Source organism: Kocuria sp. CNJ-770, assembly GCF_001942375.1.
Taxonomy (GTDB): Bacteria; Actinomycetota; Actinomycetes; order Actinomycetales; family Micrococcaceae; genus Kocuria; species Kocuria oceani.
Map to the genome: position 1 here is coordinate 1 of NZ_MKJW01000083.1, position 56,792 is coordinate 56,792.

Sequence of the window (56,792 nt, forward strand, 5' to 3'; positions counted from 1 at the left end):
CTCCGCCCCGCCGCGCGCCGGGGGTGACGCCCAGTCCCACCCCGTCGGCGTCCTCGAGCCCCACTGCACGCCGGCCCTGGCCGCCGCCGCTGCAACCGGTCACCCGGGCCTCCCCGGACCCGGCCGGTCCCACGCCCTCCTCCCACCCCCACCCCACGCCCCGAGCCCACTCCGGAGCCCACGCCCTCGCCCTCGTCCTCGCTCCCCAGCTGGAGCTACCCGGCCTGATCCGCCGAGCGCCTCCACAGCGGGGCCGGCCGGTCCTCCCAGGACCGGGCTGCAGGGCGGAGCATGGCGGGCATGCACCCGAGCCGAGCACACCTCGCCGCCGACCCCGGCCCCGCCCGGTGCCGGCGTGACGCCGCTAATCCGCATCCCGGCCGACCACACGCCGCTCCCGGATGCGCCCGGACCGAGCGCGCCGCCGCCCCTCCCCCGTGCCGGGCGGGGGCGGGGCGGCGGTGATGGGCTTCGCGCGCACCTGGGCGGTGGCCCTCGTCGGGCTGGACGGGGCGATGGTCGAGGTCGAGGCCGACATCGGCCAGACCCTGCCCGCCTTCTCGATCGTCGGCCTGCCGGACGCGGCCCTCAACGAGGCGCGCGAGCGGCTGCGGGCCGCGGCGCGCAACAGCGGCATGCCGCTGAGCCCGCGCAAGCTCACGGTCAACCTGACCCCGGCGACCCTGCCCAAGCGCGGTTCGCTCTTCGACCTCGCCATCGTGCTGAGCGCCCTGCAGGCCGCCGGATCCGTGCCGGCGACCGGCCGCACCGTCTTCCTGGCCGAGCTCGGCCTCGACGGGGCGCTGCGACCGGTGCGCGGGATCCTGCCGGCGGTCATGGCGGCGGTGCGGGCCGGGCACGAGCGGATCGTCGTCTGCGAGGCCAACGCCGCCGAGGCCGCCCTGGTCCCCGGTGCCCGGGTGGCGGGCTACGGCTGCCTCGCCGAGGTGCTCGCCGCCGCCGGCGCCGATCCGCGAGGGCTGCACCGCCCCGCACCGGCCGCCCCCTCCGCCGTCGCCCCGTCCACGACCGAGCAGGGGGACCCGGGACCCGGCAGAGCGGTACCGGACGGGGTGGCCACGAGCCCCGACCTGGCCGACGTCGCCGGTCAGGAGGACGGCCGGCTGGCCCTGGAGATCGCCGCCGCGGGCGGGCACCACCTGCTCATGGTCGGCCCGCCCGGTTCCGGCAAGACGATGCTGGCCGAGCGCCTGCCTGGGCTGCTGCCCGACCTCGAGGACGACGCCGCCATGGAGGTGACCGCGATCCACTCCCTCGGCGGCTCCGCGCAGCGGCGGACCGCGCTGATCCGGCGCCCGCCCTTCGAAGCGCCGCACCACACGGTGTCCTCGGCGGCCCTGTGCGGGGGCGGGACGGGGATCCCGCGGCCCGGTGCCGCCTCTCGCGCACACCGCGGGGTGCTGTTCCTCGACGAGGCGCCGGAGTTCGACCGCGGCGTGATCGACGCCCTGCGCCAGCCCCTGGAGAGCGGGCGGGTGACGATCGACCGGGCGGTGGCCTCGGCGGTGTACCCGGCCCGGTTCCAGCTGGTGCTCGCCGCGAACCCCTGCCCGTGCGGACAGTCCGGAGGCCGCGGGGCGGACTGCACCTGCACCCCCCGGGTGCGCCGGTCGTACTTCGGCAAGCTCAGCGGCCCGCTGCTGGACCGCGTGGACCTGCAGATCACCGTGCCCAAGGTCTCCTACGGAGAGCTCGCCTCCGGGGCGGGCCGTGCGGAGCCGACGGCCGCCGTGGCCGCCCGGGTCGCCGCCGCCCGCGGCGCGCAGGCCGAACGCCTCCGCCGGCTGGGCCTGCGCACCAACGCCGAGCTCGGCACCGCTCTCCTGCACGGGCCCCTGCGGCCGCCGCGGGCCGTCACCGCGCCGCTGGAGCGGGCGATGGACCGGGGGGCGCTGACGGCCCGGGGGCACCAGCGGGTGCTGCGCGTCGCCTGGACGCTCGCGGACCTCGACGGCCGCGGCGCGCCGGCGGTGGAGGACGTGGACACCGCCCTGTACTTCCGCTCGCTCGTGCCCGCCTGACCGCGGCACCGACCCGACCGCACTGAAGAGGACCGCCCATGCACCCCGCCCCTACCGCTCCCCGCCCCGCCGGCGACGGCGTGCGGCTGGCCCGCGCCGGGCTCTGCCGCCTCGTGGAGCCCACGGACCCCACCGCCATGCTGCTGCTGGCCACCCTCGGACCGGTCGCGGCCCTGGAGATCGCCGCCGGCCGGCGCCCGATCCGCGCGGCCGAGCACGTCGCCCTCGTCCGGGGCGCGGCGGAGGCCGGGTACGGTCCCCGGCAGGTCGACCTGCGCCGCGCACTGGAGCGCTGGGCCGGCCGCGCCGCCGGCCTGGACCCCGCCGCGGACCTCGCCACGGCCGCCCGGGCCGGGGCGTGGTACGCGGTGCCGGAGGACCCGGACTGGCCGGAGGCGCTGGCGGACCTGGGGCTGTTCCAGCCGATCGGGCTGTGGGGCCGGGGCCGGCGCGGGCTCCTGCGGTTCCCCGCCCGCCGCGCGGTGGCCGTGGTCGGCTCCCGCGACTGCTCCGGCTACGGCCGCGGGATCGCCCTGGACCTCGCCGGTGCGCTGGCCTCGCGCGGCTGGACCGTGGTCTCCGGCGGCGCCTACGGCATCGACCAGGCCGCCCACACCGCCGCCCTGGCCACCGGCACGGGCGCCCCGCCCACGGTCTCGGTCATGGCCTGCGGCATCGACAGGCTCTATCCGCCCGGCAACGACGAGCTGCTCCGCGGCGTCGAGGCCTCGGGGCTGCTGCTGTGCGAGGCGTCGCCGGGGTGCACGCCCAGTCGATACCGCTTTCTGCAGCGCAACCGGATCATCGCCGCCCTCGCGGCGGGGACCGTGGTCGTCGAGGCCCGGTGGCGCTCGGGCGCCCAGAACACCGCCCACCACGCGGACGGCCTCAGCCGCCCCGTGGGCGCCGTCCCCGGCAGCGTCCTCGCGGGGACCTCCGCCGGGTGCCACCGCCTGGTCCGGGAGGGCAGCGCCGTGCTGGTCACCGACGTCGATGACGTGCTCGAGCTGCTCCAGCCGCTGGGCGCCGCCGCGGCGGCCACCGACCCCGCCGACGCCGCGGAGGGGCCGGCCGCGGTGGTCGACGGCCTCTCCCAGCCCGACCGCGTGCTGCTGGACGCCCTGCCGCTGTCGGCGCGCAGCCGCCCGGACCGCCTCGTGCGGGTCGCCGGTCTGTCCGCGCGCGAGGTCCTCGGCGGACTGCACCGGCTCGAGGAGCGCGGGCTGGCCGAGGGGTCGGAGGAGGGCTGGCGCCGACGTCGCTAGACTCCCCCCATGAGCACCGCTCCCGCTCCGCTGCCGACGGCCGTGACCCGCGCCCTGGAGCGGTACGCGGAGCACCTGCGGCACGAGAAGGCGCGCAGTCCCCGCACCGTCGGCGCCTACACCTCGGACCTGCGGGCGCTGTTCGCCTGGCTGCACGAGCGCTATGCCGTGGCCACGCCCGCGGCCGTGGACCTGGACATGCTGCGGGCGTGGCTGGCCACGCGGCACGCAGGCGGCGCGGGTCGCTCCTCGATGGCGCGCTGGACGGCCTCGGTCCGCGGCTTCTTCGGCTGGGCCGCCGCCAACGGTCTCGTGGGCGCCGACCCGAGCCTGCGGCTCGCGGCCCCCCGGCGGCAGCGCCACCTCCCGGACGTCGTGCCCGCCGACGGGATGCGGGCGCTGCTCGACGATCTCGCCGGGCGCGCCGCGGACCCGGGCGCCGCCGGGCCCGAGGGCGCCCTGCGCGCGCGGGACCGGGCGCTCCTGGAGCTGCTCTACGCCACGGGCGCCCGGGTGAGCGAGCTCGCGGGCGCCGACGTCGACGACCTCGACCGCAACCGGCGGGTGCTCACCGTGATCGGCAAGGGCGACAAGCAGCGCACCGTGCCCTTCGGGCGCCCCGCCGACGAGGCGCTGCAGATCTGGCTGGCCCGGAGGCCGCTGCTGGCAACGGCCGGGAGCGGGCCGGCGCTCTTCCTCGGGTCCCGGGGCGGTCGGATCGACGTCCGCCAGGTCCGCCGGGTCGTGGAGCGCGAGCTCGGCACGGTCCCGGACACCGCGGCGCGCGGGCCCCACGCGCTGCGCCACTCCGCCGCCACCCACCTCGTGGACGGCGGCGCTGACCTGCGCACCGTGCAGGAGCTGCTGGGCCACGCCTCCGTGGCCACCACGCAGATCTACACGCACGTCTCCGTGGACCGGCTCGGAGCGGTGTACCGCCAGGCCCACCCGCGCGCCTGAGGCCGCGCCTGCGTCCGCGGCGAGCCGGCGCCGACGGCCGCGCGACGTCGCACAGGTTGACGGCCCCGGAAACCGTGCAGTTTAATGAGATGCGTAGTGTATCCACCGCTCCGGACCGCCCGGCAGGTCGCGGACCGGGACGGCGGGTACGGCACCGGGCCGACCGGACGCCGTGCGGGCCTCGAATCCCTGCGGTGCACGGGCCGGCCGCACAATCGCATCGCCCGGGAGCGGCCCGCACACCGCGACCCGGCGGGTGGGGCCGTTGCCGTGCAGGGCGTCGGGGAAGACGTACCTACACGACGGAGGAGCAGGTCATGTCTTCACCCACCACGCGCGGAGTGCTCTACGTGCACTCCGCGCCACAGGCGCTGTGCCCGCACATCCAGTGGGCGCTGGAGTCGGTCGCGCGCCAGCGCACGGAGCTGGAGTGGACCCAGCAGAACGCCGAGCCGGGCACCGTGCGCGCCGAGCTGGAGTGGTCGGGCCCCGCCGGCACCGGCGCGCTGCTGGCCTCCGCCCTGCGCACGATGGGCCGGCTCCGGTTCGAGGTGACGGAGAACCCCTCCCGCGGCCACGACGGCGCGCGCTGGTCCTTCACCCCGGACCTCGGGATCTTCCACGCCACCACCGACGCCGCCGGCAACATCATGGTCTCCGAGGACCGGATCCGCTACGCCTACGAGACCGCGGCCGGCAATCCGCTGCTCGTGATCAACGAGCTCTCGCTCGCCCTCGGCGAGGCCTGGGACGAGGAGCTGGAGCCGTTCCGGCACGCCGCGGAGGGCGCTCCGGTGCGCTGGCTGCACCGGGTCGGCTGAGCGCACCCGGTCCCGCTCCGCCTCCGAGGGACCGGACACGCCACGAGGGTCGCCCCGCGATGCGGGGCGACCCTCGTGGCGTGTGCCGGGCGGACCGGTCAGACGGTGCGGAACGCGGCGACGGCGTTGTGCCCGCCGAAGCCGAAGGAGTTCGACACGGCGACGAAGTCCCCGCCCGGCAGGTCCCGGGCGTCCGTGACGACGTCGAGGTCGATCTCCGGGTCCTGGTTCTCCAGGTTGATGGTGCACGGGGCGGTGCGGTGGTGCACGGCGAGGACGGTCAGCACGGCCTCCACGGCACCGGAGCCGCCCAGGAGGTGCCCGGTCATGGACTTGGTGGCGGAGACGCACATGTCGTCCACGGCCGAGCCGAAGGCGCGCCGCAGGGCACCGGCCTCGGGGGCGTCGCCCCGGGGAGTGGAGGTGGCGTGGGCGTTGACGTGCTTGACGTCGCCCGGCGCGAACCCGCCGGTCTGCATGGCCTCGTCGAGGGCGCGGGCGGCGCCGCGGCCCTCGTCGTCGGGCGCGGTGATGTGGTAGGCGTCGGAGGTCAGGCCGGCTCCGGCCAGCTCCGCGTAGACGCGGGCGCCGCGGGCCTTGGCGTGCTCCTCCGACTCGAGCACCACGGCGCCGGCTCCCTCGCCCATCACGAAGCCGTCGCGGGCCGTGTCGTAGGGCCGGGACGCGCGCTCGGGCTCGTCGTTGCGCTTGGACAGCGCCTGCATCGAGGAGAACGCGGCGATGGTCACGGGGTGGATCGCGGACTCGGCCCCGCCGACCACCACGAGGTCGGCCTTCCCGGAGCGGATGAGGTTCATGCCCTGGTAGAAGGCCTCCGTGCCGGAGGCGCAGGCCGAGACGGGGGTGATCGAGGCGGCGCGGGCCTTGAGGTCCATGCCGACGGCAGCGGCGTTGCCGTTGGGCATGAGCATCGGCACGGTCAGCGGCATGACGCGGCGGGCCCCGCGCTTCTGCAGGGTGTCGTAGGCGTCGAGCAGGGTCCAGACCCCGCCGATGCCGGTGCCGAAGGCGACGGCGAAACGGTCGGGGTCGACCTCCGCGGAGTCCTCGGCGTTGGGGCCGGAGAACCCGGCGTCCGCCCAGGCCTCGCGGGCGGCGATGACGGACAGCTGCCCCGAGGGGTCCAGGCGCTTGGCCTCGACGCGGGAGAGCACCTCGCCGGCGGGGGTCGAGACCGGCGCGGCGATCCGCACGCCGAGATCGTAGGTGTCCACCCAGTCGTGCTCGATGGCGCGGACACCGGAGCGCCGGTGGTGGCGCTGCGCCACAGCTCGGGGACGGTGCCACCGATCGGGGTGGTGGCACCGAGACCGGTGACGACTACTTTGCGGGTCATGACTGCACTTCCTCGTGTCCTGGGATGAAGCGGTGGGCGGCCCGCCCGGGGGCGGGTCGGCGGGACGCGGCGGTTCCTGCGCCCCGCCGCGTCCCGCTGACGACCGGCCGAGTCAGGCCTGGGCGTTGTCGATGAAGTTGACGGCGTCCTCGACGGTCTTGAGGTTCTTGACCTCCTCGTCGGGGATGGTCACGTCGAACTTCTCCTCGGCGTTGACCACGATGGTCATCATCGAGATGGAGTCGATGTCCAGGTCCTCGGTGAAGGACTTGTCGAGCTGGACCGCCTCGGTCTCCAGACCGGTCTCCTCGTTGACGATCTCCGCCAGGCCGGTCAGGATTTCCTCTTTGCTCGCCATAGTGTGGCTTCCTTTCTGTGCGGCTGCCGGGGCAGCCGGTGGTGACGGGCGCTCCCGGTCGGGTGCCGGGCGCATCTGTCCCGGTCAGGCCGTGCGGCCGGGCCGGGGGACAACGGGTGTGCGGTTCAACCCTACGACGAGTCGCAGAGGCCCCGCGCCGGATCCGACACGTGCCCGGACCAGGATCCGGGCACGTGCCGCCGGGGATCAGGGGAGGACGACGACCTGCGCCCCGTAGACCAGGCCGGCGCCGAAGCCGATCTGCAGGGCCAGCTTGCCGGACAGCTCCGGGTGCTCGGCGAGCAGCCGGTGCGTGGCCAGCGGCACGGAGGCGGCGGAGGTGTTGCCGGCGTCGGCGATGTCGCGGGCGATGACCACGGAGTCCGGCAGCTTCAGCGTCTTGGCCATCTGGTCGATGATGCGCATGTTCGCCTGGTGCGGGATGAAGGCCCCGAGGTCCTCGGGCCCCACGCCGGCGACGTCCATGGCCTCCTGGGCCCGCTTGGCGACCTCCCACGAGGCCCAGCGGAAGACCGTCTGCCCGTCCTGGCGCAGCGTGGGCCACAGGGTCGCGTCCTCGCGCACCTCACCGGTCTCCGGATCGAGGAGGTCGGGGGAGGGCGTGCGCTCCCGGCCCTGCTCCACGGCGCGGACGTCCGTGAGCGGGTGGGTCATCCGGATGGCGTCCCACTTGGAGCCGTCCGAGCCCCACACGGACGGGCCGATGCCGGGGGTCTCGGAACGGCCGACCACCGCCGCGCCGGCGCCGTCGCCGAGCAGGAACGAGATGGAGCGCTCGCTGTTGTCGATGACGTCGGAGAGCTTCTCCACACCGATGACCAGCACGTAGTCGGCCGCCCCGGAGCGCACCAGGGCGTCGGCCTGGGCGATGCCGTAGCAGTAGCCGGCGCAGGCCGCGGAGATGTCGAAGGCGGGCGCCGGAGTGGCTCCCAGCCGCTCCGCGAGGGCCGCGGCCGCGGAGGGGGTGAGGTAGGGGAAGGAGATCGTGGAGACGATCACCCCGCCCAGCTGCGAGGCCTCGATCCCGGCGGCGGCCAGCGCCTCGCGGGCGGCGTGCTCGGACATGTCCAGCACGCTCACCTCCTCGGCGGCGCGGTGCCGGGTCCTGATGCCGGTGCGCTGCTGGATCCACTCGTCGGAGGACTCGATCCACTGGCACACGTCGTCGTTGGTCACGACCACGTCCGGGCGGTAGACCCCGAGGCCGAGGATGCGGGAGTGCGCGTTGTTCTGCTGCTGCTTCAGGGTCACCACAGGGGTCGTTGCTCCTTCGTGCGGCCGGGCGCGGCGGTCGGGCCTGCTGGGCGGGGCGGGGCGGCTGCTCCGGCCTCGGGACGTGCTGCGCACCGGGTGCGCAGGCGGACGTCAGACAAGAATACTCCGGGCCTGCGCCAGGTCCTCGGCGGAGTTCACGGCCAGGGCCGGCACGCCCTTCATGGCGCGCTTGGCCAGGCCGACCAGGGTCCCGGCCGGCGGCAGCTCGATCAGCTGCTCGACGCCGCGCTCCAGCAGCGTCTGCGTGCACAGGTCCCAGCGGACCGGGCGGCAGACCTGGGCCACGAGCGCGTCGAGGGCCGCCGCGCCGGAGGCCACGGGGGCGCCGTCGGCGTTGGAGAGCAGCGGGTGCACGGGGTCGGCGGGGGAGAGGTCCGCCACGAGCTCGCGGAGGGGCCCGAGGGCGGGGGCCATGTGCTCGGTGTGGAACGCCCCGGCGACCTTCAGGGGCACGACGCGGGCCCGGGCGGGCGGGTGCTCGGCGAGGGCGGCGAGCTGCTCGAGGGTGCCGGCGGCGACGGTCTGCCCGCCGCCGTTGGCGTTGGCGGCGGTGAGCCCGGCCGCCCGGATCGCGTCGCGGACCTCGTCCTCCTTGCCGCCCAGGACGGCGCTCATGCCGGTGGGCAGGGCCGCGGCGGCCTCCGCCATGGCGTTGGCGCGGGTCCGGACGAACGCCATGGCGTCCTCCTCGGTGAGGACCCCGGCCAGGGCGGCGGCGGTGATCTCCCCGACGGAGTGCCCGGCGAGGACCAGGTCCTCCCGCCCGGCGCCGATGCGGTCGGCCAGCAGGCGGCCGGCCACGAGCCCGGCGGCCACGATGAGCGGCTGGGCCACGGCGGTGTCCTTGATGGTCTCCTCGTCCGCCTCGGTCCCGTAGTGCACGAGGTCCAACCCGGCGGCCTCGCCCAGCCGCTCGAGGTGGGGGCGCACGCCGTCGAGGGCGAGCCACTCGGTGAGGAAGCCGGGTTTCTGGGAGCCCTGTCCGGGGCAGACGATCGCGATCACCCTGACAGCTTGGCAAGGAAGCGCCGTGCGGCGCGGGCGCGGAGACCACCAACCCGCGCGGCGGTGTTTGTAGGGAAGCTACAAGACCGGTGCCGGGGCGGGGGCGGAGGTGTCGAGCGGCGCGCAGGAGTCGGCCAGCCGCCCGGCGAGCAGGGCGCAGTGCAGCACGAACGCGTCCCGCGGGACGAGGGGGTCCCAGCCGGTGAGGTCGCAGATCCGGCGCAGCCGGTAGCGGACCGTGTTCGCGTGCACGAACAGCTCCCGGGCGGTGGCCTCCAGGGAGTGGCCCACGGAGACGTAGGCCGAGAGGGTCTCCGCCAGCCCGGTGGCCGATCGGGTCAGCGGCCGGTAGACCGACTCGACCATCGCCGCGCGCGCCGCCTCGTCCCCGGCCATGGCCCGCTCGGGCCACAGGTCCTCGGAGTGCACCGGGCGCGGCGCGGCCGGCCAGGCCGGAGCCACGGACAGGGCCGCGTGGGCGAGCCGGGCGGACCGGCCCGCCTCGAAGATGGTGGGGGACTCCGGGCCGTAGGCGACCGGTCCGGGACCGAACGCGGCGGTGAGCTTCTCCAGGGCGGTCTCCCGGTCCACCAGACCGCCGAGGATGAGCACCAGCCGGTCGCCCTGGATGGAGACGAGGGAGTCCTGCGCGTGGCGGGCGGCGAGCCGCCGCAGCCGGGCGACCGTGGCGGGGCCGGTGGCCTCCGGTGCGGAGCCGGTGAGCACGGTGACCGGGCCGGTCGAGGCCCAGCCCAGGGCCGCGACACGGGAGCGCAGGGAGTCGGAGTGCTCGCCCCGCAGGATCCCGTCCACGACCAGGGACTCCAGCCGGGCGTCCCAGGACCCCCGGTTCTCGGCGGCCCGCGCGTAGACGTCGGCGGCGGCGAAGGCGATCTCCCTCGAGTACCGCAGCACGGCCTCGCGCAGCGCGGCCTCGTCGTGGTGCTTGGCGAGCTCGGGAACCTTCTCCTCGACCACGTCGACCACGATCCGCAGCAGCTGCAGCGCGTGCTGCAGCGAGATGGAGCGGGTCAGCTCGGTCGGGGCGCTGCGGAAGACCTGGGTGAGCACCCACAGGGGCTCCTCCGGGTCCTCGTACCAGCGCACGAACGAGGAGATGCCGCGCTGGGCCACCAGGCCCAGCTCGGAGCGCTCGTCGGCGCGCAGTTCCTCGAACCAGCCGAGGTCCGTCTCGAGACGGCGGGTGGCGACCGTGGAGATCGCCCCCAGGTTCGCCTTGAGGTTCTCGAGCGTCTTGGGGTGCGGCGGGGTGACGGGACGGGACTTGTCGGTGGGCCGCTTGCGCGAGGGGCGCAGCCAGCGCGCCGTCGGGTTCCCGTCCTGTCCTGCCATGCCCCGAGCTTAGAGCACGCTCCCGCCCCCGCCCGACCGTGACGACGACGGCGCCCCGGCCACCCGAGCGGGTGGCCGGGGCGCCGTCGGGCGCCGGTGGGCTCGGCTCAGGCGTCGCCGCCGGCGTTGCCCGAGGTCCCGGCGTTGACGTCGTGCAGGCGGTACTTCTCGATCGCCTCGCCCGGGGTGCGCCAGTCGACCTCGCCCCGCTTGGCGAGCATCTCGAGCGCGCGCACCACCATGGAGTGCGAGTCCACGTGGAAGAAGCGGCGGGCGCCCTGGCGCGTGTCGGCGAAGCCGAACCCGTCGGTGCCGAGGGACGCGAACTCGTTGGGCACGAACTGGCGGATCATGTCCGGCAGGTCCGAGCTGAAGTCCGAGGACGCGACGATCGGCCCGGTCGCCCCGGCGAGCTGCTGGGCCACGAACGGCGTCCGGGTCCCCTCGCCCGGGTTGAGGAACGACTCCTTCTCCGCGGCGAGCCCGTCACGGCGCAGCTCGACCCACGAGGTGACCGACCACACGTCGGCGGAGACGCCCCAGTCCTCGGCGAGGATCCGCTGGGCGTCCAGGGCCCACGGCACGGCCACGCCGGAGGCGAGCAGCTGGGTGCGGGGCCCGTCCTTCTCGGCGGGCTTGAGCAGGTAGATGCCCTTGAGGATGCCCTCGACGTCCACGTCCTCCGGCTCGGCCGGCTGCTGGTAGGGCTCGTTGTAGACCGTCAGGTAGTACATGACGTCGTGGTCCTCGTCACGGCTCCCGTACATGTGCTCGATCCCGCGCCGGACGATGTGGGCGATCTCGTAGCCGTAGGCCGGGTCGTAGTGGACCACCGCGGGGTTGGTCGAGGCCAGGATCGGGGAGTGCCCGTCCGCGTGCTGGAGCCCCTCGCCCGTGAGCGTGGTCCGCCCGGCGGTCGCGCCGATGAGGAATCCGCGGGTCAGCTGGTCGGCGGCCGCCCAGAACTCGTCGGCCGTGCGCTGGAAGCCGAACATCGAGTAGTAGATGTAGACCGGGATCATCGGCTCGCCGTGGGTGGCGTAGGAGGTGCCGGCGGCGGTGAACGCCGCGCTCGCCCCGGCCTCGTTGATCCCCGGGTGGAGGATGACGCCCTGCACGGACTCCTTGTAGGCGAGCATGAGCTCGCGGTCCACGGAGAGGTAGTTCTGCCCGTTGGGGTTGTAGATCTTCGCCGTGGGGAAGAACGAGTCCATCCCGAAGGTGCGGGCCTCGTCCGGGATGATCGGCACGATCCGGTGGCCGAAGTCCTTCTCCCGCAGCAGGTCCTTGAGGATGCGCACGAAGGCCATGGTCGTGGCGGCCATCTGCTTGCCCGAGCCCTTCTTGGCCGACTTGTAGGCGGCGTCGGTGGGCAGCGTGATCTTCTGCTGCTGGTGCGGGCGGTCCGGGACGAACCCGCCCAGCTCCTTGCGCCGCTCGAGCAGGTACTTGATCTCCGGGGAGTCCTTGCCCGGGTGGTAGTACGGGGCGTTGTAGAGGTCCTTTTCGATCTGCTCGTCGGAGACCGGGATGCGCAGGTGGTCGCGGAAGGCCTTGAGGTCCTCCAGCGTCAGCTTCTTCATCTGGTGGGTGGCGTTGCGCGCCTCGAAGTGGCTGCCCAGCCCGTAGCCCTTGACGCCCTGGGCCAGGATGACGGTCGGCTGGCCCTTGTGCTCCATGGCGGCCTTGTAGGCGGCGTAGACCTTGTGGTAGTCGTGCGCGCCGCGCTTGAGCTCCCAGATCTCGTCGTCGCTCATGTCCGCGACGAGCTCCTTGGTGGCCGGGGACTTGCCGAAGAAGTGGTCGCGGATGAACCCGCCGGACTCGGCCTTGTAGGTCTGGTAGTCGCCGTCCAGGGTCTCGTTCATGATCCGGACCAGCTCACCGTCCCGGTCCTTGGTTAGCAGCTGGTCCCACTCCCGGCCCCACAGGACCTTGATGACGTTCCATCCGGCGCCGCGGAAGAAGGCCTCCAGCTCCTGGACGATCTTGCCGTTGCCGCGCACCGGCCCGTCCAGGCGCTGCAGGTTGCAGTTGACCACGAAGGTGAGGTTGTCCAGCTTGTCGTTGGCGGCCAGCTGCAGCGCGCCGCGGCTCTCCACCTCGTCCATCTCGCCGTCGCCCAGGAACGCCCAGACGTGCTGGTCGGAGGTGTCCTTGATCCCGCGGTTGTCCAGGTAGCGGTTGAACTGGGCCTGGTAGATCGCGTTGAGCGGGCCGATGCCCATGGACACGGTGGGGAACTGCCAGAAGTCCGGCATGGACCGCGGGTGGGGGTAGGACGACAGGCCGTGGGGCGCCTTGGTCTTCTCCTGGCGGAACGCGTCCAGCTGCTCCTCGGTGAGCCGCCCCTCCAGGTAGGCGCGCGCGTAGTTGCCCGGGGCCGAGTGGCCCTGCCAGAACACCTGGTCGCCGCCGCCGGGGTGCTCGGGGCCGCGGAAGAAGTGGTTGAGCCCCACCTCGTAGAGGGTCGCCACACCGGCGTAGGAGGAGATGTGCCCGCCCACCCCGATCTCGGGGCGCTGGGCGCGGTGCACCATCACGGCCGCGTTCCAGCGGAGGTACGCGCGGTAGCGCCGCTCGACCTCCTCGTCGCCGGGGAACTCCGGCTCCTGGTCCACGGGGATCGAGTTGACGTAGTCCGTGGTGGTCACCATCGGCACGCCCACGCTCTTGGCGCCGGCGTGCTGGAGCAGGGCGCGCATGATGTACTGCGCCCGTTCCGTGCCCTGCGTCTCGATCAGGCCCTCGAAGGACTCGATCCACTCCCGGGTCTCCTCGGTGTCGGAGTCCTTGAAGTTGTTGGTCAAGCCACTGAGGATGTGGTGGTTGCTGGATGAAGGCACGTTGAACCTCTCTTCGTCGAGTTGCCGGGCGGAACCCGGGCGAGCGCACGCGCGAGCGCGGCCGGGCCGTTCCGACAGTCTCAAAATACCCGCCGACCGCTCCGCTTCCCGGGCGCCACCCGCGGGGGTGGGGCGTCCGGGGACCGGCCCGCCGTGCGGATCGCGCCGGCGGGGTGTTCCAGGCGTACGGGGTGTCTGTTGGCACCATGTTTCCACACCCGGGACCGACCGTCACACGCGGGCGCGGCCCACGATTCGGGGGGACGTCACCGTGCGGGAGCTTGAAAGACACCCTGATCCGGTGTTGTCTGGGAGATGAAGCCGGTATCCGGCCCGCCACCGTGCCCCCGCGGTCCGCCGACGGGCAGGCGGAGCCCCGCACCGGTACGCAGTGCGCGGTCGCTCGTCGGCCCGATCCCAGAAGGAGCAAGAACAGTGAGCGAGGCCAAGACCACCGCGGGCGACGCGGTAGTCCAGCTCGGTTTCAAGGATGGCGACTACATCCAGGAGTTCGGATACGACGAGGACGTCGACCTCGACCTGAGGGAGGGCATCGAGGACCTGATCGGTTCCGACCTGCTCGACGAGGAGGACCAGGAGGTCGTCGACGCCGTGCTGCTGTGGTTCCGCGAGGGCGACGGCGACCTCGTGGACACCCTGGTGGACGTGCAGACCACCCTGGACGACGGAGGCGTGGTGTGGGTGCTGACCCCCAAGGCCGGGCGCGACGGCTACGTGCCGCCCGCCGAGGTCCAGGAAGCGGCTCCCACGGCGGGGCTGCACGTGACCACGACCGCGCGGGTCAGCGCGGACTGGGCCGCGACCCGCCTGATGCCCAAGCGCAACGTCTGAGCACGCGCCCCGGCGTCCACAGCACAGGAGACCACCCATGCCCGAGATCGGCGACACCGCCCCGGACTTCACTCTGCCGAACCAGTTCGGCGAGCCGGTCACCCTGAGCGGGCTGCGGGGACAGCCCGTGAGCATCGTCTTCTACCCGTTCGCCTTCTCCGGGACCTGCACCGGGGAGCTGTGCCGGCTGCAGGACAACCTGGCGGTGTTCGACGACGCCGGCGTGAAGCTGCTGGCGGTGTCCGTGGACTCCAAGTACGCGCTGCGGGCGTTCGCGCGGGAGGAGTCCTTCGAGTTCGACCTGCTCTCCGACTTCTGGCCGCACGGGGCCGTGGCCGAGCGCTACGGCGTCTTCGACCCCGTGGCGGGGCAGGCGGAGCGGGCCACGTTCGTGCTCGACTCCCAGGGCGTCGTCGTGGACGTCTTCCGGGCCGAGCCCGGGACGCCGCGGGAGCTCGAGGCCTACCGCGCCGCCCTGGCCAAGCTGCCGGCCTGAGGCCCCGGCGCCGTCCGAGCGACCAGCGATGCCCACCGTACGCGCCGGCTACGGCGCCCCCGTCAGTCCCGACCAGTTCCCCGATCCCGACGCCGCGAGCCTGGACGAGGGCCTCGACGCGGCGGTGCCGCTGCTGTCCGGGCGCCGGACCGCGGTGCTGACGGGAGCGGGGATCAGCACCGACTCCGGGATCCCGGACTACCGCGGACCCGGCTCGGCCCCGCGCACCCCCATGACGTTCCAGGAGTTCATGGGCAGCCCCGCGAGGCGCAGCCACTACTGGGCGCGCAACCAGTACGGCTGGCGGCACCTCGAGCGGGCCGACCCCAACCCCGGCCACGGGGTCCTCGCCCGGCTGGAGGGCGCCGGAGCGGTCGCCGGCGTCGTCACGCAGAACATCGACCGCCTGCACCAGGCGGCGGGCTCCCTCAACGTCGTGGACCTGCACGGGCGCTTCACCCGCGTGCTGTGCATGCGGTGCGGCACGCGGATCCCGCGGGCGGTGCTCTCCGACATCTTCGACGAGCTCAACCCCGGCTTCTACGACTCGATCGGCTCGCCGGAGGACATCGAGTTCGCCCCGGACGCCGACGCGGTGGTGCCGCGCACGGCGGGATTCCGCGTGCCCGACTGCCCCGTCTGCTCCGGGATCCTCAAGCCCGACGTCGTCTTCTTCGGCGAGAACGCCCCGCGGCACCGCGTGCTGCGGGCGCTGCGGATGGTGGACACCGCCGACGCCCTCCTGGTGGTGGGCTCCTCCCTCACCGTGAATTCGGGCCGCCGGTTCGTCCGGCACGCCGTGCGCGCCGGCGTGCCCGTGCTGATCGTCAACCACGGCCGGACCCGCGGGGACGCCGCCGCCCGGGTGAAGGTCGACGCCCCGGCCACCGAGTTCCTGGTCCGGCTCGAACAGCGACTCGCCCGCCCGTAGAATGGGGCACGGATGTGGCGAACACCACAGCCGTAAGGGGTGCCCGACCTGGTTACCAGTCGGTAGCACCGGGTAGCCTGTTCCGGAACCGGGTGCTGGCGGTTGCGAAAATCGTCCACCCGGTTGTCAGGGTCCTTAGCTCAGCTGGTAGAGCGCCACGTTTACACCGTGGATGTCATCGGTTCGATCCCGGTAGGACCCACGTGCCGGCCCCGGCTAGCGGAAGTACACCTGCTTCCCCCCGGCCCGCCGGCAGACGACCACGATGCTCCCCTCACGGTCCGCCTTCTGGGCCTTCTTCACGTAGGCGGAGGCCTTGCCCCCGCACAGTGCCGCGGCCTTCTCGCTGGCGCGCGTGATCGTGGCCTCGTTGAGCACCTCATTGCCGCCCACGACCACGTCGACCTTGCCGTTGGCGGCGGCGGCCGGTGCGAACCCGGGGCCCGACCACAGTGCGGCACACGCCACGGCCCCGATCACCGTTCTCCTCCACGCCCGCATCCCTACCCCCTGGAGTCTGTGTGCGATGGCACCACGGTAGGGCCCCCGACCCGGTGCGGGGGGTTTGTGACAGAGGGTGTCCGGCGAGCCGTCCGCCGGGTCCGTCGGCAGGGTGCCTTCGCCACCGGGCGCCTCCGTGGGTCCCGTGAGCGGGGCGCCGAGCGGGGAACGGACCGAGCCGCCCGCCAGGGTTTGTAGGCTGGGGGCATGGCAGCAGAACAGAAAGCTCAGATCGGCGTGACCGGCCTCGCGGTCATGGGCGCCAACCTCGCCCGCAACTTCGCCCGGCACGGGTACACCGTCGCCCTCCACAACCGTTCGGTCGGCAAGACCGACGCCCTCCTCGAGGCCCACGGGTCCGAGGGGAACTTCATCCGCACCGAGACTCTCCAGGAGCTCGTCGACTCCCTCGAGACCCCCCGCCGCATCCTGGTGATGGTCAAGGCCGGGGCACCGGTGGACGCGGTGATCGAGCAGCTCGTGCCGCTGCTGGAGAAGGACGACATCATCATCGACGGCGGCAACTCCTACTTCCAGGACACCCGTCGCCGGGAGCGGGAGCTGGCCGCGCAGGGCATCGACTTCGTCGGTGTCGGCGTCTCGGGCGGGGAGGAGGGCGCCCTGCTGGGGCCCTCCATCATGCCCGGCGGACCGGCCAAGTCCTACGACGCGCTGGGGCCGCTGCTGGAGGACATCGCCGCCAAGGCCGAGGACGGCAAGCCGTGCTGCGCCTGGATCGACACCGACGGCGCGGGGCACTTCGTGAAGATGGTGCACAACGGGATCGAGTACGCCGACATGCAGGTCATCGGCGAGGCGCACGAGCTGCTGCGCGCGGTCGCCGGCATCGAGCCGGCCGAGCAGGCCGAGGTCTTCGAGCAGTGGAACACCACGGAGCTGGGCTCCTACCTGATCGAGATCACCGCCCACGTGCTCCGGCAGGTGGACGCCCGCACGGGTGAGCCCCTGATCGACGTCATCGTGGACGCGGCCGGGCAGAAGGGCACCGGCCGCTGGACCGTCCAGGAGGCGCTGGAGCTGGGCTCCCCGGTCACCGCGATCGCCGAGTCCGTCTTCGCCCGCGCCCTGTCCTCCGCCGAGCCCGAGATGCGCCTGGAGGCCCAGCGGGTGCTGCCGGCCGGCATCGGGGGGACCACCGAGGACGTGGTGCACGACCCCGAGTTCGTCGAGGACGTGCGCAAGGCCCTCTACGCCTCCAAGCTCGTCTCCTACGCCCAGGGCCTGGACATGCTCACCATGGCCGGGGCCGAGTACGGCTGGGACCTGGACCTGGCCACCATCGCCAGCCTGTGGCGGGAGGGCTGCATCATCCGCGCCCAGCTGCTGGAGGTCATCATGGAGGCCTACCAGGGGGGCGCGGCCCCGGCGAACCTGCTCTTCGCCCCGCAGTTCGTCTCCGCCATCGAGGACGCACTGCCGTCCTGGCGCCGAGTGGTGGCCCGGGCGGTGGAGCGCGGGATCCCCGCCCCGGTGTTCGCCTCCACCCTGAACTACTACGACTCCCTGCGCCGCCCCCGCCTCAACGCGGCCCTGACCCAGGGGCTGCGCGACTACTTCGGGGCGCACACCTACCGGCGCACCGACGACGCCGAGGGCGTCTACCACACGCTGTGGTCCGGGGACCGCTCCGAGGTCATCGCCTAGCCACGAGCCGGCACCCCGGCACGCAGGAGGGCCACGCACCGCCGGGTGCGTGGCCCTCCTGCGTGCCGGGGTGCGGTCCTTCCCGGATCGGCGCCGCCTAGATCCACATCGCGGGGTCGATGTAGGTGGAGGGGTCCACCAGCGGCTGCTGCTTCTCCGGGGTGCGCGGGCGGACCTTGCCGGGGATCCCGGTCACGATCGCGTCCTCGGGCACGTCCTTGACCACCACGGCGTTGGCGCCGACCGCCGAGTCCGCCCCGATCTCCACAGGACCGAGGATCTTCGCCCCGGCGCCGATCACCACGCGGTCGCCCACGGTGGGGTGGCGCTTGACCTTCTCCAGGGAGCGGCCGCCGAGGGTCACCCCGTGGTAGATCATCACGTCCTCGCCGATCTCGGCGGTCTCCCCGATGACCACGCCCATGCCGTGGTCGATGAAGAAGCGACGACCGATGACGGCACCGGGATGGATCTCGACGCCGGTGAGGAACCGGCCGAGCTGGGAGACCGTCCGGGCGAGCAGCCGACGGTCCGGGTGCTGCCACAGCAGGTGCGAGAGGCGGTGGATCCAGATGGCGTGCAGACCCGAGTAGTTGAGGGCGATCTCCAGCCGGGAGCGGGCGGCGGGGTCGTGCGTGCGGGCCGTCTGCAGGTCCTCGGCGAGTCTGCTCCAGAAACTCAAGGTCTTCCTCTGTTCTTCCGGGGGTCGGTTCTTCCGGGGGCGGCGGCCCGGTCCGCGGCGGGGATCGACGCGGGCCGGCTGCGGGGTGCGAACCGGAACGACCCGCCCACCTCCGGGGCAACGTCGCCGGGAGGCGGCGCTATTCCCGGAAGGGGCGGGTCGTCGGCGCGGAGCGCCCGGGGCGGATCAGCCGCGGATGTCCTCGTAGAGCAGGGTCGAGATGTAGCGCTCCCCGTAGTCGCACACGACCGCCACGATCAGCTTGTCCCGGTTCTCCTCCTTGGCGGCCTCCTGCAGGGCGGCCCAGACGATGGCGCCCGAGGAGATCCCGCCGAGGATGCCCTCCTTGGTGCCCAGCTCCCGGGCCACGCGCACGGAGTCCTCGACGGTCACGTCGTAGACGTCGTCGTAGATCTCGCGGTCGAGGATGTCCGGGACGAAGTTCGCGCCCAGGCCCTGGATCTTGTGGGGGCCGGCCTTGCCCTGGGTCAGCAGCGGCGAGTCTGCCGGCTCGACGACGAGCAGGCGGACGTCCGGCTTCTGCTCGCGCAGGTACCGCCCCGCGCCGGTGATGGTGCCGCCGGTGCCCACGCCCGAGATGAAGATGTCGACCTCGCCGTCGGTGTCCTCCCAGATCTCGGGACCGGTGGTGGCGTAGTGCACCGCGGGGTTCGCCTCGTTGGCGAACTGGCTGGCCAGGACGGCGTTCTCGGTGCCGTCGACGATCTCGCGGGCCTTGTCGACCGCTCCGCGCATGCCCTCGGCGCCGGGGGTGAGCACGATCTGGGCGCCGTAGGCGCGGAGCATGACGCGGCGCTCCGTGGACATGGTCTCGGGCATGGTCAGGATGACCTTGTACCCGCGGGCCGCGCCGACCATGGCCAGCGCGATGCCGGTGTTGCCGGAGGTGCCCTCCACGATCGTGCCGCCCGGCTTGAGCTTGCCGGACTTCTCCGCGGCGTCGATGATGGCCACGCCGATCCGGTCCTTGACCGAGTTGGCCGGGTTGTAGAACTCCAGCTTCACGGCGACGTTGCCGGGCAGGCCCTCGTCGAGCCGGTTCAGGTGGACGAGCGGGGTGCGGCCCACGATCTCGGTGACGTCGTTGTAGATCTTCGCCATGTGCGTACCTCGGTTTCTGCGTGGTCGGTTCTCGGTGGGGTGGGAACGTGCTCCTGCGCCGCCGGGCCCTGGGGGTGCCCGCGGCGGCGCGGTCCTAGCTCAGCCTAGCCAGGCGCCGCAACTGCTACTACGCGGTAAGCCACGCGGAGTAACGTTGCCGGACCTTGGCCAGCTTGGGATTGATGATCACCTGGCAGTACCCGTTCCAGGGCTGCTCGGCGTAGAAGTCCTGGTGCTCGGGCTCGGCCTCCCAGAAGGTGCCCAGCGGCTCGAGGGTGGTGACGATCGGCCGGTCCCACAGCGGCTGCGTGCGCTCGATGGCGGCCGCGAAGAGCTCCCGCTGGGCGTCGTCGGCCCAGAACATCGCCGAGCGGTACTGGGTGCCGACGTCGTAGCCCTGCCGGTTGAGGGTGGTGGGGTCGTGACCGGTGAAGAAGAGGTCGAGGATCACGTCCGCCGGCACGACGGAGGGGTCGAAGGTCACGGCGACCGCCTCGGCGTGCCCGGTGCTGCCGGCGCAGACCTCGTAGTAGCCGGGACGGTCCGTGGCGCCGCCGGTGTAGCCGGAGACCACGGAGGTGACGCCCCGCGTGATCCGGTACACCGCGTCGAGACACCAGAAGCATCCGCCCGCGAGCACGAAGGTCACGGAGGCAGGACGGTCGTCGGGGGCGGAGCGGTCGTCGGGGGAGGGTCGGTCCTCGGGGACGGGGCGTGCGTCGGCGTGCTCGGGAAAGGCCATGCCCCGTACAACACCGCGCCGCGCGCAACATTCCCGAGGCCGCGCCCGGACCCGCCGGGGCCTCCGTCGGGCGGACTCCTAGACTGGGCCCATGAGCCAGCAGAGCACGGCCCCGCCCGGACCCGCCCCCACGCTGTCGGAGGTGCTCGAGGTCGTCGAGGCGCTCTGGCCGCTGCACCTGCAGGAGCCCTGGGACGCCAGCGGGCTCGTCACCGGGCGCCCGGAGCAGCCCGTGCGCCGGATCCTGTTCGCCGTGGACCCCGTGGCCGACGTGGTGGACGAGGCCGTGTCCACCGGCACCGACCTGCTCCTCACCCACCACCCGCTGCTGCTGCGCGGAGTCACCTCCGTGGCCGCGGACGGCTTCAAGGGCGCGGCCGTGCACGAGCTCATCGAGCACCGGTGCGCCCTGCTCGCCTGCCACACCAACGCGGACTCCGCCCCGGACGGCGTCTCGGACGCCGTGGCCCGCGCGGCAGGGCTCACGACGACGACGCCGCTCGCCCCGCACCCGGCCGATCCCACGGTGGGCATCGGCCGGGTGGGCGAGCTGCCCGAACCCGTGTCCCTGGCGCAGCTGGCACGGCGCCTGGCCGCCGCCGTCCCGGCCACCGCCCACGGTGTGCGTGTGGCGGGGGATCCGGACACCCCGGTGCGCCGCGTCGCGGTGTGCGGCGGGGCGGGGGACTCTCTCTTCGACGAGGTGCGGGCCAGCGGCGCCGACGTCTACGTCACCGCGGACCTGCGCCACCACCCCGCCTCCGAGGCCCGCGAGGCGGCCCTCGGCCCGGGTGCGGACGGCACCCCCTGCCTTGTGGACCTCTCCCACTTCGCCAGCGAGTGGCTGTGGCTGCCCGTGGGCGCGGCGGCACTGCGCGCGGCGCTCGCCGAGCGCGGCCACGACGTGGCGGTCGAGGTCTCGGTGCGCCGCTCCGACCCGTGGGACTTCCGTGTCGACCACCCCGCCCACGACCACGGGAACGCCGACCGCCCGGCCCACGGCCGCGCTGGTCTCGACCACCCTGTCCAGGGCGGATTTGGCCACGACGAATCTGTCCAGGACGAGTCTGGCCACGACAAGTCCGGCCATGACCAGTTCGGCCATGACCAGTCCGGCCACCATCACTCCGGCCACGACCACCGGCCGGCCGGCCGCCCCGGCCCCGACCGCCCCGGCCACGACCGCTCCGGCCCGACCCCAGGAGGACCAGCATGAGCACCGCCACGCCCGAGCAGCAACGAGCGCTCCTGGAGCTCGAGCGCGTCGACGCCCGGCTGCGCCGCATCGCGGCCCGGATCGGGGAGCTGAGGACCGACCCCGAGGTCGCCGCCGCGCTGCAGCTGCGGGCCCGGGCGATCGCCGCGGCCAAGGAGCTCGACGCCGGGGAGCAGGACATCCGGCAGCGGCTGGCCGCGGCGGAGGAGAAGGTCGCCCGCGTCCAGGCCTCCATCGAGAAGGACCGCCGTCGCCTGGAGCAGGGCGGGACCGCCAAGGACCTCATGGGGCTGCAGCACGAGATCGACACCCGCACCCGGCAGCTGGCCGCGGCGGAGGAGGCGGAGCTGGAGCTCATGCAGGAGCTCGACGACGCCGCCGAGCACCGCGCCCGCATCACGCCCCGGCTCAGGGCGGCGGACGCCGGCGCCGGAGGCGCGTGGCCGCCCGGGACGAGGAGGGGCAGGCCCTGACGGCGGAGCGCGAGGAGCTGGCGGCCACGCGCGAGGCCGCGGCGCAGGCCGTGGGCGCCCCCGCGCTGGTCGCCCGGTACGAGCGGATCCGCACCGGCCGCAGCACGGAGCGCCCGGCGGCCGCGGAGCTGCGGGGCAGCGTGTGCGGGTCCTGCGGGACGACGCTGAGCCCCACCGACGCGGCGACCTTCCGGGCGGCGAACCCGGACGAGGTGCTCACCTGCCCGGAGTGCGGGGTGATCCTGGTCCGCGGCTGAGCGCCGACGGGCGGGGAGGAACGGGGGACAGGCCGGCCTGTAAGCCGGGTTCTGTGCACACGGCCGGTCGCCCGGGCCGTGCTGGTGACCATCCATCTAGGCCCGTCGTTGCCGACGGGCTCCAGCGGCCTACCCGGGTGCTCGGGCGAGCAGCCCTCGGGCGCACCCTGTCTGGCCTTGCTCCGGATGGGGTTTACCGAGCCGCGCCGGTCACCCGGCGCGCTGGTGGTCTCTTACACCACCTTTTCACCCTCACCCGCTGCCCGGACGGACCGGGGCGGGCGGTCTGTTTTCTGTGGCACTTTCCTGCGGGTTCCCCCGAGTGGGCGTTGCCCACCATCCTGCTCTGCGGAGCCCGGACTTTCCTCGCGCCGCCGACCCGGAGGTCGCGGCCCGCGGTCACCCGGCCGGCCTGTCCGCCGTCCATCCTACCCGCCCGGGATCCTGTCCGGCCCCGCTGCCCGGCCCCGCTGTCGGGACTCGCTGCCCGGCCCCGCTGCCCGGGATCCTGTCCGGCGCCGGTGCCCGGCCCTGCTGCCCGGCCCCACGGCAGGGTCCCGGAGGCAGGATCCGGCGGGACCTGCCGCCGGGACGTCCACGCCCGCACGGGTCACTAGACTTCTGCGGGTGCTCATTCTGCTGCCCCCCTCCGAGACCAAGACCGCCCCCGTCTCCGGCGAGCCCGTCGACACCGGGGCCCTCGCGTTCCCCGAGCTCACGCCCGCCCGTGAGCAGGTCCTCGCCGAGCTGGCGAGCGCGAGCAGCCGCGCGGACGCCCTGGACGTGCTGGGCGTGGGGCAGCGGCTGCGAGAGGAGGTCGAGCGCAACACCCGTCTGGGTGCCGAGCCCGCGGCGCCGGCGCTGCACGTCTACACCGGGGTGCTGTACGACGCCCTGGACCCGGCCGGGCTCACGCCCGCGGAGCGGGAGGCGGCGGCGGCCTCCCTCGTCGTCGTCTCCGCCCTGTGGGGCGCGGTGCGGCCCACGGACCGGATCCCGGCCTACCGGCTGTCCATGGGGACGGAACTGCCCCGTCTGGGCAAGCTCGCGGCCCACTGGAAGCGCCACCTGCCCGCCGCGCTCGGACCCGCCGCGGAGGACCGCCTCGTGGTCGACTGCCGCTCGGCCGCCTACGCGGCCGCGTGGCGTGCCCCCCGGGAGCGGACGGTCGGGGTCAAGGTCGTCCGGGAACGGGGCGGGACGCGCACGGTCGTCTCGCACATGGCCAAGCACACCCGCGGGCTGCTCGCCCGGCACCTGGTGCAGCGTGCCGCCGGGGGCGAGCGCGTCGGGACGCCCCAGGAGCTGCTCGCGGCGGCGGGGGAGCGCTGGCGGGCGGAGCTCCGGGAGCCCACGGCCCGCTCGGCCGGGGAGCTCGTGCTGGTGCTGCCCGGGGACTGAGGCGTCCCCGGCGGCTCAGTGCCCGAACGGGTCCTCGTCGACCCCCGGGGTCCAGCTGTGGCCGTCCCGGCCCCAGCCCTCCGCCTTGACCGCCCTGCGGGCCTTGCGGGCCCACTTGTCGTTGAGCCGGTCCAGGTAGAGCTTGCCGTCCAGGTGGTCGTACTCGTGCTGCATCACCCGGGCGAACCAGCCCTTGGCCTCGAAGGCCACCGGTGCTCCTGCGGCGTCGACCCCGGCCACCCGCACCCAGTCCGCCCGTCTGAGCGGCCAGCTGTAGCCCGGCACGGAGAGGCAGCCCTCCGACTCCTCGTCCGGGTCCGGGGCGTCCTGGGAGATCTTGCCGAGGGTCAGCACGGGGTTCACGAGCACCCCGCGCGGCGGGACCCCGTCGTCGTTCTGGAACGCGTAGGTAAAGATCCGCAGGCCCACGCCGATCTGCGGGGCGGCCAGCCCCACGCCGTGGGCGGCGTCCATGGTCTCGTACATGTCCTCGACGAGAGCGCGCAGCTCGTCGTCGAACGCCGTCACCTTGGCGGCGGGGCGGTGCAGGACGGGGTTGCCGGTGATCACCACGGGGCGGATGGCCATGACGCACTTCCTTCGACTTGCCGGGGGCCTCGCCCCTGCACGGGCCGGGGCGGGAACGACGAAAGGCCGTCCCGAGTCCTCGGGACGGCCTTTCACAGCGGGTGAGCGACGGGGGTTGAACCCGCGACCTCCTGGACCACAACCAGGCGCTCTGCCGAACTGAGCTACGCCCACCATGAACGCCCGCCGGAAGACCGTGCTTCCGCTGGGCAACGCATACGAGTGTACCGCATTCCCTGACCGCACCCGACCACGCCCGCCACGGCCTCACCGGGGCGGGCGACGTCCCGGTCGCTCAGGCGCCGGTGCGGGACCCGGCGATCTCCGCGGCGATGGCCCGCGCGGTCTCGGAGTCGGGCCCCGGCTCGGGGGCGAAGACGGCCCGGCGGTAGTAGCGCAGCTCGTCGATCGAGTCCCGGATGTCGCCCAGCGCCCGGTGGTTGCCGGTCTTCGGCGGCGCCTGGAAGTAGGCGCGCGGGAACCAGCGGCGGGAGAGCTCCTTGATGGTGGAGACGTCGATCACGCGGTAGTGCAGGTGCTCCACCACCTGGGGCATGTCCCGGACCAGGAAGGTGCGGTCCGTGCCCACGGAGTTGCCGCCCAGCGGGGCCTTGCCCGGTTCGGGCACCCACTGCCGGATGTAGGCGAGGACCTGCTCCTGGGCCTGCTCCATCGTCAGGCCGGAGGGCAGCTCGTCGAGCAGCTTGGACGCCGTGTGCATGTTCCGCACGAAGTCGCCCATCTGCGCCAGGGCCTCGTCGGTGGGGCGGATCACCACGTCGACGCCCTCGCCGAGGACGTTGAGCTCGTCGTCGGTCACGAGGGCCGCGACCTCGATGAGGGCGTCCTCCTCGAGGGACAGCCCCGTCATCTCGCAGTCGATCCACACAATGCGTCCGTTGGAAGTAGCCACCCCGACAATCTACCGTGCGGCCCCGACGCCGTGTCCCGCGCGCACGGCCCTGCCGGGTGCTCTCCCCGGCGGCGACGATAGGATCGGGGCGACCACGGGTCCGCGCTGCGCCCAGCCGCGGCCGCCCGCAGCCACCGGACGGGCGCATCGGGAGAGCAGTGCAGACCACATCGAGGACGCCGGCGCCGGGAGAGGGCGCCGAGCCGCTGGCGGGCCCCGACGGCTCCCGCCTCGTCTCCGGCTCCCTGCTGCGCACCGTGCTCATGGGCGCCCTCGGCTCGCTCATGCTCTTCGTCGGCTCCCTCGGCGTCGGCTGGCTCGCCTCGGTCTCCCCGCTGCGCCAGATGCCGGTCATCATCGCCATGCGCTTCACCACCGCGGGCGCGATCGTGTCGATCCTCCTGCTCGCGGTGGGCGGGATGCTGCTGATCCGGGAGTGGCTGCGGCTGGGCCAGAAGCTCAACCGGTGGGGTCCCGGCAGCGGGCAGTGGGTGCTCATCGCCATCGCCGCCTGGTCGGCGCCCATGCTGGTGACGATCCCCCTGTTCAGCCGGGACGTGTACTCCTACATCGGCCAGGGCCGGGTGATGGCCAACGGGCTCAATCCCTACGAGCACGGGGTCTCCACGATCGACAACTTCTTCCAGCTCGGCGCCGACCAGATGTGGTCCGAGTCCCCGCCTCCCTACGGGCCCCTGTTCCTGTGGCTGGAGCAGCTCGTGGTGGCCGTGACCGGGGCGAACCCGGACGCGGCCGTGCTGTGGTTCCGGGCGATGTGCGTGCTGGCCGTGATCGCCTGCATGTGGCTGATCCCGCGGCTGGCGCGGCTGCACGGGATCAACCCCGCCCGGGCCCTGTGGCTCAGCGTGGCCAACCCCCTGTTCCTGACCAACTTCATCGTCTCGGTGCACAACGACGCGATCATGATCGCCCTGGCCCTGGCCGGCACCTACGTGGCCGCGGTGCACCGGAACTGGAAGGGCGGGCTGGCCGGCACGGCGCTCGTCACCCTCTCCGTGGCCGTCAAACCCATCACGCTCGTCTTCCTGCCCTTCATCGGCCTGCTCTGGGCCGGGAAGAACGCCTCGTGGACGCGCCGCTTCGTGGTGTGGTTCCTCACCCTCGTGTGGGCACTGGCCCTGTTGGGGCTGATGGGCCTGGTCAACGGGTTCGGCTTCGGCTGGGTCGCCGCGATGTCCACCCCCGGCTCGGTGTCCATCTGGTACGCCCCGGTGGGCTTCCTGGGCGGGCTGGCGTCGGCCCTGGCCGCCGCGGTGGGGGCCGACGCCGGGCAGTGGCGCGGCACGGTCCACTCGATCGGGCAGGCCCTGGCCGTGCCGGTCATCCTGTGGCTGATGTTCACGGGCCGCGACGAGCGGATCATCCGACGGCTGGCCTGGGCGTTCGCGGCCATCGTGCTGTTCTCCCCGATGATCCAGGCCTGGTACGTGGTCTGGCTCATCCCGCTCTTCGCGGTCACGGGCATCCGCAGCGACTGGCAGGTGGACGTCCTGTTCTTCCTCACCGCCTTCTTCATGATCTACGCGGTCTCGGACCAGCTCGACGTCTTCCCGTACCTGGACCTCGACCTGAGCTCCGGCCGGCTGATCGCGGCGGTGGTGGCGCTGTCCTACGGGGTCTACCTGTGGTTCCTCGACCCCGCCACCAAACGCCTGCTCCGCGGCCGCTCCGAACCCCCGGTGCGGAGCGCCGTCATCTGAGGGTGCCGTGCGGGGCGCCGCGAATTGGTAAACTCGTTCGCGGCGCCCAGGGCACGGACCCGGGCGGCCCGCCTCAGTAGCTCAGTGGATAGAGCAGGAGCCTTCTAATCTCTTGGTCGGGGGTTCGACTCCCTCCTGGGGCACACCGAACGGACCGCCGAGAACCCCGTTCCGACCGGCTGATGCGCCGCTCGGAACGGGGTTTCCCCATGTCCGGCACGGGGTGCCACCAGGATCGCCGTGACCCGCTCGGGGGAACGAGCTCGTCCAGCACCCCGCACCCGCCCCCTGGTGAGCGCTCGGAGCGTCCGCTGCCGGTCGCCACCACCACCTCCTGCGAGCCTCCCACGCTTCGTGGGCTTCAGGCAGGATCACGTGTGCAGCCCCGAGCGGGCCTGGACGTTCTCTTCCGGCGTGCTCGCGTGCTGGACGCGCACGATGGCGTCGCGGCCCGTCCGTCAGCGCGGGAGCGTTTCGCGAGCGTGGTCGATGAGCTCGCCGACCATGCCGACCCAGACCTGGCGTTGGAACTGGGTCAGCGGCTCCGCCCCTTCGGCGACGGCGGCCTGCAGCAGGTCGTGGAAGCGGGCGATGTCCTCGAGGCGTTCCGGACTGATCATACTTTTGAGGCTATCCGAGATGTCCCGCGTACCCCGGACAGGCCGCGGCCTTTCGCCTCGACCCGCCGCCGCCGGGTGCCTCGGCCGTGGAGTCATGCGGCCGAGGGGTGCCCGAGGACACATTACCGTCTGGTAGTTTATTCTCGGCACTGGCTCACACCGGTGCGGCAGCCCGCGCTGCGCCGTTCCCTGACGGCGTCCGGCTGCACCATGCGCTCACGCGCAGCGGAGCGCCCCCACCCTCTCCCGGGCGGGGGCGCTTTCGTGCGGCTCCCCGGCTTCGCGCGGTGGGGACGGCACCGAGCGTTGAGGGTGCTGGGGGACCACGATCTCGATCGGGCAGGATCTGCTGCCGGTGTTCCGGGAGCGGACGCAGGCCGGGGAGGTCACCACTGGGAGGTGCAGCACTGTGGCGCGCCACGAGCCGGCGCAGGGACAGGCATCCGCACCCATCCAGCGACATCAGCGGACCGATCATCTCGTCGTCGGACAGGCCGTCGCACCCCTGTCGTGGCGACGGAGGCGCAGCCTGCCGCGGCCGGGAGGTCAGGCATGAGCGCGGCAGCCCGGAGGCTGACTCGTCATGCAGCGCGGTCGTGATGGCGCTCCAGGAGTTTGCACGTGAGAATACGGTCCTCACCCGTGGGGTCGGGTGAGGTCCCTCGCAGAGAGTCCTGCCGCTCATGACACTCAAGGAACGGCTCAGCAGCCGTCACAACCTTCTCAACGCCGTCCGCATCGTGTTCGCGGCCATGGTCATCCTCGGTCATGCGTGGCCGCTCACCGGTGCCTCCGGGCACGGCCTGGAGTTCCTCTCGGACGTGGCCGTCAACGGCTTCTTCCTGGTGAGCGGTTATCTCATCGCAGAGAGCCGCACGCGGACGCAGTTCGTCCCCTACCTCTGGCGGCGCCTCCTGCGGATCTATCCGGGCTTCCTCGTCAGCCTCCTCGTGGTGGCGGCGATCTTCGCGCCGTTGGGCGCCCGCCTGGGCGGCCAGGCCTTCGACCTGCGCTCGGCCGCAGGTTTCGTGGTGTCGAACAGTGCGCTCAGGATCACCCAGTGGGAGATCGACGGGTCGCTCGCCGGGGCCCCCGTCGACGGGACGTGGAACGGCTCCCTGTGGACCCTCTTCTGCGAAGCGGTCGCCTATCTCGCCCTGGGCGCAGTGCTCAGCCTCTCCGTGGCCGTCCGGCGAGCCCGGTGGGTCCTGCCCGCGCTGGCCCTGGCGGTCATCGGCCTCCGCGTGCTGGCCGAGGGCCCGCTGGAGGTCACCACCACCCACTACCTCAACGGGCTCCGGCTCGCCGGCTACTTCCTGGCCGGCGCGGCCGTCTGGGCCTGGTCCGACCGCTGGAGACCACGCCCGTGGCACGTGGCGGCCGCGGTCGTCGCGTACCTGGTCCTGACCAACGAGGGCTGGGCGGACCTGTTCGGCCAGTTCCCGCTCGCCGTCGCGGTCCTCGGCATCGGATCCCTGCCCTCCCGCAACTGGACGACCCGCACGGACCTGTCCTACGGCGTCTACATCTACGCCTATCCCGTCCAGCAGCTGCTGGTCATGCTCGGCACCGCGGCGTGGGGCGTCACCACGAACATCGTGCTCACCGTGATCCTGCTGCTGCCCCTGGCCCTCCTGTCCTGGACGCTCGTGGAGAAGCCGGCGCTGCGCGCCAAAAGACTCCTCGACCCGCGGGTCCCGGTGTCGGTGTCGCCGAGCCCCCAGTAGACGGACGCGGCGGTCGACGGCCGCGGCGACGCGCGGCCCCGGGTCTGGCTGCCGGCGTGCGACGGCCTCCGCTGCGCGCGGCGCCGGTTCGTGCGGCCCGGGCACCGTCCGCCGCGTGCGGCGCGGAAGTGGGGACAGCCCGACTCGGTGCATTCGCATAAGTTAAGAGGTGTTCCGCGAGACGCGGCCCACCCGATCTCGTCCCGCCCTCGGCAGGGCGGCGAGCCGGGCGCACGATCCTCGCTCACTCCGGCGGCAGCTCGCCGGGGTGGCTGCTCCGGAGGGGAGACCCGGGGCGGCCAGGGCCACGCCTGCGGACCCGACCAGGGGAGGAACCATGAGCGTCACCATCATCCGGCAGTGGGTGGGCGGAGGGGCCCGCCACCACCACTACGAGACCGTCGAGGAGGCCGCGGAGGACACCAAGGACTTCATCGCGCGGCACGTCGACGAGGACATCGCCCCCGACCGCCTGGAGGCCATCATCCGCAGCGTCATCGACAGCCACTGCGTCCAGCTCGACACCCGCACGGGGGGCATCATCACCGGGCAGGGCCTCATCGTCTAGGGCACGCCGGGACCGGGCCGGGGCCGTGCAGCGCGGACCCGGTCCCGGCGTCCGCACTGCACGTGCGAGCGGTCACCCGGATCGGGCACCGGCATGGGACCTCGGTCCGCACCCGCCGTTCCGTCCGGAACTCCCGGGCCGGGCCCACGGCCGTGCGGGCTCCTGCCCGGACGGCGGCCGCCGCCGGGGGAGGCCCGGACCGTGACGGCCCGTCCCCGGCGCATCCACAGGGGCTCGCGCACCGGTAGTAGGGGTGAGGGCACCCGCGCAGGATGACGTCCGGCGGGCCACCGCCCGACCGGCCGCTGCGACGTTCATCGAGGTGAGCACTATGGCTCAGATCCGGCTCTGCCCGTGCGGGGCGCCACCCGTCCACGGGCCGTGGTGCTGGGCGTGCGCCCAGGAGCAGGAGAGGCAGCACCGCCCGCTCGGCGTGATCACCTGGGACACAGCCGACCTGGACTGAGGCCGCGCCGCCCGTCTGCTCGCCACCGTCCACCGGCCCGGTCCGCACGAGACCGGTCCGCACGAGACCGGTCCTGGGCGCCTCAGGTCGGCACATATGGCAGCGGTTCCCGAACGTGAACGGCCGCGGACCGGTCCGCATGGCAGCGGCTCCGGAACCCGGGCGGCCGCGGGTCGGTCCGCACTGCACCGGTCCCCGCACCCGGGGGCCGCGGTCCCGCTCCTCCACAACCGGGCCTCCGGGGCGGCGTCCCGGGCCGGGAGCGCAGGACCCTGGGTGCACCCCCACACCGGGGCCAGCCCGGCCGAACGGCCGCCGTCCAGAGGAGTTCCCGATGACCGAGCAGATCACCGTCCGCGGCTACGTGGCCACCGACCCCGAGTCCCGCAACCTGCCCGACGGCACCGTGGTGGTGACCTTCCGCCTCGCCTCCACGCCGCGCTGGTTCGACCAGCAGAGCTCGGCCTGGCGCGACGGTCACACCAACTGGTTCTCGGTGCAGGCGTTCCGCGCGCTGGGGCTCAACGCGCTGGCGAGCATCAAGAAGGGTCAGCCGGTGGTGGTGGTCGGCAAGCTGAAGGTCCGGTTCTGGGAGGGAGAGCACGGGCGCAACACCGCCGTGGACGTGGACGCCGTCTCCATCGGGCACGACCTGGCGCTGGGCACCGCCTGCTTCCAGCGCACCGTCACCTCCTCCCCGGCCGCGGAGCACAACGGGGCCACCGGACCGGACGGGGAGAGCACGGCGCAGCCGGCCCCGGGGGAGGCGGCGGGGGCTTCCGGGGAGAGCCGGGACCCGGCCGAGGTCGACCCACCGGCCCCCGAGGGCGTCGACCCGGAGACCGGCGAGATCCGTCCCGGAAGCGAACCGGGCCGCCGCCCGCGCCGGCAGCCCGCGACGGCCTGAGCCGCCCGGCCGGCCACCGCCCGCAGCCGGCCGGGCAGGCGCGGGGCCCAGCCGTTCCCGCTCCGTCCCCGCCGGTGGGCGGGGGCGGAGCGGGGTAGCCTTGAGGGCATGGCGGAATTCATCTACACAATGTCCAAGGCCCGCAAGACCGTGGGCGACAAAGTCATCCTCGACGACGTCACCATGTCCTTCTACCCCGGCGCGAAGATCGGCGTCGTGGGACCCAACGGCGCCGGCAAGTCCACCATCCTCAAGATCATGGCCGGCCTCGACCAGCCCTCCAACGGCGAGGCCCGGCTCAGCCCCGGCTACACCGTGGGCATCCTGCTGCAGGAGCCGCCGCTCAACGAGGAGAAGACCGTCCTCGGCAACGTGGAGGAGGGCGTCGGCGAGATCAAGGCCAAGCTCGACCGCTTCAACGAGATCTCCGAGCTGATGGCCCAGCCCGACGCCGACTTCGACGCCCTGATGGAGGAGATGGGCCGGCTGCAGGAGGACATCGACACCGCCAACGCCTGGGACCTCGACTCCCAGCTGGAGCAGGCGATGGACGCGCTGCGCTGCCCGCCGCCGGACGCCGACGTCAAGGTCCTCTCCGGTGGTGAGCGCCGCCGCGTGGCCCTGTGCAAACTGCTGCTGCAGAAGCCGGACCTGCTGCTGCTCGACGAGCCCACCAACCACCTCGACGCCGAGTCCGTGCTGTGGCTGGAGCAGCACCTGAAGGACTACCACGGCGCCGTCATGGCCGTGACCCACGACCGGTACTTCCTGGACCACGTGGCCGAGTGGATCTGCGAGGTCGACCGCGGCCGCCTCTACGGCTACGAGGGCAACTACTCGGCCTACCTCGAGACCAAGCGCGCCCGCATGGAGGTGCAGGGCAAGAAGGACGCCAAGCAGGCCAAGCGCCTGGCCGACGAGCTCGAGTGGGTCCGCTCCAACGCCAAGGGGCGGCAGGCCAAGTCCAAGGCCCGCCTGGCCCGCTACGAGGAGATGGCCGCCGAGGCCGAGAAGACCCGCAAGCTCGACTTCGAGGAGATCCAGATCCCGCCGGGACCGCGGCTGGGCAACCTCGTGATCGAGGCGAAGGACCTGCAGAAGGGCTTCGGGGACCGCTCCCTGATCAAGGACCTGTCCTTCTCCCTGCCGCGCAACGGCATCGTGGGCGTCATCGGCCCCAACGGCGTCGGCAAGTCGACCCTGTTCAAGACCATCGTGGGCCTCGAGGAGCTGGACGGGGGCGAGCTGAAGATCGGCGACTCGGTGAAGATCTCCTACGTGGACCAGAACCGCGCGAACCTCGACGCCAGCAAGTCGCTGTGGGAGGTCGTCTCGGACGGCCTGGACTACATCAACGTCGGCAACGTGGAGATGCCCTCGCGCGCCTACGTCTCGGCGTTCGGGTTCAAGGGCCCGGACCAGCAGAAGAAGGCCGGAGTGCTCTCCGGCGGCGAGCGGAACCGGCTCAACCTGGCCCTGACCCTCAAGCAGGGCGGCAACCTGCTGCTGCTCGACGAGCCGACCAACGACCTCGACGTCGAGACCCTCGGCTCGCTGGAGAACGCGCTGCTGGAGTTCCCGGGCTGCGCCGTGGTCGTCTCCCACGACCGGTGGTTCCTGGACCGGGTGGCCACGCACATCCTCGCGTGGGAGGGCACCGAGGAGGAGCCGGACAACTGGTACTGGTTCGAGGGCAACTTCGAGGCGTACGAGGCCAACAAGGTGGAGCGCCTGGGCGCCGACGCCGCGCGGCCGCACCGGGTCACCCACCGCCGCCTGACCCGCGACTGACCGGCACTCTACGCGGACCGGGGGAGGCCCCGGCCGACGCACAGCAGGGGCCCGTCCGGCCGGGAAGAACAGTTTCCTCCCGGCCGGACGGGCCCCTGCGTCGCACCGGGGGCGGAGGAGCTAGGCGAACTCCGGGAAGCGCATCATGCCCTCCTGGGCGGTGGTGGCCACCAGCCGGCCGTCCCGGGTGAACATCCGTCCCACGCCCAGCCCGCGCGCCGAGGAGGCGTTGGGCGAGGACTGCACGTAGAGCAGCCACTCGTCGGCGCGGGCCTCGCGGTGCCACCACATGGCGTGGTCGAGGGAGGCGAGGTTCATGCCCGGCTCGATCCAGGTCTTCCCGTGCAGCCGCAGGATCGGCTCGAGCAGGGTGTAGTCGCTGGCGTAGGCCAGGGCCGCGCGGTGCACGTCCGGATCGTCGGGCAGCGGCTTGAGCGTCTTGATCCACACCGCGTTGAACGGCTCGCCGCGGGAGTCGGGCTGGAAGTAGATGGGCTCGGTGATGTAGCGCATGTCGAAGGGCCGTTCGTGGGCGATCGCCTGCGCCTCCGGGGCGTCGATGTGGCCCAGCAGCTCGACGGCGCTGGGCAGCGACTCGGGGTCGGGCAGGCTGCGCGGCGACTCGTCCTGGTGGTCCAGGCCTCGGGCGGGGACCTGGAAGGAGGCGATGGCCGAGAGGATGGCGCGCCCGTCCTGGTAGGCGTGCACCCGGCGGGCGGAGAACGAGCGGCCGTCGCGGATCCGCTCCACGCCGAAGGTGATGGGCTGCGACACGTCCCCGGCGCGCAGGAAGTACGCGTGCAGGGAGTGGATGATCCGCTCCGGCTCCACCGTGCGCATCGCGGCGGTGGCGGCTTGGGCCAGGACCTGCCCGCCGTAGACCCGGCCGCGGGCGGGGGAGATGGAGTGGCCCACGTAGATGTCCTCGAGGGTGCGGGCGCCGCCGCCGTCGGCGAGGTCCAGCATGTCGAGCAGCGCCTGCGTGGGGTCCGGGATGGGGCTGTAGGTCATGGGCTTCACTCTAGCCAAGGCCCCGGTCCTTCCCGCCGCCCGCCCGGGCCGCGGCGCGCTGTCGTGGCGCTCTCGCGGTGGTGGCCGGGTGTGATGGGATGGGGAGCATGTCTTCCCTGCTGATCCCCATCCAGATGCGCTTCGGCGACATCGACAGCTACGGCCACGTCAACAACGTCACCATGCTGCAGTACCTGGAGGACGCCCGGGTCCGGCTCATGTCCCGCGCGCTTCCCGAGGACGCCGCGGCGGGGATCCCGGAGGGGGCGTCGTTCCGCTCCCTGCTGGGGGAGCGGCAGACCGTGATCGGGCGCCAGGAGATCGAGTACACGGAGCAGCTGCTGTACCGGCCCGAACCGGTGTTCGTGCGGGTGTGGGTCTCCTCCGTGGGCGGGTCCAGCTTCGTGCTGGACTACGCGGTGCAGGAGGAGGACGGCTCGCGGGTCTACGCCGTGGCGCAGACCGCGGTCGTGCAGATCGACCGGCGCACCGGGCGGCCCGTCCGCCTGGACGGTACGCAGCGGGAGCTGCTCGAGCAGTGGGTGGACGCCCCCACCCGGTTCGCCCGCCGGCCCGCTCCCGCCGAGGCCCGAGCCCGATGAGCCGTTCTCTGCCGCTGACCGACCCGCGCGACGTCGCGGACCTGCGGACCTTCCTGACCCGCGCCCGCGGGGTGGACCCGCAGGGCGCGGTGCGCTTCCAGGCGCGCGGGCGCGCCGTGGGCGCGTACGTGTGCGTGCTGGAGCCCCACGGCCTGCTGGACCGCACGCCCACGGTGCTGGGGCTGCGCACCGCCGCGCTGGCCCGCGAGCACGACCTGGACGTCACGGTCCCGCTGGGCGGGGTGCTCGACCGGATGTCCCGGCAGGGCCAGGAGCAGGCCGAGGTGGGGCTGCCGCCGATGGACGCGGCCGTCTCCTGGGCCGGCATCGCCCCGCCGCTGAGCGGGTGGACGCCGGTGGGCGCGGTGGCCGGCGACGCCCTGCGCGAGACGGCCCGGGCGGGGATCGCCGAGGTCGCCCGCACGGTGCCCACGGACGCCGGAGCCGCCGTCGTGGACACCGTGCGCTCGCAGGTCTGGAGCCGCTCGTCGGGATGGGCCGAGGCCCTCGCCGGGCGTCTGGGCGGCGCCGCGGTGCCGGACGGCGCGGCGTTCGCGGCGTACTCGCTGGGCTTCCTCCGCCCCGGCGCGGAGGTCGCCGTGGCCGAGAACGGCCGCTGGGTGCGCCTGAGCACCCCGGGCGGCCACGTGCTCACCAAGCGCTGAGCCCGCCGCCGCGGACCCGGGCTCAGCCGGGACGGTTGATCATGGCGTGGGCGGCGCGGTCGAAGTAGTCCCAGATGATCCCGTCGTGCAGCGGCGAGAGCTCCAGGGTGTCCAGGGCCGCGCGCATGTGCTTCAGCCAGGTCTCCCGGGCCCACACGTCCACGGGGAACGGCATGTGCCGCATCCGCAGCCGCGGGTGCCCGCGCTGCTCGGAGTAGGTGGTGGGCCCGCCCCAGTACTGCTCGAGGAACATCCGCAGCCGCTCCTCGGCGGGGCCGAGGTCGTCCTCCGGGTACAGCGCCCGGAACCGCTCGTCCTCGGCCACCCGGGCGTAGAACTCGTGCACGAGCTTCACGAACGTCTCGTGCCCGCCGACCTGCTCGTAGAACGACGCCGACGTGCCCGCCTCGGCCTCCTGCCGCTCGTCGCCGACCTGCGGCACGGGCCGGCGCAGCTGGGACAGCGGCGCCCCCACCGAGAAGGACCGGGACCCGGGCGGGGCCGCGGCCGCGGGGTCCGTGCGCGGGGCGCCCCCGGGCTCACCGGGGGACTCAGGAACGGGCCCGGGCGCCCTCTGCTCGTCGCTCATGCCCGCGCCACCTCGTACCGGGCGTCCACGGCCTGGCCGCGCACCGCGCGGGCGGTGGCGTCGCGCTGCTCGAGCACGAGCCGGCGCAGCCCGTGCAGGTCCTCGGGCAGCCCGGCCAGGAACGCGTCCGTGGCGTCGACGGTCCGCTGGGCGGGGATGTTCGGGTACATCCCCACGGCGATCTGCTGGGCGAGCTCGTGGGTGCGGGTGCGCCACAGCTCGGGCATCGCCGCGAAGTACCGCTCGGCCCAGGGCTCGAGCAGGGACGGGTCGGCGGCCGTGCGGAACCCGTCGATCGCCGCCTCCTGGATGGAGTTGGGCAGCGAGCCCTCCACCATGATCTGCTCCCAGGCCCGCGCCTTGGCCTCGGCCGTGGGGACCGCGGCGCGGGCGCGGGCCGCGGCGATGGCGCCGTTCTCGGTGTTGTCCTCGGCGAGCATCGCGTCCACCGCCTCGTCCCCGAGGCGTCCTCCGGCGCACAGGGCGGTGAGCACGGCCCAGCGCAGGTCGGTGTCCATCGCCAGGCCCGCCAGGGACCGGCTCCCGTCGAGCAGCTGCTCGAGCACGTCGAGCTGCTCGGCCGTTCGGGCGTGCCGGGCGAAGGCCCTGAGGAACTGCAGCTGCTGGTCGGACCCGGCCCCGGCCTCCTCGGTGAGCCGCCACAGCCGGTCGGCGGCGTCCTGCTGCACGGCCTCGCGCACCGGTTCGGCCACGTAGCCCTCCAGCACCGTCTCCAGCCGGCGCAGCTGGACCTGGATGCCGGTGGAGTCGGTCTCGTGGGCGATGTTGCCCAGCACGAGCTCCACGTATCGGCGGGCGGGGGTCTCGCCGTCGTGCACGCCGTCCCACACGGAGGCCTGGACGAGGGCCCGGGGCAGGGTCTGCTCGAAGTTCTTCAGGTGCGTGAGCGCGGTGTCCAGGGAGCACTCGTCGAGGCGGATCTTCGCGTAGGCGAGGTCGTCGTCGTTGAGCAGCACCAGGTCCGGCAGCTCCCGGCCGACCAGCTCGGCCACCTCGGTGACGGGCCCGTCGACGTCGAGCTCCACCCGGTGGGTGCGCACGAGCTTGCCCTGCTCGCCGTCGTGGTCGTAGAACCCGATGGCCAGCCGGTGCGGGCGGAGGGTCGGGTGCTCCTCGGGGGCGGTCTGCTCGATCCGGAAGGAGCGGATCACCCCGTCCTGGTCGGTCTCGAGCACCGGGGTCAGGGTGTTCACCCCGGCGGTCTCGAGCCACTTGGCGGACCACTGCTCCAGGTCCCGGCCGCTGGCCTCCTCGAGCCGGACCATGAGGTCCCGCAGCTCGGTGTTGCCCCACGCGTGCTCCCGGAAGTACCGGTTCAGCCCGGCCATGAACTGCTCCTGGCCGACCCACGCGACGAGCTGCTTGAGCACCGAGGCGCCCTTGGCATAGGTGATGCCGTCGAAGTTGACCAGCACGTCCTCGAGGTCCCGGATCTCGGCCTTGATGGGGTGCGTGGTGGGCAGCTGGTCCTGCTCGTAGCCCCAGGACTTCTCCCCGGCCGCGAAGGTCGTCCACGCGTCCGTGTAGCGGGTGTGCTCCGCCGCGGCGAGGGTGGACATGAACTCGGCGAAGGACTCGTTGAGCCACAGGTCGTTCCACCAGCGCATGGTCACGAAGTCCCCGAACCACATGTGCGCCAGCTCGTGCAGGATCGTGATCGCCCGCCGCTCCACGCGCGCCTGCGTGGGCCGGGAGCGGAAGACGTAGAGCTCCACGAAGGTCACCGCCCCGGCGTTCTCCATGGCCCCGGCGTTGAACTGCGGGACGAAGAGCTGGTCGTACTTCTCGAAGGGGTAGGGCATCCCGAACTGCGCCTCGAAGAACTCGAAGCCGCGCTTGGTGATGCCGAACATCTCCTCCGCCTCGACGTGCTCCATGAGCGAGCGCCGGGCGTACAGCCCCAGCGGCACCGTGCGCCCGTCGGCGCTGACCAGCTCGTCGTGCACGGAGGCGTAGGGGCCGGCGATGAGAGCCGTGACGTAGCAGGGCACCACGGGCGTGGGGGAGAAGGACCACGTGGCCGCGCCGGGACCGGCCGGCACGGGCTTCGGGGTGGGCTGGGTGGAGACCACGGTCCAGTGCGCGGGGGCCGTGACGGTGAACGCGAAGCGCGCCTTGAGGTCCGGCTGCTCGAACACGGCGAACATCCGGCGGGTGTCCGCCACCTCGAACTGGGTGTAGAGGTAGACCTCGTCGTCGACCGGGTCCACGAACCGGTGCAGTCCCTCCCCGGTGTTCATGTACCGGCAATCCGCCTCCACCGTCAGCACGTTCTCGTCCTGCAGGCCCGGCAGCTGGATCCGCGCCCCGTCGGAGACCTCCGCGGGATCCAGCTCCCTCCCGTTGAGCACCACGGAGTGCACCGTGTCGGTGATCGCGTCGATGAACGTCGAGGCGCCCGGGACGGCCCGGAAGCGAACGGTGGTCGTCGAGCGGAAGAGGCGCTCGCCGCGGGTGAGGTCCAGGACCACGTCGTAGGCGTCCACGGCGACGGTCTCGGCCCGCGTGGCCGCCTCCTGGCGGGTCAGGTTGGTTCCGGGCACTTCGGTGCCGTCCTCTCGTCGGGGGCAGGGGGCGCCCACGGCCGGTGGGCCGCAGGGATTCCGTCCATTATGTCAGCCGGGTCACCCTCCCCGCCGGAGGACGTCCCGGGCCCGGCCCCGCGCGCCAGCCACTACGCTGGTGGGCGGCCCGTCCGCGCCCGCGGATCCCGCCACGATCCCGCCCCGTTCCCGCGAACCCCAGGAGCACGCCGCCCATGCGCGTCCACATCGCCACCGACCACGCCGGCCTGGACCTCTCCCGCTACCTGGTCGAGGAGCTCGTCGCCGCCGGCTACGACCTCGTCGACCACGGCCCCGCCGAGTACGACGCCCTCGACGACTACCCCGCCTTCTGCATCAGCGCCGCGCGCGCCGTGCGCGAGGACCGGGAGGCGGGCCTGGCCTCCCTGGGCATCGTCCTGGGCGGGTCCGGCAACGGCGAGCAGATCGCCGCCAACAAGGTCCGCGGGATCCGTGCCGCCCTCGCCTGGAACCTGGACACCGCCCGGCTGGCCCGCCAGCACAACGACGCCCAGGTCGTGGCCGTCGGCGGGCGCCAGCACCCCCGGGAGGAGGCGCTGGAGATCGTCAAGGCGTTCCTCGCGGAGCCCTTCTCCGGCGAGGAGCGCCACGCGCGGCGGATCGGCCAGGTCGCCGAGTACGAGGCCACCGGGACCGTGGCGGGCCGGCTCGAGGAGCTGCGCCCGCGGGAGTTCCCCGCCGCCCGGGAGGCCTGAGTGCCGGAGGGCCACTCGGTCCACCGGCTGGCCCGCCAGTTCGCCGACTGCTTCGTGGGCCAGTCCCTGGCCGTCAGCTCCCCGCAGGGTCGGTTCGCGGAGGGGGCCGCGGCCCTCGACGGCGCCGTCCTGGAGGGCGCCCGCGCCCACGGCAAGCAGCTGTTCCTCGACTTCGCCGGGGACCGGGTGCTGCGCTCCCACCTGGGCCTGTACGGGGCGTGGAGCTTCGGCGGCACCGAGAGGTTCCGCGGGGCCTCCTCCATCGGGGCGCCGCGGCGGATCGGCGAGCGGGAGGCCGGCGACGACGCCGCTGCCCCCACCGGCCGGCTGCGTCCGCCCGCGCCGGTGGGCGCGGTGCGGGTGCGCCTGGTCGGCGACGAGGGCTGGGCCGACCTGCGCGGGCCCACGCTGTGCGTGCTCGAGAGCCTCGCGGAGGCCGAGGCCGCCCTGGCCCGGCTGGGTCCGGACCCGCTGGACCCCGGCGCCGACCCGGAGCCGTTCGTGGCCGCCGTGCGGAGCAGCCGCCGGCCGGTCGGAGTGCTGCTCATGGACCAGGCCGTGCTGGCCGGGGTGGGCAACATCTTCCGGGCGGAGTCGCTGTTCCGGTGCGGGGTGGACCCGCTGCGGCCCGGCCGGTCGCTGGACGAGCGGACCGTGCGGCGGCTGTGGGCGGAGAACGTCGCCCTGATGCGCGTCGGCGCCCGGCTGGGCCGGATCGTCACCACGGACCCCGCCGACCGTCCCGGGGTGGACGAGACCGCGGCCCGGCCCGAGCACGCCCACTACGTCTACCGGCGCGCCGGGCAGCCCTGCCGGCGGTGCGGGACCCCCGTGGCGACCGGGGAGCTGGCCGGCCGCGGCCTCTACTGGTGCCCCGCCTGCCAGGCCTGAGCCGCCTGCCCCTGGGCTGCCGGTCTCGGGCCGCCGGTCCTGGGGCCCCCGGCCGTGGGCCGCGGGCTCGGCCGGGGATATCCTGGTGCCATGTCCGGCTGCTGCGGCCCCGCGAACTACGCGAGCGTCTTCGGGCCCCGGGTGGCCCGCGGGCTCGCCGCCCGGTACCGGCTGCGCGGCCCGGACCGGACCACCCGCCGGCTGCTGGACCTCCTCACCGCCCAGGGCGTGGACGGGGCGTCCGTGCTCGAGATCGGCGGCGGGGTGGGCGAGGTGCAGCTGGAGCTGCTGCGCCGCGGCGCGGCCCGCACGACCAACCTCGAGCTGGTGGACTCCTACGAGACCGAGGCGGCCGCGCTGGCCGCGGCGGCCGGGGTCGATGGGCGCACGGTGCGCCGACAGCTGGACATCGCGGTGGACCCGGGAGCGGTGGCGGCCCACGACGTCGTCGTGCTGCACCGGGTGGTGTGCTGCTATCCCGACCACGAGCGGCTGCTGGCGGCCGCGGCCGACCACGCGCAGCGGCTGCTGGTGCTCAGCTTCCCGCCCGACACCCCGGGGATCCGGGCGTCCCTCGCCCTGGTCAACGCGTTCTACCGGCTCACCGGCCGCTCGTTCCGCAACTACCTGCACCCGCCCGAGGCGATGCTGGAGGTGCTGCGCGCCCACGGGCTGCGCCCCGTCCACGCCCACCGCGGTCGGCTCTGGCGGGTGGTCGGCCTGGTCCGCTGACCCGGCCGCGCCCGGCCCGGCGAGCGGGCCGGCGCGGGGTGCCGGCGTCGCGCCGACGACGAACGCCCCGGTCCGAGCGGACCGGGGCGTTCGGGCACAGGAACGTGCGGGGAGGGGATGACGGGAATCGAACCCGCGTAATCAGTTTGGAAGACTGAGGCTCTACCATTGAGCTACATCCCCGGCGCCGCTCGTGGCGGGCCTTTTCCATTAACAGGCCCGGCGCGTGCGGTGTCAAATCACCGGCCGCCCTCCCCGTGCCGGGGCCGGCCCGGGGAGGACCCCGCGGAGCGGCCGCGGCGGGCCGAGGTGCGGGCCCGTCCGCCCAGCCGGTAGACTCGCCGGTGGTCCGTGCCCGTGCACCGGACCGCAGTCGTTGCAGCCGAGGCTGCAGGTACCGGGGCGTAGCGTAGTGGCTAGCGCGCTGCTTTGGGAGCAGGAGATCGCAGGTTCGAGTCCTGTCGCCCCGACGTTGGAGCGGCTGCCCGGCCCATCGGGCAGCCGCCTCTCCGACTGTCCCGGGCCGGAGCACGGCCCCAGAACACCCACCCGACCTACCACTCAGGAGTGCAGCGGAAGTGAAGAGCGCCGTCGAGAAACTCAACCCGACCCAGGTCAAGATCGTCGTGGACGTCCCGTTCGCGGAACTGAAGCCGTTCATCGACGAGACCTACAAGTCGCTCGGGAACCAGATCCAGGTCCCCGGCTTCCGCCGCGGCAAGGTCCCGGCGCGGCTGATCGAGCAGCGCGTAGGCTTCGACTTCGTCGTCGAGAACGCGCTCAACGAGGGGCTGAACACCTTCTTCCAGCAGGCCCTGACCGAGAACGGGATCACCCCCCTGACCCAGCCGCAGGTCGAGGTCGTCGCCAAGCCGGACGAGACGAACCGTGAGGCCGACACCAAGGTCGAGATCGACGTCGCCGTGCGCCCCGAGATCGAGCTGCCCGACTACAAGGGCCTCGAGGTGGAGGTGGACGCCCGCGAGGCCTCCGCCGAGGACGAGCAGAAGGCCCTCGACGAGCTGCGCGGGCGCTTCGGCACCCTCAAGACCGTGGACCGCCCGGCCGCCGAGGGCGACTTCGTCACCCTCGACCTGCAGGCCCTGGTCGACGGCGAGGAGGTCGACGCCGCCAACGACCTGTCCTACCAGGTGGGCGCCGGCACCATGCTCGACGGCATGGACGAGGCCATCACCGGCCTGTCCGCGGGGGAGGACGCCACCTTCGAGACGAAGCTCGCCGGCGGCGAGCACAGCGGCGAGGACGCGACCGTCAAGGTCAAGGTCACCGCCGTGAAGGAGCGCGAGCTGCCCGAGGCCGACGACGAGTTCGCGCAGCTGGCCTCCGAGTTCGACACCATCGAGGAGCTCAAGGAGGACCTGAAGAAGCAGGCCGCCGAGGGCACCGTCGTCGAGCAGGGCGTCGAGGCCCGCGACAAGGTCCTGGAGAAGCTGCTCTCGCTGGTCGAGATCCCCGTGCCGCAGGCCGTGATCGACGAGCAGATCGCCCAGCACTTCGACAACCCGCAGGCCGAGGCCGACCACGACTCCCCGGAGCACCGGGACGAGGTCCGGAAGAACGCCGAGGACGCCTTCCGCAACGAGATCGTGCTGGACGCGGTCGCCGAGGCCGAGGAGATCGGCGTCGAGCAGTCCGAGCTGATCGACTACATCATCAACATGTCCCAGCAGTACGGCATGGACCCGAACCAGTTCGCGCAGCTGCTGGACTCCTCCGGCCAGGCCGGGCTGATGGTCGGCGAGGTCCGCCGCCGCAAGGCCCTGGCCAAGGTCCTGGAGTACGCCACGGTCACCGACACCGAGGGCAACGCGGTGGACCTCTCCGAGTTCGTCCGCCCGCAGGGCGAGGAGCAGGGCGCCGAGGAGCAGACCGAGGAGGTCGCCCCCGAGGAGACCACCGCCGCCCCGACCCCCGGCACCGACGAGGAGTCGGCGGACTCGCCCGAGTCCCCGGAGTCGGCCGATTCGGCGGACTCCGCGGACTCGGCCAAGTGAGGTCCTGAACCCCGCGCCGGAGGCGCCGTCGTTCCCCGGAACGGCGGCGCCTTCGCCGTCGCCGGGCCCGCCGACGGCGACCATGCGCCATCAGCGAACAACCCCGGCGCGGACCGGTTCCGGCGCGGGCCGGGCACTAGTGTTCTGTTCAGAGATCACCGGACCACACGGACGAAAGAGGCACTGTTTCATGACCTCCGCTCACGAGTCGCCGTTCGGCTCGACCCACGCCACCTCCACCGCCCCGCGCCTGCAGGGCGGCGCCCCCATGGGCGGCCAGGACGACTACGTCTACAACCGGCTGCTCAAGGAGCGCATCATCTGGCTGGGCTCCGAGGTGCGCGACGACAACGCGAACCTCATCTGCTCCCAGATGCTGCTGCTCTCGGCCGAGGACCCGCAGGCCGACATCTTCCTGTACATCAACTCCCCGGGCGGTTCCGTCACCGCGGGCATGGCGATCTACGACACCATGCAGCTCATCCCGAACGACGTCGTGACCGTGGCCACCGGCCTGGCGGCCTCGATGGGACAGTTCCTGCTCTCCTCCGGCACCAAGGGCAAGCGCTACGCGACCCCCAACGCCCGGATCCTGATGCACCAGCCCTCCGGCGGCATGGGCGGCACCGCCTCGGACATCCGGGTGCAGGCCGAGCTCATCCTGTCGATGAAGCAGCGCCTGGCGGAGCTCACCGCCGAGCAGACCGGCCAGAGCCTGGAGACCATCCTCCGCGACAACGACCGGGACAACTGGTTCGACGCCCAGCGGGCCCTGGACTACGGCTTCTTCGACCGCATCGCCAGCTCGGCCGGGACCATGACCGGCGGCGGCGGGACCATGAAGGACCAGGACTAGGACCTCGGCGGTCCCGCCCCCACGACCCGGCAAGCACCCCAGACTCTCGAGGATCTCAACGATGACCTACACCTACGGACCTTCGTCCACGGCCGGTTCCGCGGCCGCCCTGCCCACCAGCCGCTACGTGCTCCCCGACTTCGAGGAGCGCACCCCCTACGGGTACCGCCGGCAGAACCCCTACACCAAGCTCTTCGAGGACCGGATCATCTTCCTGGGCGTGCAGGTCGACGACGCCTCGGCCGACGACGTGATGGCCCAGCTGCTGGTGCTCGAGGCCCAGGACGCCGACCGGGACATCACCATGTACATCAACTCCCCGGGCGGGTCGTTCACCGCGATGACCGCGATCTACGACACCATGCAGTTCATCCGCCCGGAGATCCAGACCGTGTGCCTCGGGCAGGCGGCCTCCGCGGCCGCCGTGCTGCTGGCCGGCGGCACCCCGGGCAAGCGCCTGGCGCTGCCCAACGCCCGCGTGCTCATCCACCAGCCGGCCATGTCCGGTCAGGGCGGCGGGCAGGCCTCCGACATCGAGATCCAGGCCAACGAGATCATGCGCATGCGCGAGTGGCTCGAGGAGACCCTGGCCCTGCACTCCGGCAAGAGCGCCGAGGAGGTCAACCGCGACATCGAGCGCGACAAGATCCTCACCGCGGCCGCCGCCAAGGAGTACGGGATCGTGGACCACGTCCTGGAGTCCCGCAAGATCCACAAGCCCGCCACCGTCACCGTCTGACGCGCGGCACCCGTCCCGCCGGAGCCCCGGTGCGCCGCGACCCTCCCGGCGCGGCGCACCGGGGCGTCCCGGTGTTGGGGCGGGCCCCGGTCCTCGCCTATCCTGGACGAGGATTTCCGTACCCGACCAGAGGACTCATTCATGGCGCGCATCGGCGAGACCGCGGATCTGCTCAAGTGCTCCTTCTGCGGCAAGAGCCAGAAGCAGGTCCGCAAGCTCATCGCGGGCCCACGCGTCTACATCTGCGACGAGTGCATCGAGCTGTGCAACGAGATCATCGAGGAGGAGCTGAGCGAGGTCAAGGACCTCGAGCAGCAGGAGCTGCCCACGCCCCACGAGATCTACCAGCACCTGCACCAGTACGTCATCGGGCAGGAGACGGCCAAGCGGGCGCTGTCCGTGGCGGTGTACAACCACTACAAGCGGGTCCGGGCCGGGGAGAACGGCAAGCCCCTGTCCCTGGCCACCGCGGCCGGTGACGAGGACGTGGAGATCGCCAAGTCCAACATCCTGCTCGTCGGGCCCACCGGCTCCGGCAAGACCTACCTGGCGCAGTCGCTGGCCCGCCGGCTCGACGTCCCCTTCGCCGTCGCCGACGCCACGTCCCTCACCGAGGCGGGCTACGTGGGCGAGGACGTGGAGAACATCCTCCTCAAGCTCATCCAGGCCGCGGACTACGACGTCAAGCGGGCCGAGACGGGCATCATCTACATCGACGAGATCGACAAGATCTCCCGCAAGTCCGAGAACCCCTCCATCACCCGCGACGTCTCCGGGGAGGGCGTGCAGCAGGCACTGCTGAAGATCCTCGAGGGCACCGTGGCCTCGGTGCCGCCGCAGGGCGGGCGCAAGCACCCCCAGCAGGAGTTCATCCAGATCGACACCACGAACGTGCTGTTCATCGTGGCCGGCGCCTTCGCCGGCCTGGAGGACATCGTGGACTCCCGCGCCGGGCACACCAGCATCGGCTTCGGCGCCGCGCTGCGGGAGAGCGGCCCGCGGCGGGACCTGATGGCCGACGTCATGCCCGAGGACCTGCTGAAGTTCGGCCTGATCCCCGAGCTCATCGGCCGGCTGCCCGTGGTCACCACCCTGCGGGAGCTCACCGTCGCCGACCTCACCCGGATCCTCACCGAGCCGCGCAATGCCCTGGTGAAGCAGTACCGGAAGATGTTCCAGCTCGACGGCGTCGAGCTGACCTTCGACCCGGACGCGCTGGAGGCCGTCGCCGAGCTGGCGATCCAGCGCGGCACCGGTGCCCGCGGGCTGCGCGCCATCCTCGAGGACGTCCTGCAGCCGGTGATGTTCGAGCTGCCCAGCCGCGAGGACATCGCCGCCGTGCTCGTCACCGCCGAGGCCGTGGCCAAGCGGGCCGAGCCGGAGGTCATCACCCACGAGATGATCCGTGAGGAGCAGAACCGGAACAAAACCGCCTGATCCGTGGCTTGTACTCCGTGAGGCGCCCGCCGGTCCCGGCGGGCGCACCCGCGAGGAGAGGAAGCTGATGACGGACAAGGTCGATTTCTGGTTCGATCCCCTGTGCCCCTGGGCCTGGATGACCTCCCGCTGGATGGAGGAGGTGGAGTCCCGCCGCGACGTGGAGGTCACGTGGCGGATCATCTCGCTCGGCATCCTCAACGAGGAGAACCCGGACAACCACCACCACGGCCACGAGGAGTCGATGTGGCTGGTGCGCGTGGTCGAGGCCGCGGCGGACGCCCACGGCGACGAGCAGCGCAAGAAGCTCTACGACGCGATGGGCACCCGCCGCCACCCCGGCGGCATGGAGGACCTGGAGCAGATCATCACCGAGTCGCTCGCGGAGGTCGGGCTGCCCGCCGAGCTCGCGGCGGCCAAGGACTCCGCGGAGTTCGACGGGGCGCTGCGGGCCTCCACGGAGGCCGCGCGGGCGGTCGCCGGGCAGGACATCGGCACCCCCTGCATCGCGGTCAACGGCACCGGGTTCTTCGGTCCCGTGTTCACCCCCGCCCCGAAGGGCGAGGAGGCCGCGAAGATCTGGGACGGCTCCCTGGCGCTGGCCTCCTACCCGGGGTTCTACGAGCTCAAGCGCGGGCGGGAGCAGGGCCCCGTCTTCTCCTGAGCCTCCGCCACGCCCCGGGCACCGGGGAGCGGCGCCGCGCCGGACCCGGCACGGAGGAAGCCCCCATGGACTGCCATGGGGGCTTCCTCCGTGGCCGGGGCGTCTACCGCGCCGGCTCCTCGGCGGGGGCCAGCTCCACGTCGCGCACGCTGAGGCCCGCGTCCCCGGCCACGAGCGAGAGCTGCGCGGCGTTGCCGGCGGCCCGGAGGTCGTCCAGGCCGGCCTCGAGCCGGGCCACGTCCTCGGCGGCGGCGCCGATGGTCGCCGAGCGCACGGCGGTGCGCTGCTTGACCTTGGCCTCGGACTTCGCCTTGCGCAGTCCGGACAGCGCCTCGCCCAGGGTGGTGAGGATCTCCGGGTCGGCCCCGTCCACGGCCGCGGCGAAGGCGTCGGCCGCCGGCCACGCGGCCCGGTGCACGGACCCGGTGCGCCACCAGGACCACACCTCCTCCGTGGCGAAGGGCAGCACCGGGGCGAACAGCCGCAGCAGGGCGTCGAGGGTGGTGGCGAGCGCGGCGTGCACGGACGCCTGCGCGGCCTCGCCGCGGGCCCCGTAGGCCCGGTCCTTGACGAGCTCGACGTAGTCGTCGGTGAACGTCCAGAAGAACTGCTCGGTGAGCTGCAGCGCCCGGGCGTACTCGTAGTCGGCGAAGGCCTGGGTGGCGCGCTCCACCACGGTGCGCAGCTGCGCGAGCAGCGCCCGGTCCAGGGGCTCGGTCAGCACGTCGGCGGACGCCCCGGCGCCGAGCACGGACGCCTCCGTGACGCCCTGGGCGAGGACGAACTTCGAGGCGTTGAGCAGCTTGATCGCCAGCCGGCGGCCGATCTTCATCTGCCCCTCGTCGTAGGCGGTGTCCGCGCCCAGGCGGGCCGAGGCGGCCCAGTAGCGCACCGCGTCGGCGCCGTAGTTCTCGAGCACCTCCGTGGGGACGACCACGTTGCCCTTGGACTTGGACATCTTCTTGCGGTCCGGGTCGAGGATCCACCCGGAGAGCGCGGTGTTGGTCCAGGGCACCGTGCCGGCCAGCGACTCCGAGCGCACGACCGTGGAGAACAGCCAGGTGCGGATGATGTCGTGGCCCTGCGGCCGCAGGTCCATCGGGAACGTGTTGGCGTGCAGCTGCTCGTCGAACGCCCAGCCGGTGGCGATCTGGGGGGTCAGCGAGGACGTCGCCCAGGTGTCGAGCACGTCCGGGTCGCCGGTGAAGCCGTGCGGCTGGTCCCGCTGGGACTCGTCGAAGCCGGGAGCCGGCTCGGCGGCCGGGTCCACCGGCAGCTGGTCGTGGGCGGGCAGGACGGGAGCGTCGTAGTCCGGGTTGCCGTCGCCGTCGAGGCGGTACCAGACCGGGAACGGGACCCCGAAGAAGCGCTGGCGGGAGATCAGCCAGTCGCCGTTGAGCCCCTCGATCCAGTTCTCGTACCGGGAGCGCATGAACGAGGGGTGCCAGTCCATCTCCCGGCCCCGCGCCAGCAGCGCCTCGCGGCGCTCGGCGTCGCGGCCGCCGTTGCGGATGTACCACTGGCGGGAGGTGACGACCTCCAGGGGCTTGTCGCCCTTCTCGTAGAAGTTCACCGGGTGCACGACCTTCTGCGGCTCGCCCGCCAGGTCCCCGGACTCGCGGAGCATCTCCACGACGGCCTGCTGGGCGGAGAACACCGTCCGGCCGGCCACCCGGGCGTAGTGCTCGGCCGGGGACCCGGCGGCGATCCACTCCGGGGTCTCGTTCGCGAAGCGGCCGTCACGGCCGACCAGCGCGCGGGTCGGCAGCTCCAGCTCCCGCCACCACGTGACGTCGGTGAGGTCGCCGAAGGTGCAGATCATCGCGATCCCGGAGCCCTTGTCCGGCTTGGCCAGGGGGTGCGCCCGGACCTCGACCTCGACGTCGAACAGCGGAGAGCGCACCGTGGTGCCGAACAGCGGCTGGTAGCGCTCGTCGTCGGGGTGGGCCACGAGGGCCACGCACGCGGGCAGCAGCTCGGGGCGGGTCGTCTCGATGTGGACGGTCCCGCCGTCGGGCCGGTGGAAGGCCACCCGGTGGTAGAAGCCCTCCCGCTCCCGGTCCTCCAGCTCGGCCTGGGCCACGGCGGTGCGGAAGGTGACGTCCCACAGGGTGGGGGCCTCGGCGAGATAGGCGTGGCCCGCGGCCAGGTCCTCGAGGAAGGCGCGCTGGGAGACCGCCCGGGAGCGGGCGTCGATCGTGCGGTAGGTGCGGGTCCAGTCCACGGACAGCCCCAGGGTGGAGAAGAGGTGCTCGAAGACCTTCTCGTCCTCGACCGCCAGCTCCTCGCAGAGCTCGATGAAGTTCCGGCGGGAGACCACGTCCCAGTCGCGCTGGTTCTTCGCGGGCTTCTCCGGCGGGCGGTACCCCTCCACGTAGGGCCGGGCGGGGTCGCAGCGCACGCCGTAGTAGTTCTGCACCCGCCGCTCGGTGGGCAGGCCGTTGTCGTCCCAGCCCAGCGGGTAGAAGACGTTCTTGCCGCTCATCCGCTGGTAGCGGGCGATCACGTCGGTCTGCGTGTAGGAGAACATGTGGCCGACGTGGAGGGAGCCGGAGGCGGTCGGCGGGGGAGTGTCGATCGAGTAGACCTGCTCGCGGGTCGTGTCCTCGTCGAACGCGAAGGTGCCCTCCTCGCGCCACTTCCGCGAGTACGTCTGCTCCAGTCCCTCCAGCGCGGGCTTGTCGGGAACGGTCACGGTCGTCGGTGCGGGCGTGTCTGTGCCCTGCGTGTTGTCAGCCATGCGGACCAGTCTCTCATGAGGCCCGGCCCGGTCCGGGGGAGCCCCGGCCTCGGCACCGGCCCGCGCGTGGGTTAAGCTGGGGGCAGTCATCACGGCGTCGATCCGGCCATCACCGGGGAGCCTTCGGAAGAACAGGTCCCGCCCGCCGCGGGAGGGACCCCAGTAGAACCGAACGGGTAAGCCCGTCACAGCAGTCAACGAGCGGCGGCCCGCCTCCGCCCCGGGGATGCTCCCGGGGAAGCGGACCGCAAGCGAGGTGGTACCGCGTTCCGTCCCGGGCGACCGGCCGGCAGCGTCCTTGCTCCCTGACCCGCACGAGCAGCACCGACGTCAGAACGAGGATGGACCCCGTGTCAGACCAGCCCGTCTACCCCAAGGCGACCACCGACCCCGCCGCCCGCGGCGTGCCCGCGGCCCCCGCGTTCCCGGCCGTCGAGGAGCGGGTCCTCGCCTACTGGGCGCAGGACCGCACCTTCCAGGCCAGCGTGGACCAGCGCGATCCCGGCCGGGACGGCTCCAACGAGTTCGTCTTCTACGACGGCCCTCCCTTCGCCAACGGCCTGCCCCACTACGGCCACCTGCTCACCGGCTACGTCAAGGACCTCGTGGCCCGCTACCAGACCCAGCAGGGCCGCCGGGTGGAGCGCCGCTTCGGCTGGGACACCCACGGGCTGCCCGCCGAGCTGGAGGCCATGAAGCAGCTGGGCATGGCCGACAAGGAGGAGATCGAGCGGATGGGCGTCGCGGCGTTCAACGACGCCTGCCGGTCCTCCGTGATGAAGTACGCCTCCGAGTGGCGGGACTACGTGACCCGCCAGGCGCGCTGGGTGGACTTCGACAACGACTACAAGACCCTCAACCCCGAGTACATGGAGTCCGTGATCGCGGCGTTCAAGGCGCTCGACGACAAGGGCCTCGTCTACTCCGGCTACCGCGTGCTGCCCTACTGCTGGAAGGACGAGACGCCGCTGTCCAACCACGAGCTGCGGATGGACGACGACGTCTACCAGGACCGCCAGGACCAGACCGTCACCGTCACCTTCCCCGTGCTCGACGACGCCTCCTGGGCGGTCCGGCCCGAACTGGCCGCCGAGCTGGCCGGGGTGGAGGCCCTCGCCTGGACCACCACGCCGTGGACGCTGCCGACCAACCAGGCGATCGCCGTGGGCCCGGAGATCGTCTACGCGGTGGTCCCCGGGGCCGGGGAGCTCGCGGGCCGCCGCTTCCTCATCGCCGAGGAGCTGCTGGGCGCCTACGCCAAGGACCTGGGCTGGGGCGAGGAGGAGGACCCCGCGGCCGCGGCGGCGGCCGCCGTGACCGCCCGCCACCGCGGGGCGGACCTCGAGGGGCTGCGCTACCGGCGGCTGTGGGACTACTACGCCGACGCCGAGCGCTTCGGCACGGGCACGTCCTGGCAGTTCGTCGTGGCCGACTACGTCACCACGACCGACGGCACGGGGCTGGTCCACCAGGCCCCGCCTACGGCGAGGACGACCAGAACGTCTGCGCGCGCTACGACATCCCCGTGGTGCTCTCCCTCGACGAGTCCGGCGTCTTCCACCGCACCTTCGCCGACGAGCGGCTCGCCCCGGGCGCGCCGCTGGCCGGGATCGCCGGGCGCAACGTCTTCGACAAGGACGTGGCCCGCACGGTGATCCGCGACCTCAAGGCCCAGGGCCGGCTGGTGCGCCAGGCCACCTACGAGCACCCCTACCCGCACTGCTGGCGCTGCCGGAACCCGCTGATCTACCGGGCCGTGTCCTCCTGGTTCGTGGAGGTCACCCGCATCAAGGACCGGATGGTCGAGCTCAACCAGCAGATCAACTGGATCCCGGACAACGTCAAGGACGGCCAGTTCGGCAAGTGGCTGGAGAACGCCCGCGACTGGTCGATCTCCCGCAACCGGTACTGGGGCTCGCCCATCCCGGTCTGGGAGTCCGACGACCCCGAGCACCCGCGCCGCGACGTCTACGGCTCCCTGGCCGAGATGGAGGCCGACTTCGGCCGGGTGCCCCGCAACGACCGCGGCGAGGTGGACCTGCACCGGCCGTGGATCGACGAGCTGACCAGGCCCAATCCGGACGACCCCACGGGCCGCTCCACGATGCGCCGCGTGCCCGAGGTCCTGGACGTCTGGTTCGACTCCGGCTCCATGCCCTACGCCCAGGTGCACTACCCGATGGAGAACCGGGAGTGGTTCGAGACCCACAACCCCGGCGACTTCATCGTGGAGTACATCGGCCAGACCCGCGGCTGGTTCTACACCCTGCACATCCTGGCCACGGCGCTGTTCGACCGGCCCGCGTTCCGCAACGTCATCAGCCACGGCATCGTGCTGGGCTCCGACGGGCAGAAGATGTCCAAGTCCCTGCGCAACTACCCGGACGTCAACGAGGTCCTGGACCGGGACGGCGCCGACGCCATGCGCTGGTTCCTGATGTCCAGCCCGATCCTGCGCGGCGGGAACCTGGTGGTCACGGAGCAGGGCATCCGCGACGGCGTGCGGCAGATGATGCTGCCGCTGTGGAACGTCTACCACTTCTTCGGCCTCTACACGAACGCCGCGAACGGCGGCGCCGGGTACGAGGCGCGCACCCGCCACGAGTCCGGCAACGTCATGGACCGCTTCGTGCTCGCGGCCACCGGCCGGCTCGTGACCGACGTCAAGGACGCCTTCGACCGCTACGACGTCTCCGGTGCCGCCGAGCACCTGCGCGCCTACATGGACACCCTCACCAACTGGTACGTGCGCCGCTCCCGGGACCGCTTCTTCGACGAGGACACCGTCGCCTTCGACGTCCTGTACACCTGCCTGGAGACCGTCTGCCGCGTGGCCGCCCCGCTGCTGCCCCTGGTCACGGAGGAGATCTGGCGCGGGCTCACGGCCGGGCGCTCCGTGCACCTGACCGACTGGCCGGACGCGTCGCTGTTCCCGGCGGAGACCGCCCTGGTGCAGCGGATGGAGACCACCCGCGGCATCTGCTCGGCCGGCTCCGCCCTGCGCAAGGCCCACAGGCTGCGCGTGCGCCAGCCGCTGGCCGGGATGACCGTCGTCGTCCCCGGCGGCGACGCGCTCGCGGGCACCTTCGAGCACATCGTCGCCGACGAGCTCAACCTGAAGTCGGTGACCCTGCTCGACGCGGCGGAGGCCTCCGCGGAGCAGTTCGGCATCTCCCAGCAGCTGAAGGTCAACGCCCGCGCGGCGGGCCCGCGCCTGGGCAAGGGCGTGCAGACGGTGATCCGGGCGACCAAGGCCGGGGACTGGTCCACCGCCGAGGACGGCACCGTGACCGCCGGCGGGGTCGTGCTGCACGAGGGCGAGTACGAGCTGGAGACGGTCGTGGCCGCGGACGCCGCGGCCGGCTCCCGCGCCGTGACCGTGCTGCCCGGCGGCGGCTTCCTGGTCCTGGACACCGAGCTCACCCCCGAGCTCGAGGCCGAGGGCACCGCCCGGGACATGGTGCGGGCCATCCAGCAGGCCCGCAAGGACGCCGACCTGCGGGTCTCCGACCGGATCCGCGCCGTGGTCACCGCCGACGAGCGCACGGTCGCCGCCCTGGAGGCCCACCGGGGCCTCGTGGCCGGCGAGACGCTGGCCGCCGAGCTCGAGCTGCGGGTGGGCGAGCCCTCCGTGGACGTCGCCGTGCTCGGCGCGGCCAGCCCGGCCACCACCGGCGCCGGGACGGTGCAGGCATGAGCGCCCCGTTCGCGGAGGCCGGGGACGCGTCGACCGTCGAGGAGGTCTACGCCCGGCTGCTGGAGCGCGCCCCCGAGAACCGGATGGCCCCGCGCCTGGACGCCGTGCGCCGGGCCATGGAGGTGCTCGGCGAGCCCCAGCGCGCCGCCCCGGTCATCCACCTGACCGGCACCAACGGCAAGACCTCGACCGCCCGGATGATCGAGGCCCTGCTGCTGGCCCACGACCTGCGCGTGGGCCGCTACACGAGCCCGCACCTGGCCCGGGTCACCGAGCGGATCAGCGTGGACGGGGAGCCCGTCGACGACGAGACGTTCGTGCGGGTCTACGGCGAGATCGCCCCGTACCTGGGGTTCGTCGACGCCGAGCTGGCCGAGCGCGGCGAGCCCCGGCTCAGCTACTTCGAGACGGTCACCGCGCTCGCGTTCGCCGTGTTCGCCGACGCGCCGGTCGACGTGGTGGTGCTCGAGGTCGGCATCGGCGGCTCCTGGGACGCCACGAACGTGGCCGACGCCGTGGTCTCCGTGGTCACCCCGATCGACCTGGACCACACCGACATGCTCGGCGACACGGTGGCGGAGATCGCCGCGGAGAAGGCCGGGATCCTCAAGCCCCACGGGTTCCTGGTCTCCGCCCCGCAGGTCCCCGAGGCCGCCGAGGTGCTCCTGGCCCGGGCCCGCGAGCTGGGGGTCCCGTTCCGCTTCGGCGGCGTCGAGTTCGGCGTGGAGTCCCGCGCCACGGCCGTCGGCGGGCAGGTGCTCTCCCTGCAGGGCCTGGCCGGGCGCTATCCCGAGGTGCTGCTGCCGCTGTTCGGCGTCCACCAGGCGGAGAACGCGGCGACCGCGGTGGCGGCCGTGGAGGCGTTCCTGGGCGGCGGCGACAAGGAGCTCAACCCCGAGCTGGTGCGCGCCGGTCTGGGCGCCGTGGAGTCCCCGGGGCGCCTCGAGCTGGCCCGGAAGGCCCCGCCGGTGCTCCTCGACGCGGCGCACAACCCGCACGGGCTCACCGCCGCGGCCGCCGCCCTCAAGGAGGCCTTCACCTTCGGCAAGCTCAACCTGGTGGTGGGCGTGCTGCACGAGAAGGACGCCGAGGCGATGCTGCGGGTGCTGCTGGACGAGTACGAGGAGTTCCACACGGAGTTCTGGTTCACCCGCTCCTCCTCGCCGCGGGCCGTCGACCCGCAGGAGCTCGCGGAGCTGGCCGTGGACCTCGGCTTCCCGGAGGACGTGGTGCACGCCGTGGGCACGCTCGACGACGCCGTGGCCGAGGCGGTCCAGGACGCGGCCGGCCGCCCGGAGTTCGACGGCGCGGTGCTCGTCACCGGCTCGATCACGGTGGTCGGCGAGGCCCGGACCCTGCTGGGCCTGTGACCGCGCACCGCGCCCCGCACCCGGCGGCCCCGCCGCCGGCCCATCCGCAGGCCCTTCCACCGGCCCATCCGCAGGAGAGGAACCGTTCCCCGTGGCACGCATGACCAAGGCCCAGCGCGAGTGGCGTCCCGGGCAGCCCCGCCCCCGCCGCTCGATCCGCACGATGTTCGCCTCCTCCGTGCTGGTCATGGAGGCGTTCATCGCCTTCTTCGCCGCCCTGACCGCCTACGGGATCCTCGGCCGGGACACGGGGGACAGCACGCGCACGGCGATCTTCGCGGGCGGCTGCGTCCTCGCCGTCGTCCTGCTGCTGGCCCCCGCCGTGCTGGGCCGCCCCTGGGGGTACACCCTGGGCTTGGTCCTGCAGGTCGTGCTCATCGCCACGGGCTTCGTGCTCCCCGCCATGTTCGTGGTGGGCGTGCTGTCCGCCCTGGCGTGGTGGTACGCGGTGCGCACCGGGGCGCGGCTGGACCGGGAGAACGCCGCCCGCGACGCGGCCCAGGCGCAGTGGGAGCGCGAGCACCCGGACGGATAGGCTGGGCACCGACATCCCAGACCCGTCCTCCGGAAGGATCCTCATGACCACGGAACGCACCCTCGTCCTCGTCAAGCCCGACGGGGTGGCCCGCGGCCTCACCGGCCAGGTCCTCGCCCGGATCGAGGCCAAGGGCTACCGGCTGGCCGACCTGCGGCTGCTGCACGCGGAGCGCGCCGTGCTCGAGGAGCACTACGCGGAGCACCGGGGCAAGCCCTTCTTCGAGCCGTTGGTGGAGTTCATGCTCAGCGGGCCCGTGGTCGCCGCCGTCGTCGAGGGCGACCGGGTGATCGAGGGCTTCCGCTCGCTGGCCGGGACCACCGAGCCGACCACCGCCGCGCCGGGCACCATCCGCGGCGACCTCGGCCGGGACTGGGGCCTGAAGGTCCAGCAGAACATCGTGCACGGCTCGGACTCCCCGGAGTCCGCCGAGCGCGAGATCGGCATCTGGTTCGCCTGAGCGCCGGGTGCGACGACGGCGGCCCGCCTCCCAGCAGGGAGGCGGGCCGCCGTCGTCCGGCGCCGCGCCCGGGCGGGCACCGCGGTTCGGCCCGAGCGGTTCGGCCCGAGCGGTTCGGTCCGGGCGATCCAGCTTGCCAGCTTGAGCGGTTCCGCCCGGACAGGTCAGGCCGGGAAGATCACGCCGGCGAAGCGGATCAGCACCGTCCCGAAGATCAGCACGAGCAGCGCGGCGGCCGCGAACCAGGCCCACTGCTCCGCACCTCGCGCCACGGCGGCCGGGGCGGGCAGGACGCCCGCGCGCAGGTTGCGGGCGGTGGTCTGCACCACCAGCACCGTCTGCATCACCCAGACGAGCATGCAGTACAGGCACAGGGCGTTGATCTCGAACGTGGTCTGGTACCACAGCCACAGCACGAACAGCCACCCGAGGGTCACCCCGATCTGCACGCCCCACCAGTACCAGGCCGCGAACCGGGCCCCGGCCAGCACCGCCAGGGCCACGGCCACCACGACCGCGTAGGCCACGAGTCCGATGAAGGGGTTGGGGAAGCCGAAGGCCTCGGCCTGCGGAGTGCGCATGACCGTGCCGCAGGAGAGCCAGGAGTTGATGTCGCAGCTGGTGCGGTGGCCGGCGTCGAGGAAGAGCTGGACCCGCTCGTAGACCAGCGTGGCCGCGCCGTAGAAGCCGAGCAGGCCGGTCACGAGGGCCACGAGACCCCAGCGCCGGTCGGCGCGCGCGGCGGGCTCGGAGCGCTGGGCGGGGGAGTCGTCGAGGGCTGAGGCAGAGGTGGTCACAGGCCCGATCCTAGGGGATGCGCCCCGGAGTTCCCGGGGAGCGCGGCGGGCCGGTTGCGGGCGGTGACGAGCGCAATCCGGGTCGGAGCCGGGCGTCTGTGAGATACTGACCACGGTCGAGCCCGCCCGTACGCGGAATCTCGGCCCAGCCGGACTTCGACGCCGGTCGGCAGGACCCGCGGCTCTCATCGGATTGAGCGCGTCCGCCGCCGGCCCAAGACCGTTGCCCTTGCGAGCAGCGGCTCGGAGCCCCGGACTGGCTCGTTGCCGTCCCCGCCCGTTCGCGTGGCGTGCGGGACGCGGCGGGTACGCACAGGACTTCTGGCCGCCGCGTGGACCCCACCGGCGAAACGCCGACCAAGCCGCTGCGGGGACCGGGTACGGACGGCGTACCGCGGCATGGAGCACAGCTGTATATGGATGCCGAACAGGTGAACCAGGACGGGGCGCAGGACGCCCTGGACGCTGGTCAGCAGAACACATCGGACGACGCGCGCCGGGAACCCCCGGCTATGGACCGGGCGGCCGACATCGCCCCCGGGACCCTGGCGGAGACGCCGGGCGACGTCCTCGACGAGCCCGCCGGAGCGCAGCCCTCCGCCCCGGCGCACGGCGACGCCGCCGGGACCGATACCCTCGACGTCGCGCCGGGCACCGCCCGTGCCCGGCGACGAGACGCCGGGCGCGGTGGCCGAGGAGGTCTCCGCCCCGAGCCGCCCCGCCCCGGGCACGCCCGGGGCCGCGCAGGC

The 56,792-nt window shown here is 73.0% G+C and carries 47 protein-coding genes, 5 tRNA genes, 1 other RNA gene and 3 pseudogenes (1 of these 56 running past the window's edge); 35 read left to right on the forward strand and 21 right to left on the reverse strand.

Going from position 1 to position 56,792, the window contains the following annotated elements; genetic code table 11:
* Positions 1–464: 464 nt before the first annotated feature.
* From BJF77_RS06560 to BJF77_RS06575, 4 genes are all read left to right on the forward strand, one after another.
* Complete coding sequence (locus tag BJF77_RS06560) at positions 465–2,042, forward strand: YifB family Mg chelatase-like AAA ATPase (RefSeq protein ID WP_075871677.1); 1,578 nt, start codon at positions 465–467, stop codon at positions 2,040–2,042.
* Between the two features lie 38 nt (positions 2,043–2,080).
* Positions 2,081–3,307: a DNA-processing protein DprA gene (locus BJF77_RS06565; protein WP_075871657.1), complete on the forward strand. Its 1,227-nt coding sequence runs from the start codon at positions 2,081–2,083 to the stop codon at positions 3,305–3,307.
* Between the two features lie 9 nt (positions 3,308–3,316).
* Positions 3,317–4,267: a tyrosine-type recombinase/integrase gene (locus BJF77_RS06570; RefSeq protein WP_075871658.1), complete on the forward strand. Its 951-nt coding sequence runs from the start codon at positions 3,317–3,319 to the stop codon at positions 4,265–4,267.
* 317 nt (positions 4,268–4,584) lie between these two features.
* Complete coding sequence (locus tag BJF77_RS06575) at positions 4,585–5,088, forward strand: DUF3145 domain-containing protein (protein ID WP_047805220.1); 504 nt, start codon at positions 4,585–4,587, stop codon at positions 5,086–5,088.
* 98 nt (positions 5,089–5,186) lie between these two features.
* Here BJF77_RS06575 and BJF77_RS06580 read toward each other — a convergent pair.
* The 6 genes and pseudogenes from BJF77_RS06580 to aceE form a co-directional block, all read right to left on the reverse strand.
* Positions 5,187–6,445, reverse strand: a pseudogene (locus BJF77_RS06580) (beta-ketoacyl synthase).
* A 112-nt stretch (positions 6,446–6,557) separates the two neighbouring features.
* Positions 6,558–6,803, reverse strand: coding sequence for an acyl carrier protein (locus BJF77_RS06585; protein WP_017833742.1), 246 nt, complete (start codon positions 6,801–6,803; stop codon positions 6,558–6,560).
* 207 nt (positions 6,804–7,010) lie between these two features.
* Positions 7,011–8,078 carry a beta-ketoacyl-ACP synthase III gene (locus BJF77_RS06590; protein WP_075871659.1) on the reverse strand — a complete coding sequence of 356 codons (1,068 nt, stop codon included), beginning with the start codon at positions 8,076–8,078 and terminating at the stop codon, positions 7,011–7,013.
* A 111-nt stretch (positions 8,079–8,189) separates the two neighbouring features.
* Positions 8,190–9,104: an ACP S-malonyltransferase gene (locus BJF77_RS06595; protein ID WP_047805223.1), complete on the reverse strand. Its 915-nt coding sequence runs from the start codon at positions 9,102–9,104 to the stop codon at positions 8,190–8,192.
* Between the two features lie 78 nt (positions 9,105–9,182).
* Positions 9,183–10,457: a CdaR family transcriptional regulator gene (locus BJF77_RS06600; protein WP_075871660.1), complete on the reverse strand. Its 1,275-nt coding sequence runs from the start codon at positions 10,455–10,457 to the stop codon at positions 9,183–9,185.
* A gap of 107 nt (positions 10,458–10,564) precedes the next feature.
* The gene (gene aceE, locus BJF77_RS06605; RefSeq protein WP_075871661.1) at positions 10,565–13,303 is read right to left on the reverse strand and encodes a pyruvate dehydrogenase (acetyl-transferring), homodimeric type; all 2,739 of its coding nucleotides are present in this window, start codon (positions 13,301–13,303) and stop codon (positions 10,565–10,567) included.
* A 435-nt stretch (positions 13,304–13,738) separates the two neighbouring features.
* Here aceE and BJF77_RS06610 point away from each other — a divergent pair, with 435 nt between their 5' ends.
* From BJF77_RS06610 to BJF77_RS06625, 4 genes are all read left to right on the forward strand, one after another.
* Complete coding sequence (locus BJF77_RS06610; RefSeq protein ID WP_047804578.1) at positions 13,739–14,155, forward strand: DUF3052 domain-containing protein; 417 nt, start codon at positions 13,739–13,741, stop codon at positions 14,153–14,155.
* Between the two features lie 37 nt (positions 14,156–14,192).
* The gene (locus BJF77_RS06615; protein ID WP_075871662.1) at positions 14,193–14,651 is read left to right on the forward strand and encodes a peroxiredoxin; all 459 of its coding nucleotides are present in this window, start codon (positions 14,193–14,195) and stop codon (positions 14,649–14,651) included.
* A 28-nt stretch (positions 14,652–14,679) separates the two neighbouring features.
* Positions 14,680–15,582, forward strand: coding sequence for a Sir2 family NAD-dependent protein deacetylase (locus tag BJF77_RS06620; RefSeq protein ID WP_047804580.1), 903 nt, complete (start codon positions 14,680–14,682; stop codon positions 15,580–15,582).
* A gap of 129 nt (positions 15,583–15,711) precedes the next feature.
* Positions 15,712–15,784 (forward strand) — tRNA-Val (locus BJF77_RS06625).
* A 14-nt stretch (positions 15,785–15,798) separates the two neighbouring features.
* Here BJF77_RS06625 and BJF77_RS06630 read toward each other — a convergent pair.
* Positions 15,799–16,062, reverse strand: coding sequence for a hypothetical protein (locus BJF77_RS06630; RefSeq protein ID WP_047804581.1), 264 nt, complete (start codon positions 16,060–16,062; stop codon positions 15,799–15,801).
* 228 nt (positions 16,063–16,290) lie between these two features.
* On the opposite strand from BJF77_RS06630, the gene gndA reads away from it, so the two are divergent.
* Positions 16,291–17,748: an NADP-dependent phosphogluconate dehydrogenase gene (gene gndA, locus BJF77_RS06635; protein WP_075871663.1), complete on the forward strand. Its 1,458-nt coding sequence runs from the start codon at positions 16,291–16,293 to the stop codon at positions 17,746–17,748.
* A gap of 97 nt (positions 17,749–17,845) precedes the next feature.
* On the opposite strand, the gene epsC is transcribed toward gndA, so the two are convergent.
* The 3 genes from epsC to msrA all read right to left on the reverse strand — a co-directional run bounded on the left by epsC (position 17,846) and on the right by msrA (position 20,294).
* A complete protein-coding gene (epsC, locus tag BJF77_RS06640) occupies positions 17,846–18,430 on the reverse strand; it encodes a serine O-acetyltransferase EpsC (protein ID WP_047804583.1) in 585 nt (194 codons plus the stop codon).
* Between the two features lie 186 nt (positions 18,431–18,616).
* Positions 18,617–19,552 (reverse strand): cysteine synthase A, encoded by a 936-nt coding sequence (cysK, locus tag BJF77_RS06645; protein WP_047804584.1) that lies wholly within the window; start codon positions 19,550–19,552, stop codon positions 18,617–18,619.
* Between the two features lie 127 nt (positions 19,553–19,679).
* Complete coding sequence (gene msrA / locus BJF77_RS06650; protein WP_082157515.1) at positions 19,680–20,294, reverse strand: peptide-methionine (S)-S-oxide reductase MsrA; 615 nt, start codon at positions 20,292–20,294, stop codon at positions 19,680–19,682.
* Positions 20,295–20,385: 91 nt separating this feature from the next.
* Between msrA and BJF77_RS06655 the strand changes: the two genes are divergently transcribed.
* The 3 genes from BJF77_RS06655 to BJF77_RS06665 are packed head-to-tail and all read left to right on the forward strand — an operon-like array spanning position 20,386 to position 22,240.
* Entirely contained in the window at positions 20,386–21,510 is a 1,125-nt protein-coding gene (locus tag BJF77_RS06655; protein ID WP_369821368.1) for a Nif3-like dinuclear metal center hexameric protein, read from the forward strand.
* Entirely contained in the window at positions 21,507–21,983 is a 477-nt protein-coding gene (locus tag BJF77_RS06660; RefSeq protein WP_075871664.1) for a hypothetical protein, read from the forward strand. The genes BJF77_RS06655 and BJF77_RS06660 overlap by 4 nt, the downstream gene beginning before the upstream one ends.
* Positions 21,950–22,240 carry a C4-type zinc ribbon domain-containing protein gene (locus BJF77_RS06665; protein WP_075871665.1) on the forward strand — a complete coding sequence of 97 codons (291 nt, stop codon included), beginning with the start codon at positions 21,950–21,952 and terminating at the stop codon, positions 22,238–22,240. The genes BJF77_RS06660 and BJF77_RS06665 overlap by 34 nt, the downstream gene beginning before the upstream one ends.
* Before the next feature lie 24 nt (positions 22,241–22,264).
* Here BJF77_RS06665 and rnpB read toward each other — a convergent pair.
* Positions 22,265–22,655, reverse strand: an RNA gene (gene rnpB / locus BJF77_RS06670) — RNase P RNA component class A.
* Between the two features lie 212 nt (positions 22,656–22,867).
* Between rnpB and BJF77_RS06675 the strand changes: the two genes are divergently transcribed.
* Entirely contained in the window at positions 22,868–23,641 is a 774-nt protein-coding gene (locus tag BJF77_RS06675) for a YaaA family protein (RefSeq protein WP_047804586.1), read from the forward strand.
* 15 nt (positions 23,642–23,656) lie between these two features.
* On the opposite strand, the gene def is transcribed toward BJF77_RS06675, so the two are convergent.
* From def to orn, 3 genes are all read right to left on the reverse strand, one after another.
* Entirely contained in the window at positions 23,657–24,229 is a 573-nt protein-coding gene (gene def, locus BJF77_RS06680; protein WP_047804587.1) for a peptide deformylase, read from the reverse strand.
* A gap of 100 nt (positions 24,230–24,329) precedes the next feature.
* Positions 24,330–24,403, reverse strand: a tRNA-His gene (locus tag BJF77_RS06685).
* A 121-nt stretch (positions 24,404–24,524) separates the two neighbouring features.
* The gene (gene orn, locus BJF77_RS06690; RefSeq protein ID WP_075871666.1) at positions 24,525–25,142 is read right to left on the reverse strand and encodes an oligoribonuclease; all 618 of its coding nucleotides are present in this window, start codon (positions 25,140–25,142) and stop codon (positions 24,525–24,527) included.
* A 158-nt stretch (positions 25,143–25,300) separates the two neighbouring features.
* Between orn and mptB the strand changes: the two genes are divergently transcribed.
* Both mptB and BJF77_RS06700 read left to right on the forward strand, forming a co-directional pair.
* A complete protein-coding gene (mptB, locus tag BJF77_RS06695; RefSeq protein WP_255396165.1) occupies positions 25,301–26,863 on the forward strand; it encodes a polyprenol phosphomannose-dependent alpha 1,6 mannosyltransferase MptB in 1,563 nt (520 codons plus the stop codon).
* A 70-nt stretch (positions 26,864–26,933) separates the two neighbouring features.
* Positions 26,934–27,006, forward strand: a tRNA-Arg gene (locus BJF77_RS06700).
* Positions 27,007–27,321: 315 nt separating this feature from the next.
* On the opposite strand, the gene BJF77_RS20470 is transcribed toward BJF77_RS06700, so the two are convergent.
* Complete coding sequence (locus tag BJF77_RS20470) at positions 27,322–27,483, reverse strand: hypothetical protein (protein ID WP_158041197.1); 162 nt, start codon at positions 27,481–27,483, stop codon at positions 27,322–27,324.
* Between the two features lie 683 nt (positions 27,484–28,166).
* Here BJF77_RS20470 and BJF77_RS06705 point away from each other — a divergent pair.
* The 4 genes from BJF77_RS06705 (at position 28,167) to ettA (ending at position 32,942) form a co-directional block, all read left to right on the forward strand.
* Positions 28,167–29,210, forward strand: coding sequence for an acyltransferase (locus BJF77_RS06705; protein WP_075871667.1), 1,044 nt, complete (start codon positions 28,167–28,169; stop codon positions 29,208–29,210).
* 337 nt (positions 29,211–29,547) lie between these two features.
* Complete coding sequence (locus BJF77_RS06710) at positions 29,548–29,778, forward strand: hypothetical protein (protein ID WP_047804588.1); 231 nt, start codon at positions 29,548–29,550, stop codon at positions 29,776–29,778.
* Positions 29,779–30,578: 800 nt separating this feature from the next.
* Positions 30,579–31,151 (forward strand): single-stranded DNA-binding protein, encoded by a 573-nt coding sequence (locus BJF77_RS06720; RefSeq protein WP_075871668.1) that lies wholly within the window; start codon positions 30,579–30,581, stop codon positions 31,149–31,151.
* 108 nt (positions 31,152–31,259) lie between these two features.
* Positions 31,260–32,942, forward strand: coding sequence for an energy-dependent translational throttle protein EttA (gene ettA, locus BJF77_RS06725; protein WP_047804591.1), 1,683 nt, complete (start codon positions 31,260–31,262; stop codon positions 32,940–32,942).
* 120 nt (positions 32,943–33,062) lie between these two features.
* Here ettA and BJF77_RS06730 read toward each other — a convergent pair whose 3' ends face one another.
* Positions 33,063–33,953, reverse strand: a complete 891-nt coding sequence (locus tag BJF77_RS06730; RefSeq protein WP_047804592.1) for an acyl-CoA thioesterase II — start codon at positions 33,951–33,953, stop codon at positions 33,063–33,065.
* A 107-nt stretch (positions 33,954–34,060) separates the two neighbouring features.
* On the opposite strand from BJF77_RS06730, the gene BJF77_RS06735 reads away from it, so the two are divergent.
* On the forward strand, positions 34,061–34,555 hold the full coding sequence (locus BJF77_RS06735) for a thioesterase family protein (RefSeq protein ID WP_047804608.1): 495 nt from the start codon (positions 34,061–34,063) through the stop codon (positions 34,553–34,555).
* Positions 34,552–35,220: a hypothetical protein gene (locus BJF77_RS06740; protein WP_047804593.1), complete on the forward strand. Its 669-nt coding sequence runs from the start codon at positions 34,552–34,554 to the stop codon at positions 35,218–35,220. Before BJF77_RS06735 ends, BJF77_RS06740 begins: the two co-directional genes overlap by 4 nt.
* 22 nt (positions 35,221–35,242) lie before the next feature.
* Here BJF77_RS06740 and BJF77_RS06745 read toward each other — a convergent pair whose 3' ends face one another.
* Positions 35,243–35,662: a globin gene (locus BJF77_RS06745; protein WP_047804609.1), complete on the reverse strand. Its 420-nt coding sequence runs from the start codon at positions 35,660–35,662 to the stop codon at positions 35,243–35,245.
* 143 nt (positions 35,663–35,805) lie between these two features.
* The gene (pepN, locus tag BJF77_RS06750) at positions 35,806–38,373 is read right to left on the reverse strand and encodes an aminopeptidase N (RefSeq protein ID WP_075871669.1); all 2,568 of its coding nucleotides are present in this window, start codon (positions 38,371–38,373) and stop codon (positions 35,806–35,808) included.
* Between the two features lie 215 nt (positions 38,374–38,588).
* Here pepN and BJF77_RS06755 point away from each other — a divergent pair, with 215 nt between their 5' ends.
* The 3 genes from BJF77_RS06755 to BJF77_RS06765 all read left to right on the forward strand — a co-directional run bounded on the left by BJF77_RS06755 (position 38,589) and on the right by BJF77_RS06765 (position 40,733).
* Positions 38,589–39,110 carry a ribose-5-phosphate isomerase gene (locus BJF77_RS06755; protein WP_075871670.1) on the forward strand — a complete coding sequence of 174 codons (522 nt, stop codon included), beginning with the start codon at positions 38,589–38,591 and terminating at the stop codon, positions 39,108–39,110.
* Complete coding sequence (locus BJF77_RS06760) at positions 39,111–40,001, forward strand: Fpg/Nei family DNA glycosylase (protein WP_075871671.1); 891 nt, start codon at positions 39,111–39,113, stop codon at positions 39,999–40,001.
* A 90-nt stretch (positions 40,002–40,091) separates the two neighbouring features.
* Entirely contained in the window at positions 40,092–40,733 is a 642-nt protein-coding gene (locus BJF77_RS06765; RefSeq protein ID WP_047804597.1) for a hypothetical protein, read from the forward strand.
* A gap of 112 nt (positions 40,734–40,845) precedes the next feature.
* Here the strand turns inward: BJF77_RS06765 and BJF77_RS06770 are convergent.
* Positions 40,846–40,916: transfer RNA gene (locus BJF77_RS06770), tRNA-Gly, on the reverse strand.
* A gap of 215 nt (positions 40,917–41,131) precedes the next feature.
* Between BJF77_RS06770 and BJF77_RS06775 the strand changes: the two genes are divergently transcribed.
* The 6 genes from BJF77_RS06775 (at position 41,132) to BJF77_RS06800 (ending at position 46,444) form a co-directional block, all read left to right on the forward strand.
* A tRNA-Pro gene (locus BJF77_RS06775) sits at positions 41,132–41,203 on the forward strand.
* A gap of 108 nt (positions 41,204–41,311) precedes the next feature.
* Positions 41,312–42,748, forward strand: a complete 1,437-nt coding sequence (gene tig, locus BJF77_RS06780; RefSeq protein ID WP_075871672.1) for a trigger factor — start codon at positions 41,312–41,314, stop codon at positions 42,746–42,748.
* A gap of 190 nt (positions 42,749–42,938) precedes the next feature.
* On the forward strand, positions 42,939–43,604 hold the full coding sequence (locus BJF77_RS06785) for an ATP-dependent Clp protease proteolytic subunit (RefSeq protein WP_047804601.1): 666 nt from the start codon (positions 42,939–42,941) through the stop codon (positions 43,602–43,604).
* A gap of 61 nt (positions 43,605–43,665) precedes the next feature.
* On the forward strand, positions 43,666–44,343 hold the full coding sequence (locus BJF77_RS06790) for an ATP-dependent Clp protease proteolytic subunit (RefSeq protein WP_047804602.1): 678 nt from the start codon (positions 43,666–43,668) through the stop codon (positions 44,341–44,343).
* A 141-nt stretch (positions 44,344–44,484) separates the two neighbouring features.
* Positions 44,485–45,780, forward strand: coding sequence for an ATP-dependent Clp protease ATP-binding subunit ClpX (gene clpX, locus BJF77_RS06795; protein ID WP_047802259.1), 1,296 nt, complete (start codon positions 44,485–44,487; stop codon positions 45,778–45,780).
* Positions 45,781–45,847: 67 nt separating this feature from the next.
* The gene (locus BJF77_RS06800; protein WP_075871673.1) at positions 45,848–46,444 is read left to right on the forward strand and encodes a DsbA family protein; all 597 of its coding nucleotides are present in this window, start codon (positions 45,848–45,850) and stop codon (positions 46,442–46,444) included.
* 103 nt (positions 46,445–46,547) lie between these two features.
* Here BJF77_RS06800 and valS read toward each other — a convergent pair whose 3' ends face one another.
* Complete coding sequence (valS, locus tag BJF77_RS06805) at positions 46,548–49,184, reverse strand: valine--tRNA ligase (protein ID WP_075871674.1); 2,637 nt, start codon at positions 49,182–49,184, stop codon at positions 46,548–46,550.
* Positions 49,185–49,525: 341 nt separating this feature from the next.
* Here valS and ileS point away from each other — a divergent pair.
* The 4 genes and pseudogenes from ileS to ndk all read left to right on the forward strand — a co-directional run bounded on the left by ileS (position 49,526) and on the right by ndk (position 55,246).
* Positions 49,526–52,881, forward strand: a pseudogene (gene ileS, locus BJF77_RS06810) (isoleucine--tRNA ligase).
* Positions 52,878–54,251 carry a folylpolyglutamate synthase/dihydrofolate synthase family protein gene (locus BJF77_RS06815; RefSeq protein ID WP_075871675.1) on the forward strand — a complete coding sequence of 458 codons (1,374 nt, stop codon included), beginning with the start codon at positions 52,878–52,880 and terminating at the stop codon, positions 54,249–54,251. The pseudogene ileS and the gene BJF77_RS06815 overlap by 4 nt, the downstream one beginning before the upstream one ends.
* A 91-nt stretch (positions 54,252–54,342) precedes the next feature.
* On the forward strand, positions 54,343–54,786 hold the full coding sequence (locus BJF77_RS06820; protein ID WP_075871676.1) for a DUF4233 domain-containing protein: 444 nt from the start codon (positions 54,343–54,345) through the stop codon (positions 54,784–54,786).
* Positions 54,787–54,829: 43 nt separating this feature from the next.
* The gene (ndk, locus tag BJF77_RS06825; protein WP_047802265.1) at positions 54,830–55,246 is read left to right on the forward strand and encodes a nucleoside-diphosphate kinase; all 417 of its coding nucleotides are present in this window, start codon (positions 54,830–54,832) and stop codon (positions 55,244–55,246) included.
* Positions 55,247–55,410: 164 nt separating this feature from the next.
* Here the strand turns inward: ndk and BJF77_RS06830 are convergent, their stop codons facing one another.
* Positions 55,411–56,043 (reverse strand): vitamin K epoxide reductase family protein, encoded by a 633-nt coding sequence (locus BJF77_RS06830; protein ID WP_047803370.1) that lies wholly within the window; start codon positions 56,041–56,043, stop codon positions 55,411–55,413.
* Between the two features lie 660 nt (positions 56,044–56,703).
* On the opposite strand from BJF77_RS06830, the pseudogene BJF77_RS06835 reads away from it, so the two are divergent.
* Positions 56,704–56,792, forward strand: a pseudogene (locus BJF77_RS06835) (hypothetical protein) (its annotated part continues 243 nt past the right edge of the window); the annotation flags it as partial.

What these genes read in the sequence shown, in the direction of transcription:
- BJF77_RS06585 (WP_017833742.1), bottom strand. Translation starts at nt 6,803, where the DNA reads ATGGCGAGCAAAGAGGAAATCCTGACCGGCCTGGCGGAGATCGTCAAC.
- BJF77_RS06600 (WP_075871660.1), bottom strand. Translation starts at nt 10,457, where the DNA reads ATGGCAGGACAGGACGGGAACCCGACGGCGCGCTGGCTGCGCCCCTCG.
- BJF77_RS06560 (WP_075871677.1), top strand. Translation starts at nt 465, where the DNA reads ATGGGCTTCGCGCGCACCTGGGCGGTGGCCCTCGTCGGGCTGGACGGG.
- BJF77_RS06730 (WP_047804592.1), bottom strand. Translation starts at nt 33,953, where the DNA reads ATGACCTACAGCCCCATCCCGGACCCCACGCAGGCGCTGCTCGACATG.
- BJF77_RS06800 (WP_075871673.1), top strand. Translation starts at nt 45,848, where the DNA reads ATGACGGACAAGGTCGATTTCTGGTTCGATCCCCTGTGCCCCTGGGCC.
- gndA (WP_075871663.1), top strand. Translation starts at nt 16,291, where the DNA reads ATGGCAGCAGAACAGAAAGCTCAGATCGGCGTGACCGGCCTCGCGGTC.
- msrA (WP_082157515.1), bottom strand. Translation starts at nt 20,294, where the DNA reads ATGGCCTTTCCCGAGCACGCCGACGCACGCCCCGTCCCCGAGGACCGA.
- BJF77_RS06710 (WP_047804588.1), top strand. Translation starts at nt 29,548, where the DNA reads ATGAGCGTCACCATCATCCGGCAGTGGGTGGGCGGAGGGGCCCGCCAC.
- BJF77_RS06790 (WP_047804602.1), top strand. Translation starts at nt 43,666, where the DNA reads ATGACCTACACCTACGGACCTTCGTCCACGGCCGGTTCCGCGGCCGCC.
- BJF77_RS06815 (WP_075871675.1), top strand. Translation starts at nt 52,878, where the DNA reads ATGAGCGCCCCGTTCGCGGAGGCCGGGGACGCGTCGACCGTCGAGGAG.
- BJF77_RS06655 (WP_369821368.1), top strand. Translation starts at nt 20,386, where the DNA reads ATGAGCCAGCAGAGCACGGCCCCGCCCGGACCCGCCCCCACGCTGTCG.
- BJF77_RS20470 (WP_158041197.1), bottom strand. Translation starts at nt 27,483, where the DNA reads ATGATCAGTCCGGAACGCCTCGAGGACATCGCCCGCTTCCACGACCTG.
- clpX (WP_047802259.1), top strand. Translation starts at nt 44,485, where the DNA reads ATGGCGCGCATCGGCGAGACCGCGGATCTGCTCAAGTGCTCCTTCTGC.
- valS (WP_075871674.1), bottom strand. Translation starts at nt 49,184, where the DNA reads ATGGCTGACAACACGCAGGGCACAGACACGCCCGCACCGACGACCGTG.
- BJF77_RS06570 (WP_075871658.1), top strand. Translation starts at nt 3,317, where the DNA reads ATGAGCACCGCTCCCGCTCCGCTGCCGACGGCCGTGACCCGCGCCCTG.
- cysK (WP_047804584.1), bottom strand. Translation starts at nt 19,552, where the DNA reads ATGGCGAAGATCTACAACGACGTCACCGAGATCGTGGGCCGCACCCCG.
- BJF77_RS06565 (WP_075871657.1), top strand. Translation starts at nt 2,081, where the DNA reads ATGCACCCCGCCCCTACCGCTCCCCGCCCCGCCGGCGACGGCGTGCGG.
- BJF77_RS06575 (WP_047805220.1), top strand. Translation starts at nt 4,585, where the DNA reads ATGTCTTCACCCACCACGCGCGGAGTGCTCTACGTGCACTCCGCGCCA.
- ettA (WP_047804591.1), top strand. Translation starts at nt 31,260, where the DNA reads ATGGCGGAATTCATCTACACAATGTCCAAGGCCCGCAAGACCGTGGGC.
- BJF77_RS06705 (WP_075871667.1), top strand. Translation starts at nt 28,167, where the DNA reads ATGACACTCAAGGAACGGCTCAGCAGCCGTCACAACCTTCTCAACGCC.
- BJF77_RS06620 (WP_047804580.1), top strand. Translation starts at nt 14,680, where the DNA reads ATGCCCACCGTACGCGCCGGCTACGGCGCCCCCGTCAGTCCCGACCAG.
- BJF77_RS06755 (WP_075871670.1), top strand. Translation starts at nt 38,589, where the DNA reads ATGCGCGTCCACATCGCCACCGACCACGCCGGCCTGGACCTCTCCCGC.
- BJF77_RS06720 (WP_075871668.1), top strand. Translation starts at nt 30,579, where the DNA reads ATGACCGAGCAGATCACCGTCCGCGGCTACGTGGCCACCGACCCCGAG.
- BJF77_RS06615 (WP_075871662.1), top strand. Translation starts at nt 14,193, where the DNA reads ATGCCCGAGATCGGCGACACCGCCCCGGACTTCACTCTGCCGAACCAG.
- def (WP_047804587.1), bottom strand. Translation starts at nt 24,229, where the DNA reads ATGGCCATCCGCCCCGTGGTGATCACCGGCAACCCCGTCCTGCACCGC.
- BJF77_RS06740 (WP_047804593.1), top strand. Translation starts at nt 34,552, where the DNA reads ATGAGCCGTTCTCTGCCGCTGACCGACCCGCGCGACGTCGCGGACCTG.
- ndk (WP_047802265.1), top strand. Translation starts at nt 54,830, where the DNA reads ATGACCACGGAACGCACCCTCGTCCTCGTCAAGCCCGACGGGGTGGCC.
- BJF77_RS06660 (WP_075871664.1), top strand. Translation starts at nt 21,507, where the DNA reads ATGAGCACCGCCACGCCCGAGCAGCAACGAGCGCTCCTGGAGCTCGAG.
- BJF77_RS06735 (WP_047804608.1), top strand. Translation starts at nt 34,061, where the DNA reads ATGTCTTCCCTGCTGATCCCCATCCAGATGCGCTTCGGCGACATCGAC.
- BJF77_RS06785 (WP_047804601.1), top strand. Translation starts at nt 42,939, where the DNA reads ATGACCTCCGCTCACGAGTCGCCGTTCGGCTCGACCCACGCCACCTCC.
- BJF77_RS06765 (WP_047804597.1), top strand. Translation starts at nt 40,092, where the DNA reads ATGTCCGGCTGCTGCGGCCCCGCGAACTACGCGAGCGTCTTCGGGCCC.